This window comes from Micromonospora sp. CNZ286 (genome assembly GCF_014207755.1).
Window position 1 is genome coordinate 5,367,235 of record NZ_JACHIZ010000001.1, and the last position, 56,162, is coordinate 5,423,396.

The 56,162-nt window shown below is 73.7% G+C and carries 54 protein-coding genes and 1 pseudogene (2 of these 55 only partly in view); 23 read left to right on the forward strand and 32 right to left on the reverse strand.

From position 1 onward, the window contains the following. Positions 1-65 carry the 5' end (the start) of a bifunctional diguanylate cyclase/phosphodiesterase gene (locus tag FHX31_RS23660; RefSeq protein WP_184977201.1) on the reverse strand. It extends 2,353 nt beyond the left edge of the window, so the window shows 65 of its 2,418 coding nt (coding positions 1-65); the start codon lies at positions 63-65; its stop codon lies off the left edge, out of view. 430 nt (positions 66-495) lie between these two features. On the opposite strand from FHX31_RS23660, the gene FHX31_RS23665 reads away from it, so the two are divergent. Beyond that, positions 496-879, forward strand: coding sequence for a PH domain-containing protein (locus FHX31_RS23665; protein ID WP_030270122.1), 384 nt, complete (start codon positions 496-498; stop codon positions 877-879). Positions 880-890: 11 nt separating this feature from the next. Here the strand turns inward: FHX31_RS23665 and FHX31_RS23670 are convergent, their stop codons facing one another. Beyond that, the gene (locus tag FHX31_RS23670) at positions 891-1,817 is read right to left on the reverse strand and encodes a 2-hydroxyacid dehydrogenase (protein ID WP_091329749.1); all 927 of its coding nucleotides are present in this window, start codon (positions 1,815-1,817) and stop codon (positions 891-893) included. A 143-nt stretch (positions 1,818-1,960) separates the two neighbouring features. Here FHX31_RS23670 and FHX31_RS23675 point away from each other — a divergent pair, with 143 nt between their 5' ends. The 3 genes from FHX31_RS23675 to FHX31_RS23685 all read left to right on the forward strand — a co-directional run bounded on the left by FHX31_RS23675 (position 1,961) and on the right by FHX31_RS23685 (position 6,694). Next, on the forward strand, positions 1,961-3,766 hold the full coding sequence (locus FHX31_RS23675; RefSeq protein WP_091329751.1) for a SpoIIE family protein phosphatase: 1,806 nt from the start codon (positions 1,961-1,963) through the stop codon (positions 3,764-3,766). Between the two features lie 85 nt (positions 3,767-3,851). Further along, positions 3,852-5,027, forward strand: a complete 1,176-nt coding sequence (locus tag FHX31_RS23680; protein ID WP_091329753.1) for a PQQ-dependent sugar dehydrogenase — start codon at positions 3,852-3,854, stop codon at positions 5,025-5,027. A 53-nt stretch (positions 5,028-5,080) separates the two neighbouring features. Then, the gene (locus tag FHX31_RS23685; RefSeq protein ID WP_184977202.1) at positions 5,081-6,694 is read left to right on the forward strand and encodes a metallophosphoesterase family protein; all 1,614 of its coding nucleotides are present in this window, start codon (positions 5,081-5,083) and stop codon (positions 6,692-6,694) included. A 580-nt stretch (positions 6,695-7,274) separates the two neighbouring features. On the opposite strand, the gene FHX31_RS23690 is transcribed toward FHX31_RS23685, so the two are convergent. The 7 genes from FHX31_RS23690 to ligA form a co-directional block, all read right to left on the reverse strand. Continuing rightward, positions 7,275-9,632 (reverse strand): transketolase-like TK C-terminal-containing protein, encoded by a 2,358-nt coding sequence (locus FHX31_RS23690; protein ID WP_184977203.1) that lies wholly within the window; start codon positions 9,630-9,632, stop codon positions 7,275-7,277. 116 nt (positions 9,633-9,748) lie between these two features. Then, entirely contained in the window at positions 9,749-11,242 is a 1,494-nt protein-coding gene (gene gatB, locus FHX31_RS23695) for an Asp-tRNA(Asn)/Glu-tRNA(Gln) amidotransferase subunit GatB (RefSeq protein ID WP_091329759.1), read from the reverse strand. 124 nt (positions 11,243-11,366) lie between these two features. Then, the gene (locus tag FHX31_RS23700) at positions 11,367-12,518 is read right to left on the reverse strand and encodes a putative Ig domain-containing protein (protein ID WP_356954537.1); all 1,152 of its coding nucleotides are present in this window, start codon (positions 12,516-12,518) and stop codon (positions 11,367-11,369) included. Positions 12,519-12,772: 254 nt separating this feature from the next. Then, positions 12,773-14,248, reverse strand: a complete 1,476-nt coding sequence (gene gatA / locus FHX31_RS23705) for an Asp-tRNA(Asn)/Glu-tRNA(Gln) amidotransferase subunit GatA (RefSeq protein WP_030270135.1) — start codon at positions 14,246-14,248, stop codon at positions 12,773-12,775. Continuing rightward, complete coding sequence (gatC, locus tag FHX31_RS23710; protein WP_013284468.1) at positions 14,245-14,550, reverse strand: Asp-tRNA(Asn)/Glu-tRNA(Gln) amidotransferase subunit GatC; 306 nt, start codon at positions 14,548-14,550, stop codon at positions 14,245-14,247. Before gatC ends, gatA begins: the two co-directional genes overlap by 4 nt. A gap of 105 nt (positions 14,551-14,655) precedes the next feature. Further along, complete coding sequence (locus FHX31_RS23715; protein ID WP_184977205.1) at positions 14,656-17,199, reverse strand: putative bifunctional diguanylate cyclase/phosphodiesterase; 2,544 nt, start codon at positions 17,197-17,199, stop codon at positions 14,656-14,658. A 151-nt stretch (positions 17,200-17,350) separates the two neighbouring features. After that, entirely contained in the window at positions 17,351-19,504 is a 2,154-nt protein-coding gene (gene ligA / locus FHX31_RS23720) for an NAD-dependent DNA ligase LigA (RefSeq protein WP_013474300.1), read from the reverse strand. A gap of 182 nt (positions 19,505-19,686) precedes the next feature. Between ligA and FHX31_RS23725 the strand changes: the two genes are divergently transcribed. After that, positions 19,687-20,316, forward strand: coding sequence for a type II toxin-antitoxin system PemK/MazF family toxin (locus FHX31_RS23725; RefSeq protein WP_013474299.1), 630 nt, complete (start codon positions 19,687-19,689; stop codon positions 20,314-20,316). 38 nt (positions 20,317-20,354) lie between these two features. On the opposite strand, the gene FHX31_RS23730 is transcribed toward FHX31_RS23725, so the two are convergent. The 7 genes from FHX31_RS23730 to FHX31_RS23760 form a co-directional block, all read right to left on the reverse strand. Further along, entirely contained in the window at positions 20,355-21,422 is a 1,068-nt protein-coding gene (locus FHX31_RS23730; RefSeq protein ID WP_184977206.1) for an ADP-ribosylglycohydrolase family protein, read from the reverse strand. Between the two features lie 26 nt (positions 21,423-21,448). Further along, entirely contained in the window at positions 21,449-21,817 is a 369-nt protein-coding gene (locus tag FHX31_RS23735) for a VOC family protein (RefSeq protein ID WP_030270144.1), read from the reverse strand. Positions 21,818-21,854: 37 nt separating this feature from the next. After that, on the reverse strand, positions 21,855-22,859 hold the full coding sequence (locus FHX31_RS23740) for a methionine synthase (RefSeq protein ID WP_047893160.1): 1,005 nt from the start codon (positions 22,857-22,859) through the stop codon (positions 21,855-21,857). Positions 22,860-22,889: 30 nt separating this feature from the next. Next, entirely contained in the window at positions 22,890-23,966 is a 1,077-nt protein-coding gene (gene mnmA / locus FHX31_RS23745; protein ID WP_013284461.1) for a tRNA 2-thiouridine(34) synthase MnmA, read from the reverse strand. Positions 23,967-24,003: 37 nt separating this feature from the next. Next, the gene (locus FHX31_RS23750) at positions 24,004-25,179 is read right to left on the reverse strand and encodes a cysteine desulfurase family protein (protein WP_071096453.1); all 1,176 of its coding nucleotides are present in this window, start codon (positions 25,177-25,179) and stop codon (positions 24,004-24,006) included. 108 nt (positions 25,180-25,287) lie between these two features. Next, on the reverse strand, positions 25,288-25,959 hold the full coding sequence (locus FHX31_RS23755) for a class F sortase (protein ID WP_013284459.1): 672 nt from the start codon (positions 25,957-25,959) through the stop codon (positions 25,288-25,290). Next, positions 25,956-26,789, reverse strand: coding sequence for a DUF4397 domain-containing protein (locus tag FHX31_RS23760; protein WP_013474295.1), 834 nt, complete (start codon positions 26,787-26,789; stop codon positions 25,956-25,958). Before FHX31_RS23760 ends, FHX31_RS23755 begins: the two co-directional genes overlap by 4 nt. 239 nt (positions 26,790-27,028) lie before the next feature. Between FHX31_RS23760 and FHX31_RS23765 the strand changes: the two genes are divergently transcribed. Both FHX31_RS23765 and FHX31_RS23770 read left to right on the forward strand, forming a co-directional pair. Then, positions 27,029-27,634 carry an RNA polymerase sigma factor gene (locus FHX31_RS23765; protein WP_013284457.1) on the forward strand — a complete coding sequence of 202 codons (606 nt, stop codon included), beginning with the start codon at positions 27,029-27,031 and terminating at the stop codon, positions 27,632-27,634. Further along, positions 27,588-28,355, forward strand: a complete 768-nt coding sequence (locus tag FHX31_RS23770) for an anti-sigma factor domain-containing protein (RefSeq protein WP_013474294.1) — start codon at positions 27,588-27,590, stop codon at positions 28,353-28,355. Before FHX31_RS23765 ends, FHX31_RS23770 begins: the two co-directional genes overlap by 47 nt. A 97-nt stretch (positions 28,356-28,452) precedes the next feature. Here the strand turns inward: FHX31_RS23770 and FHX31_RS23775 are convergent, their stop codons facing one another. From FHX31_RS23775 to FHX31_RS23790, 4 genes are all read right to left on the reverse strand, one after another. Continuing rightward, positions 28,453-29,412 (reverse strand): electron transfer flavoprotein subunit alpha/FixB family protein, encoded by a 960-nt coding sequence (locus FHX31_RS23775; protein ID WP_123111013.1) that lies wholly within the window; start codon positions 29,410-29,412, stop codon positions 28,453-28,455. Between the two features lie 12 nt (positions 29,413-29,424). Then, positions 29,425-30,204, reverse strand: coding sequence for an electron transfer flavoprotein subunit beta/FixA family protein (locus FHX31_RS23780; protein WP_013284454.1), 780 nt, complete (start codon positions 30,202-30,204; stop codon positions 29,425-29,427). A gap of 176 nt (positions 30,205-30,380) precedes the next feature. After that, positions 30,381-30,785 carry a hypothetical protein gene (locus tag FHX31_RS23785; RefSeq protein ID WP_091331941.1) on the reverse strand — a complete coding sequence of 135 codons (405 nt, stop codon included), beginning with the start codon at positions 30,783-30,785 and terminating at the stop codon, positions 30,381-30,383. A gap of 2 nt (positions 30,786-30,787) precedes the next feature. Then, the gene (locus FHX31_RS23790; protein WP_013284452.1) at positions 30,788-31,585 is read right to left on the reverse strand and encodes a GNAT family N-acetyltransferase; all 798 of its coding nucleotides are present in this window, start codon (positions 31,583-31,585) and stop codon (positions 30,788-30,790) included. Positions 31,586-31,626: 41 nt separating this feature from the next. On the opposite strand from FHX31_RS23790, the gene FHX31_RS23795 reads away from it, so the two are divergent. The 3 genes from FHX31_RS23795 to FHX31_RS23805 are packed head-to-tail and all read left to right on the forward strand — an operon-like array spanning position 31,627 to position 32,734. Further along, the gene (locus FHX31_RS23795) at positions 31,627-32,013 is read left to right on the forward strand and encodes a YidH family protein (protein WP_013284451.1); all 387 of its coding nucleotides are present in this window, start codon (positions 31,627-31,629) and stop codon (positions 32,011-32,013) included. After that, positions 32,010-32,309 (forward strand): DUF202 domain-containing protein, encoded by a 300-nt coding sequence (locus FHX31_RS23800; protein ID WP_013284450.1) that lies wholly within the window; start codon positions 32,010-32,012, stop codon positions 32,307-32,309. The genes FHX31_RS23795 and FHX31_RS23800 overlap by 4 nt, the downstream gene beginning before the upstream one ends. Positions 32,310-32,335: 26 nt before the next feature. Then, on the forward strand, positions 32,336-32,734 hold the full coding sequence (locus FHX31_RS23805; RefSeq protein WP_013284449.1) for a PLD nuclease N-terminal domain-containing protein: 399 nt from the start codon (positions 32,336-32,338) through the stop codon (positions 32,732-32,734). A 55-nt stretch (positions 32,735-32,789) separates the two neighbouring features. Here the strand turns inward: FHX31_RS23805 and FHX31_RS23810 are convergent, their stop codons facing one another. Continuing rightward, positions 32,790-34,412 carry an acetolactate synthase gene (locus tag FHX31_RS23810; protein ID WP_184977207.1) on the reverse strand — a complete coding sequence of 541 codons (1,623 nt, stop codon included), beginning with the start codon at positions 34,410-34,412 and terminating at the stop codon, positions 32,790-32,792. 70 nt (positions 34,413-34,482) lie between these two features. After that, entirely contained in the window at positions 34,483-35,256 is a 774-nt protein-coding gene (locus tag FHX31_RS23815) for an enoyl-CoA hydratase/isomerase family protein (protein WP_013284447.1), read from the reverse strand. 131 nt (positions 35,257-35,387) lie between these two features. Here FHX31_RS23815 and FHX31_RS23820 point away from each other — a divergent pair, with 131 nt between their 5' ends. Next, the gene (locus FHX31_RS23820; RefSeq protein WP_123111010.1) at positions 35,388-35,981 is read left to right on the forward strand and encodes a DUF6232 family protein; all 594 of its coding nucleotides are present in this window, start codon (positions 35,388-35,390) and stop codon (positions 35,979-35,981) included. Here FHX31_RS23820 and FHX31_RS23825 read toward each other — a convergent pair. Beyond that, positions 35,927-36,358 carry a nuclear transport factor 2 family protein gene (locus tag FHX31_RS23825; RefSeq protein ID WP_184977208.1) on the reverse strand — a complete coding sequence of 144 codons (432 nt, stop codon included), beginning with the start codon at positions 36,356-36,358 and terminating at the stop codon, positions 35,927-35,929. The two genes, FHX31_RS23820 and FHX31_RS23825, sit on opposite strands and share 55 nt — an antisense overlap. Before the next feature lie 58 nt (positions 36,359-36,416). On the opposite strand from FHX31_RS23825, the gene FHX31_RS23830 reads away from it, so the two are divergent. After that, positions 36,417-36,899 (forward strand): DUF6232 family protein, encoded by a 483-nt coding sequence (locus FHX31_RS23830; protein ID WP_123111008.1) that lies wholly within the window; start codon positions 36,417-36,419, stop codon positions 36,897-36,899. Positions 36,900-36,908: 9 nt separating this feature from the next. On the opposite strand, the gene FHX31_RS32810 is transcribed toward FHX31_RS23830, so the two are convergent. Then, positions 36,909-37,682 carry a hypothetical protein gene (locus FHX31_RS32810; protein ID WP_486481697.1) on the reverse strand — a complete coding sequence of 258 codons (774 nt, stop codon included), beginning with the start codon at positions 37,680-37,682 and terminating at the stop codon, positions 36,909-36,911. A gap of 253 nt (positions 37,683-37,935) precedes the next feature. Then, positions 37,936-38,388, reverse strand: a pseudogene (locus FHX31_RS32815) (alpha/beta hydrolase); the annotation flags it as partial. Between the two features lie 94 nt (positions 38,389-38,482). Between FHX31_RS32815 and FHX31_RS23840 the strand changes: the two are divergent. Next, positions 38,483-39,247 carry a hypothetical protein gene (locus tag FHX31_RS23840; RefSeq protein WP_013284442.1) on the forward strand — a complete coding sequence of 255 codons (765 nt, stop codon included), beginning with the start codon at positions 38,483-38,485 and terminating at the stop codon, positions 39,245-39,247. A 45-nt stretch (positions 39,248-39,292) separates the two neighbouring features. Here FHX31_RS23840 and FHX31_RS23845 read toward each other — a convergent pair whose 3' ends face one another. Both FHX31_RS23845 and FHX31_RS23850 read right to left on the reverse strand, forming a co-directional pair. Continuing rightward, a complete protein-coding gene (locus tag FHX31_RS23845) occupies positions 39,293-40,189 on the reverse strand; it encodes a ribokinase (RefSeq protein ID WP_047893915.1) in 897 nt (298 codons plus the stop codon). Between the two features lie 16 nt (positions 40,190-40,205). After that, the gene (locus tag FHX31_RS23850; RefSeq protein WP_184977209.1) at positions 40,206-41,045 is read right to left on the reverse strand and encodes an ABC transporter ATP-binding protein; all 840 of its coding nucleotides are present in this window, start codon (positions 41,043-41,045) and stop codon (positions 40,206-40,208) included. Positions 41,046-41,177: 132 nt separating this feature from the next. Between FHX31_RS23850 and FHX31_RS23855 the strand changes: the two genes are divergently transcribed. Together FHX31_RS23855 and FHX31_RS23860 are read left to right on the forward strand one after the other, a co-directional pair. Beyond that, entirely contained in the window at positions 41,178-42,182 is a 1,005-nt protein-coding gene (locus FHX31_RS23855; RefSeq protein ID WP_013474285.1) for an ABC transporter ATP-binding protein, read from the forward strand. Continuing rightward, positions 42,179-43,189, forward strand: coding sequence for an ABC transporter permease subunit (locus tag FHX31_RS23860; RefSeq protein ID WP_013474284.1), 1,011 nt, complete (start codon positions 42,179-42,181; stop codon positions 43,187-43,189). The genes FHX31_RS23855 and FHX31_RS23860 overlap by 4 nt, the downstream gene beginning before the upstream one ends. A gap of 85 nt (positions 43,190-43,274) precedes the next feature. Here FHX31_RS23860 and FHX31_RS23865 read toward each other — a convergent pair whose 3' ends face one another. Then, a complete protein-coding gene (locus FHX31_RS23865; protein WP_013284437.1) occupies positions 43,275-44,480 on the reverse strand; it encodes an ROK family transcriptional regulator in 1,206 nt (401 codons plus the stop codon). A gap of 124 nt (positions 44,481-44,604) precedes the next feature. Between FHX31_RS23865 and FHX31_RS23870 the strand changes: the two genes are divergently transcribed. From FHX31_RS23870 to FHX31_RS23885, 4 genes are all read left to right on the forward strand, one after another. After that, positions 44,605-46,059, forward strand: a complete 1,455-nt coding sequence (locus FHX31_RS23870) for a glycoside hydrolase family 3 protein (RefSeq protein ID WP_013284436.1) — start codon at positions 44,605-44,607, stop codon at positions 46,057-46,059. A 122-nt stretch (positions 46,060-46,181) separates the two neighbouring features. Beyond that, the gene (locus tag FHX31_RS23875; RefSeq protein WP_013284435.1) at positions 46,182-46,616 is read left to right on the forward strand and encodes a hypothetical protein; all 435 of its coding nucleotides are present in this window, start codon (positions 46,182-46,184) and stop codon (positions 46,614-46,616) included. A 152-nt stretch (positions 46,617-46,768) separates the two neighbouring features. Further along, entirely contained in the window at positions 46,769-47,095 is a 327-nt protein-coding gene (locus FHX31_RS23880; protein ID WP_402884807.1) for a hypothetical protein, read from the forward strand. Beyond that, positions 47,034-47,735, forward strand: a complete 702-nt coding sequence (locus tag FHX31_RS23885) for a TetR family transcriptional regulator (protein WP_013284433.1) — start codon at positions 47,034-47,036, stop codon at positions 47,733-47,735. The genes FHX31_RS23880 and FHX31_RS23885 overlap by 62 nt, the downstream gene beginning before the upstream one ends. A gap of 183 nt (positions 47,736-47,918) precedes the next feature. Here FHX31_RS23885 and FHX31_RS23890 read toward each other — a convergent pair whose 3' ends face one another. Next, positions 47,919-48,584 (reverse strand): GNAT family N-acetyltransferase, encoded by a 666-nt coding sequence (locus FHX31_RS23890; protein WP_184977210.1) that lies wholly within the window; start codon positions 48,582-48,584, stop codon positions 47,919-47,921. Between the two features lie 230 nt (positions 48,585-48,814). Here FHX31_RS23890 and FHX31_RS23895 point away from each other — a divergent pair, with 230 nt between their 5' ends. Together FHX31_RS23895 and FHX31_RS23900 are read left to right on the forward strand one after the other, a co-directional pair. After that, on the forward strand, positions 48,815-49,000 hold the full coding sequence (locus FHX31_RS23895) for a hypothetical protein (RefSeq protein WP_013284431.1): 186 nt from the start codon (positions 48,815-48,817) through the stop codon (positions 48,998-49,000). 108 nt (positions 49,001-49,108) lie between these two features. After that, complete coding sequence (locus FHX31_RS23900) at positions 49,109-49,627, forward strand: hypothetical protein (protein ID WP_013474282.1); 519 nt, start codon at positions 49,109-49,111, stop codon at positions 49,625-49,627. A 48-nt stretch (positions 49,628-49,675) separates the two neighbouring features. Here the strand turns inward: FHX31_RS23900 and FHX31_RS23905 are convergent, their stop codons facing one another. Next, a complete protein-coding gene (locus tag FHX31_RS23905) occupies positions 49,676-50,413 on the reverse strand; it encodes a Clp protease N-terminal domain-containing protein (protein ID WP_013284429.1) in 738 nt (245 codons plus the stop codon). Between the two features lie 64 nt (positions 50,414-50,477). Here FHX31_RS23905 and FHX31_RS23910 point away from each other — a divergent pair, with 64 nt between their 5' ends. Beyond that, positions 50,478-52,190 (forward strand): Na+/H+ antiporter, encoded by a 1,713-nt coding sequence (locus FHX31_RS23910; protein WP_013284428.1) that lies wholly within the window; start codon positions 50,478-50,480, stop codon positions 52,188-52,190. A 27-nt stretch (positions 52,191-52,217) separates the two neighbouring features. On the opposite strand, the gene FHX31_RS23915 is transcribed toward FHX31_RS23910, so the two are convergent. Both FHX31_RS23915 and FHX31_RS23920 read right to left on the reverse strand, forming a co-directional pair. After that, positions 52,218-54,872 (reverse strand): DUF4132 domain-containing protein, encoded by a 2,655-nt coding sequence (locus FHX31_RS23915; protein WP_402883172.1) that lies wholly within the window; start codon positions 54,870-54,872, stop codon positions 52,218-52,220. Next, positions 54,873-55,181, reverse strand: coding sequence for a hypothetical protein (locus FHX31_RS23920; protein ID WP_232236641.1), 309 nt, complete (start codon positions 55,179-55,181; stop codon positions 54,873-54,875). Positions 55,182-55,293: 112 nt separating this feature from the next. Between FHX31_RS23920 and FHX31_RS23925 the strand changes: the two genes are divergently transcribed. After that, on the forward strand, positions 55,294-56,162 hold the 5' portion of the coding sequence (locus tag FHX31_RS23925; RefSeq protein WP_184977211.1) for a sigma-70 family RNA polymerase sigma factor. Its footprint extends 634 nt past the window's final position; the window shows 869 of its 1,503 coding nt (coding positions 1-869); the start codon lies at positions 55,294-55,296; its stop codon lies beyond the right edge, outside the window.

Sequence of the window (56,162 nt, forward strand, 5' to 3'; positions counted from 1 at the left end):
AGTGAGACGGCGACATCGGGCAGGACTGATCGCCGACGGGGAACGGCGGGAGGGGGGACGGGCACGGCGGTCGCCTTCGTGAGGGGGCACGGGGGCGGTGCGGTTGCGGTACGCGGTACGACGTGCGGGGTCGGGGCGGTACGGGAACGCATCGGCGGGGACCGCTGCGGCCACGCCTAGGAACGATCCCGGAAGCGCCCGGTGACGTCACCGCCGCAGTGACATCCGTCACATCAACGTCGGTCACCGGCCCGGATCACGCCCAAGATCGACGCGTCGGTCCCGCGTCGGTCTCCCGCGCGAGATCTTGGAAGGAAACGGCCCGCGGAGGGGCCCAACGCTTCCAAGATCTCCAACTCGAGCGAGATCTTGGTACCGGACCGCCCCGCGAGGGGCGGAACCGTACCAAGATCGTCGGCGGGAGCGGGGAGGGACGCGGGGAGGGTGGGGACGCCCGCGGGGTGGGGTGGACTGGCCGGGTGGGATCATCGGGGGGTGAGCCGCGCCGATACCGTCCGTTTCCGTCACAACCAGGCCATCCTGGTCGCCGCGATCGTCGCCTTCATCGGCGCGCTGCCGCTGGCCTCCGCCCGCTGGTGGCTGCTCTGGGTGCTGCTCGTGCCGCTCGCCGTCGCGGTCTGGGCGTGGCGGGCCGGCACCGACGCCGATGCCCGGGAGCTGCGGCTGCGGGCGCTCGTCGGGCAGCGCCGGGTGCCGTGGAACCAGGTCGCCGAACTCGCCGGTGACCCCCGCGGCCGGGCGGTGGCCCGGCTCGACGACGGCGAAGTGGTGATGCTGCCGGCGGTACGCGCCACCGAACTGCCCCGGCTGATCGCCGTCACCGGGCAGGAGCTGCCGGACACCGGCAGCGATCATTAAGCCACCCGCGATCAGTAGCCGTCGACCACCCGGTTCGTCAGCTCCTCCCCGGCCACGTACCGGCGCAACTGCTCGCCCACCAGGCGGTACGCGCGGGGCAGCAGCCCGCGTACCGAGCCGGCGACGTGCGGGGTGAGCAACACGTTCGGCAGCTCCCACAGGGGATGGTCGGCGGGCAGCGGCTCCGGGTCGGTGACGTCCATCGCCGCGCGCAGGCGGCCCGAGGTCAGCTCGGCCACAAGCGCCGAGGTACGCGCCACCGGCCCGCGGGCGGCGTTGACGAGCAGCGCGCCGTCAGGCATCGCGGCGAGGAAGCGCTCGTCGACCATGCCCCGGGTCTGCTCGGTCAGCGGCACCAGGAGGACCACCACGTCCGCCTCGGGCAGCAGCGCGGGCAACTCGTCCACCCCGTGCACGCCCTGGCCGGGTCGCGGCGTACGGGCCACGAGCGTGAAGCTCACCTCGAACGGGGCGAGCCGGTCGCGTACCGCGGTGCCGATCGAGCCGGCGCCGACGATCAGCACCCGCTTGCCGGCCAGTTCGTCGGTGGGCGCCACCTCGTCGTACGCCCACTCGCGCCGGGCCTGCGCACGGGCCAGCGGCGCGAATCCGCGCAGCGAGGAGAGGATCGCGGCGACCACCCATTCGGCGGTGGGTGAGTCGTGCACGCCCCGGGCGTCGCAGAGCGTCACGCCGTCGGGGATCCGCCCCACCCAGGCGTCCGCCCCGGCGGAGAGCAGTTGCACCACCTCGACGTCGGGCAGCTCGGCGAGGAGCGCCCCGGCGTCCGGGCCGGACAGGAACGGTGGCACCCAGAACCGCACCCCGGACGGGGACGACGGCGGCCGCCGCGGGTCGTCCAGCAGTTCCACGGTGACGCCGGGCGGCAGCTCGCCGAGCAGCCGGCGGCCCTCCGGGTGCGGGATCCATACCTTCACGACCGCCGACGATATCGGCCCCGGACCGGCCGGCGCGGCGTGACCCGTGACGAACACCGCGCCGGGAATGGAGTGGCGGCCCGGCGGGGTATAACCGAGAACGGGATGCCGGTCGGGTGTTCCGCTTGCTGAGGGCGGTGGCGATGAGCGAGGACGGCCGGGGACGGGTGTCCGTGCCGATTCCGGCGCTCGCCGACCCCGACCGGTTGCGTTCACTCGACGAGACCCGGCTCGACGCCGTACCGGACGAGGCGTTCGACAGGTTCGCGCGTCTGGTCGGCGACCTGCTGGACGTGCCTGTCGCACTCGTCTCCCTGGTGGACGCCGAGCGCCAGTTCTTTCCCGGCGCGACCGGCCTGCCGGAGCCGTGGGCGGCCCGCCGGGAGACGCCGCTGAGCCACTCGTTCTGCCAGCACGTCGTCGACATCGAGATGCCGCTGGTGCTGCCCGACGCCCGCCTCTACCCGCGCGTACGCCTCAACCTGGCGATCGAGGACCTGGGCGTGGTGGCGTACGCGGGCATGCCGCTGACCGACCTGGAGGGGCGGGTGCTCGGCTCGCTCTGCGCGATCGACAGCAAGCCCCGGGCCTGGACGAAGGAGCAGCTGCGGACGCTCGCCGACCTGGCTGCCGCGTGCTCCTCGGAGCTGCGACTACGTATTGCGGTCCGCGGCGCCGAGCAGGCCCGCCGCCGTGCGGAGGAGGCGCACGACCGGCTCGCCATGCTGGCCGGGATGAGCGAGATGCTCGGCGGCACGCTCGACGTGGCCACCGCCGTGGACCGGCTCGGGCACGCGATGGTGCCGCTGCTCGCCGACTGGTGCCTGATCACGCTCGTCGACCCGGCGGGCCGGCCACGCACCGTCACCGGCGTGCACCGCGACGCCGAGCGCGAGGCCGACCTGACCCGCTTCGCCGAGTTGCTGACCACCGGGCTCAGCGCGGAGTCGCAGATCCGGTCGGTGCTGCGTACCGGGCGGCCGGCGGTGCGCGCGGTGGCCGACCTGGACGACGTGGCGCGCGGGACCACGCGCCCGGAGCTGGTGCCGCTCGCCGACCGGCTCGGCATCGGCTCCCACCTGACCGTGCCGATCACCGCCGCCGGGGACCGGGTGATCGGCGCCGTCACGCTCGTCAACCGTCAGGGGCGGCGCGGTTTCGACGCCAGCGACCTGCGCACCGCGCAGGACATCGGGGTACGTGCCGGACAGGCGGTCGGCAACAGCCGCCTCTACGGGGAGCAGCGGCACGTGGCCGAGGTGCTCCAGCACAGCATGCTGCCGAGCCTGCCGGCCGTGCCCGGAATCGAGCTGGCCGCCCGCTACCTGCCGGCCGCCGACCGGGTGGAGGTGGGCGGCGACTGGTACGACGCGTTCGTCCAGCCCGACGGCGAGCTGATCGCCGCGATCGGCGACGTCGCCGGGCACGACATCGAGGCGGCGGCCACCATGGGCCAGTTGCGCAACCTGGTGCGGGGCAACGCGTACGGGCGTAACGACCCGGTGGAGGATCTGGTTGCCCACCTCGACCAGGCCATGGGCGGGCTGCGGGTGCCCACCGTCGCCACCGCCGTGCTGGCCCGGGTCCGCCCGGCCGACGACGGGCTGACGGTCTTCTGGTGCAACGCGGGGCATCCGCCGCCGCTGCTGGTCCGCGCCGACGGCACGGTCTCGGTGGCCGACGGCCGCGGGCCGCTGCTCGGGCTGGCCCGGCCGCCCCGGCGTACCGGCCGGACGCTGACCCTGGCACCGGGCGACACGCTGCTGCTGCACACCGACGGGCTGATCGAGCGCCGGGACCAGCCGATCGACGAGGGACAGGCCGAGCTGCTCGCCCACCTCGAGGCCGGCGGGCCGGGCGTACCGCTGGACCTGCTCTGCGACCGGCTGCTCGCCGCCGCGCACCGGCGCGAGGACGACGTCGCCCTGCTCGCGCTGCGGGCCGGCTGACCGGTACTCCTCCGAACGGCCGGACGCGGGCAGGGGTGCGCGCGACGTGCCCGGTTCGCCGGTCCGCCCGGCTAGGCTGGGCCGGGTGAGCCCGCGTCTTGCGTACCCCCGTGTCAGCCGCCTCCGGACGGCGCTGGCGGCGTCCTGCGCGGCGTTGCTCCTGGGCGCCGCCGGCTGCTCCCTCGGCGAGCCCGAGCCGGACCCGGCCGGCGCACCGCCCAACCTGCCCACACCGTCCGGCACCGCGAGTCCCGGCGGGGCCGGTCAGCAGGTTGTCGCCACCGTGCTGGCCAAGGGGCTGGAGGTGCCGTGGGGCATCGCGTTCCTGCCCGACGGCGGGGCGCTGGTGACCGAGCGGGACAAGGGACGGATCCTCCAGGTCGGCCCGGAGTCCGGCCCGGACGGGCTGGCCGTCCGGCCGGTCCAGACCGTGCCGGACGTGGCCGCCGGCGGCGAGGGCGGCCTGCTGGGCATCGCGGTCTCCCCCGCGTACGCCAAGGACCGCACGGTCTTCGTCTACTACACGGCCGAGGACGACAACCGGATCGCGAAGATGCAGCTCGGGCAGGCGCCGAAGCCGATCCTGACCGGCATACCGAAGTCCGGCACGCACAACGGCGGCGGGCTCGGCTTCGGGCCGGACGGCCACCTCTACGCGAGCACCGGCGACGCGGGGCGCACCGAGAACGCCCAGAACGCCAAGAGCCTCGGCGGCAAGATCCTGCGGATCACGCCGGACGGCAAGCCGGCGCCGGGCAACCCCACCGCCGGGTCGCCGGTCTGGTCGACGGGCCACCGCAACGTCCAGGGCTTCGCCTGGACGCCGGACAAGAAGATGTACGCGGTGGAGTTCGGCCAGAACACCTGGGACGAGATCAACCAGATCAACAAGGGCGGGAACTACGGCTGGCCCCGGGTCGAGGGGCGCGGCGACGACAAGCGCTACGTGAACCCGATCACACAGTGGCCCACAGGTGACGCCTCCTGTTCCGGCCTGGCGGCGGCGGACCGTCTGCTCGTCGCCGCCTGCCTGCGCGGCCAGCGACTCTGGCTGGTGGAGCTGGCCGGCAACGGCACAGTCCTCGGTCAGCCGCGCGACCTGCTCAACGGCCGGTACGGTCGGCTACGGGCCGTCGCGGCGGCGCCGGACGGCTCGCTCTGGGTGAGCACGTCGAACCGGGACGGGCGGGGTACGCCCACCGCCGAGGACGACCGCCTCCTGCGGCTCGTCTTCGCCGACGGGGGCGCCGGCCGGAGCTGATCCGGCCCACCGGGTTTGTCAAGATCGCGCAAGGGGCAGGTCAGAATCTCAGCATGGACGGCCACGAGAACGAACAGCACCGCACCGGGGACGAGACGTCTCCGGAGCGCGGGCGCGCCCGCCGCCTGACGGCGTGGCGGCCCGGTCACCGGCTGCGCCGGCTGGGTGTCGTGCTGGCTCTGCTCGCGGTCACGCTCGGCGGCATCGTGATCGGCACGTACGCGGGCGGCCACGTCGGCACCGACATCGGCCCGTTCCGGGCCGAACTGAAGCTCAGCCCGTCGCTGTCCGGCGGCACCACCGTCGACATCCCGCCGCTGGGCGCGCTGCTGCTGGACAGCCACGACGGCCCGGCGTACCTCACAGTCGAGGTGGGCTCGCTGGATCAGGGGCGCACCGAGGCGCTCATCGACGACCCGGCCAGCATCAGCCGGGCCAGCCAGTCCGCCGTCCAGGACGTCCGCGACGGCGTGATGCGGCTCGGGCTGCGTACGCTCGCCTCGGTCGTGCTCGCAACGCTGCTGCTGGCCGCGCTCGTCTTCCGGGACGTCCGGCGTACCGCCTGGGCCGGCGGTCTGGCGCTGGTCGTGACCGCCGGCAGCCTCGGGGTGGCCGCGAGCACGCTGCGCCCGCAGGCGATCGAGGAGCCGCGGTACGAGGGCCTGCTGGTCAACGCGCCGGCGATCGTCGGTGACGCGCGGCGGATCGCGAACGACTACACCAAGTACGCCGAGCAGCTCCAACGGCTGGTCGGCAACGTCAGCAAGCTCTACACCACGGTCTCCGCCCTGCCCGTGGTGCAGCCGTCGCCCGGCACCACACGGGTGCTGCACGTGTCGGACATCCACCTCAACCCGACCGGCTGGCAGCTGATCCGTACCGTGGTCGAGCAGTTCGGCATCGACGTGGTGGTCGACACCGGCGACATGACCGACTGGGGCAGCGAGCCGGAGGCGTCGTTCGTCGGGTCGATCGGCCTGCTCAAGAAGCCGTACGTGTTCATCCGCGGCAACCACGACTCGCCGCGCACCGCCGCCGCGGTGGCGCAGCAGCCGAACGCGATCGTGCTGAACAACTCGGTCACCACAGTGGGTGGGCTGACCATCGCGGGCATCGGCGACCCCCGCTTCACCCCCGACAAGGAGACCTCACCGGCCGGCAGCGGCCTCACCTCGGCCGTCGCCGACCAGGTGATCGGCGCCGGCGAACAGCTCGCCGCCACGATCGACAAGTCGCCGCGCAAGGTCGACATCGCGCTCATCCACGACCCCGCCTCGGCCGGCCCGCTCTCCGGCGACTGCCCGCTCGTGCTCTCCGGGCACACCCACTCCCGGCAGGTGTCGAAGCTGCCGCAGGTGGAGGGCAAGCAGCCGACCACGCTGATGGTGCAGGGCTCCACCGGTGGGGCCGGGCTGCGCGGCCTGGAGGGCGAGAAGCCGACTCCGCTGACCATGACTGTGCTCTACTTCGACCAGCAGAAGCTGCTCCAGGCGTACGACGAGATCACTGTGGGCGGCACCGGGCAGTCGCAGGTCAACCTGGAGCGGCACGTCATCCGCGACCCGGCGAAGGGCGACCAGGTGCCGGTCACCCCGACCCCGACCCGCGGCCCGTCGGAGTCGCCGTCGCCGGGCACGACCACGCTGAGCCCCACCCCCACGAGCTGACCGCCCCGCTTTCTCGCCTTTCTCGCGGTCAGCCCGGCGCCCTACCGCACTGACACCCGGTCACTCGGCGTCACGAATCCCGTCCGGCCCGGGGATGTCCCGCCGCCGACTTTGCTTTGCACCCATCGGCGCAGCAGGAACCGAGCGTCACCGTCTGGGTGGGTGCAGAGCGGCGGGCGTTCCACTCCGCCCCAGCTCAGGGCGGTGATGCGGATATGGCTGCAGAGCAAAGGGGCCAAGAGGTGATCCCCCGGATCGCCAGAGGCGGTTACTCTCCGCAGCCATTCCCGCCGTCACTTTCCGTGAGGAATACCGTCCACCGCGCCACCCGAATCGGCCAGGACGCGGCCCGCCGTGCCGGAGTCGATCCGGGAAAGCCAGGACAGCCAGCAGAGCCCGGTCGCAGGTGCACCGGGCCGAGTGCCAAGGGCAGGCCGGGATCGGCCCGAGAGAGCCGGAAGACCGGCGAGCCGAGAGGCTGAGGCCCACCCGGAGGCCGGACCCCACCGCGAGGGCCCGGGGCCGCCCGGATGTCCGGCCGGCCCGTGGCGGCGTGCGGTCAGCGCAACGGACGCGCGCCTCAGCGCAGCGCGATCGCGGCCAGCGCGGCGTTGACGATGCTGCCGGGCAGCAGGTCGTGCAGCTCGTACAGCTCCCGGACGCTGCCGGACTGGCCGAACTCGTCCACCCCGAGCGGCACCGCCGGAGCGCCGACCGCCGAGCCGAGCCAGGCCATCGCGTGCGAGGCCGCGTCGTGCACGGTGACCACCGGCACCCGGTCGGCGAACGCCGACCGCAGCGCGCCCGGCACGCTCGGCACGGTCGCGGTCCGCACACCCTGGCGCAGCGTCCGCTGCCACGCGCGGTAGAGCCGGTCCAGGCTGGTCACGTCGACCACGTGCGCGGCCACGCCCTCCTCCGCCAGCTCCGCGGCGGCCGCGAGCACCTCCGGCAGAACCGCGCCGGAGGCGGCGAGCTGCACGACCGGGGCGTCAGCCAGATCGGGGTACGCCTGGTGCGCGTCGACGAGCCGGTACGCGCCGGCCACCACCTGCCGCCGCAGCACGGCGTCCCCGAGCCGTGCCCGGGCCGCCTCGAACGGTGCCTGGTCGATCGGCCGGGTGCTGAGCCGGAAGTAGTAGGCCCCGTCCTCGGCCGGCGCGGCTGTCGCGGCCGGAGCGGAGCCACCGGCGATCTGCCCGAGCGCGTCGCAGAGCAGCCAGTCGAGGCTGCCGGCGTACGCGGGCTCCAGGAACGTCACCCCGGGCAGCTCCAGGCCGACCGATGCGGTGATGGTGGACTGGTGCGCGCCGCCCTCCGGGGCCAGCGTGATGCCGGACGGGGTGCCTGCCACCACGAACCGGGAACCGGAGTACGTGCCGTACAGGAACGCGTCCAGACCGCGCAGCACGAACGGGTCGTAGACGGTGCCCACCGGCAGCAGCGGCTGGCCGGACAGGTCCCACGACAGGCCGAGCTGGCCGAGAAGCAGGAACAGGTTCATCTCGGAGATGCCCAGCTCGATGTGCTGCCCGGCGGGGCTCTCGGTCCAGCGCAGCATCCGGTCCTCGGTCCAGGAACGCTGCTCGGTCGGTGCGAAGACGCCCGTCTTGTTGATGAACCCGGCCAGGTTGGTCGAGGTGGCCACGTCCGGCGCGGTGGTCACCAGGTAGGGCGCAACCTGCGGATCACGGGCCAGGTCGACCAGCACCCGGCCGAAGACCTCCTGGGTGGAGACGGGCTTGTTCGCGCGTACCCTCGTGGTCTCCGGAACGGTGACGCCCAGCGCGCGCTCGCGCGGCGGGCGGGACAGCGCCTCCCGGCGCTCGCCGGCCCGGATGCCGGCCGGTGTCGCCGGGTCGAGACGGTCCCACTCGGTCTCCGGGGTCAGGCCCTGCGCGGCGCGCAGCGCGTCGACCTGCTCGGTGGTGAGCAGCGCCGAGTGGTTGCGCGGGTTGCCGGCGATCGGCAGGCCCCAGCCCTTGACCGTGTACGCGAAGACGACGCTGGGCCGATCGGTGACGGCGTCGCACTGGGCGTAGGCGTCGAGCATGGCCTGCGCGTCGTGCCCGCCCAGGTCGGTGACGAGCGGGCCCAGCTCGTCGTCGCCGATGTCGGCGACGAACGCGGCCACCTCGGCCGGCGCGCCGTCCAGGAACTGCTTGCGCAGCGCCGGCCCGGCCAGCCCGAACAGCGACTGGTACTGCTCGTTGGGCATCCGGTCGATCCAGTCGCGCAGCGCCGCGCCGCCGGGCCGGGCGTACGCCTCGGCCAGCTTGCGGCCGTACTTGACCTCCACGACGTGCCAGCCGGCGGCCTCGAACTGGCCGCGCCACTGGTTGATCCGGATGCCGGGTACGACCCGGTCCAGCGACTGGCGGTTGAAGTCGACGAGCCACATCACGTTGCCGAGCCCGGTGGTTGCCGGGTCGGCGACGGCCTCCCAGATGTTGCCCTCGTCCAGCTCGGCGTCACCGATGATGGCGACGAACCGGGAGTGCGGGCGCGCGCCGAAGTGCGCGTCGACGTAGCGGCGGGTGACGGCGGCGAACAGCGGCGCGGCGGCGCCCAGGCCGACCGAGCCGGTGGAGAAGTCCACCTCGTCCGGGTCCTTGGTGCGTGACGGGTACGACTGGAGCCCACCGCGTGCCCGCAGCTTCGGCAGGTACGACTTGTCGAGGTTGCCGAGCAGGTACTGGATCGCGTGGAACACCGGCGAGGCGTGCGGCTTCACCGCCACCCGGTCCTCGGCGTCCAGGTGGTGGAACCAGAGCGCTGTCATCGCGGTCACAAGGGAGGCGCTGGATGCCTGGTGGCCGCCGACCTTCACCCCGTCACCGGTGTCGCGGTCGTGGTTGGCCGCGTCGACGATGCGGGTGGCGAGCCAGAGCACCCGGCGCTGGATCTCGTCGAGGACGTCGAGGTCGTGCTGGTTCACGGTGACTCCATCCGGGCGTCGCCGTTGACGCCCTGTCCGGGGAGGGGTGGCGAGGCGTTAGGAAGGGCCCCTTCCCATGCACCAGGCGTTAAGAAGGGGCCCTTCCTTACAACACGTCAGGCGCCGAGGCGCGCCAGGATCAGCTCGCGGACGGTCTTCGCGTCCGCCTGGCCGCGGGTGGTCTTCATGACCGCGCCGACCAGCGCGCCGGCCGCCGCGACCTTGCCGCTGCGGATCTTGTCGGCGACGTCCGGGTTGGCGGCGATCGCCTCGTCAACGGCGGCGGTGAGCGCGCCGGTGTCCGAGACGACCTCCAGGTTGCGGTTGGTCATGATCTCGGTCGGCGAGCCCTCGCCGGCCACCACGCCCTCCAGCACGGTACGGGCCAGCTTGTCGTTGAGCTTGCCGGCGTCGACGAGGCCCTGCAGCTCGGCGACCTGGGCCGGGGTGGCACCGACGTCGGCCAGCTCCACGCCGGTCTCGTTGGCGCGGCGGGACAGCTCGCCCAGCCACCACTTCCGGGCGGCGGCCGGGGTGGCGCCGGCGGCCACCGTCGCCTCGATCAGCTCGACCGCGCCGGCGTTGACCACCGACTGCATGTCGAGGTCGGACAGGCCCCAGTCCTGCTGGATCCGCTTGCGGCGCAGCCGCGGCAGCTCCGGCAGGGCGGCCTTCAGCTCGGCCACCCACGCGGTGTCCGGGGCGAGTGGCACCAGGTCCGGCTCCGGGAAGTACCGGTAGTCGGTGGCGGTCTCCTTGGACCGGCCCGACGTGGTGTCGCCGGTGTCCTCGTGGAAGTGCCGGGTCTCCTGCGTGATCCGGCCGCCGGCCTCCAGCACCGACGCCTGGCGCAGCATCTCCGAGCGCACCGCCCGCTCGACCGAACGCAGCGAGTTGACGTTCTTGGTCTCGGTGCGGGTGCCCCACTCCTCGCCCGGCCGGTTCAGCGACGTGTTGACGTCGCAGCGCAGCGAGCCCTCCTCCATCCGCACGTCGGAGACGCCGAGCGAGCGGATCACGTCACGCAGCTCGGTGACGTACGCGCGGGCGACCTCGGGCGCGAGCGCGCCGGTGCCCGGGATGGGCTTGGTGACGATCTCGACGAGCGGGATGCCGGCCCGGTTGTAGTCGACGAGCGACTCGGTGGCGCCGTGGATGCGACCGGTGGCGCCGCCGACGTGCAGCGTCTTGCCGGTGTCCTCCTCCAGGTGCACCCGCTCGATGCCGATGCGCACCAGCTCGCCGTTGACCTCGACGTCCAGGTAGCCGTCGAAGCACAGCGGCTCGTCGTACTGGCTGATCTGGAAGTTCTTCGGCATGTCCGGGTAGAAGTAGTTCTTCCGGGCGAACCGGCACCATTCGGCGATCGAGCAGTTCAACGCCAGCCCGATCCGGATGGTCGCCTCGATGGCGGCCTTGTTCGCCACCGGCAGCGAGCCGGGCAGGCCGAGGCAGACCGGGCAGACCCGGGTGTTCGGCTCGCCGCCGAAGTCGGTCGGGCAGCCGCACCACATCTTGGTGTTCGTGCCCAGCTCGACGTGGGTCTCCAGGCCGATCACCGGTTCGAAGCGCGCGACGACCTCGTCGTACGCGGGCAGTGTCGTCGTCATCTGAGCTCCAGGCGCGATCCGGACAGAACCGTTCCAGCCTAATCGGCTGGCCCGGCCACCCCGATGCCGGGCTTCGAGATCACCGCACGGCGGCCCGCCACGACGACCTGGCCCGGGCCGGGCGTCACTCGGGTGCGGTGAAGCTCCGCCGGCGGTTGTAGGCCAGCACGAGCAGGATGCCGCCGACGGAGAAGGCCACGACGCTCAACAGCAGCAGTACGAGCGGCGAACCCGGCCCGGTGATCGGCAGCCACGCGCCACTCACCTTCGACGGCGAGGGCGTCGGCTGGGGCGCCACGGTGCTGCTGCTCGCCGACGGCGTGGCGGCCGGATCGCTCGGCGTCGGCGTCGCAGTCGGGGCGGCCGGGGTGGGCGTCGAGCCGGTCGGGGTCGCCGTGGGGGTGGCCGGGGCCGGGGCGGCGACGGTCAGGGACACCTCAGTCGTGGCGCTGGTGCTGTATCCCTTCGCCGAGACGGTGAAGGTGAACGTGCCGGCGCTGCCCGGGGTGCCGCGGAGCCGGCCCTCCTCGTCGAGGGTGAGACCGCCCGGCAGTGCCCCGGCGGCCAGGGCGAACGCGATGTCCGAGTCACCGTCGGCGGTGAACCGGAACGAGTAGGGCTTACCGGCAGTGGCGGCAGGCGGTTCGCCGGAGGTGAACGCCGTCGCCGCCTCGGCGACGACGACTGTGGCCTTCTGCTCGTCGAAGCGGTCGTTCTTGTCGGTCATCCGCAACGTGAACGTGTACGTGCCGGGGGTGGTCGGCGCGCCACCGAGCGACGTCCCGACCACGAGCATCCCCGGCGGCAGACCGCCCGACGTCACCGACAGCCGGTACGGCGCCGTCCCGCCCGTGGCCTCGACGGTGTGGATCGCGTACACCCGCCCGAGGTACATGGGCGACCGCGGCGTGCCGGACGTGATGACGACAGTCGGCTCGCGTACCTCGATGGTCGCCGTCTGCTCGTCGAAGAGATCGTTCTGGTCGGTCATCCGCAACGTGAACGTGTACGTGCCGGGCGTCGTCGGCGCACCACCGAGCGACGTCCCCACCACGAGCATCCCCGGCGGCAGACCGCCCGACGTCACCGACAACCGGTACGGCTCGGTGCCACCTGTGGCCTCCACGGTGTGGATCACGTAGACCTGCCCGATGACCATGACCGGCCGGGGCTTGCCCGAGGTGATGGTGACGGTCTCCGTGACGGCGGTGGCCGGTTGCGCGGTGGCGGGCTGCGCGGCGCCCAGCAGCAACGCCGCGACCATCGTCAGGGCCATGACCGGGCGAAGTGTCCCCATCGCACATCCAGCTCTCGGTCGGAACCGCTCGCGTCCGCCAGCGGGCCACAATCCAGTCGATCCAGCAGACCCGGAGTTTATTCGACCAGTGCCAGTGACCCCGGGCAATCCACTGATCGGTGATCACCGTGTCGCCGCGACGACAGCCGCGCCCGGCGCGGTCGTGGTGACCGCACCGGGCGCGGGACGTCGTCCGGTACGGAGGCGGGCGGCCCGCCTCCGTACCCCTTGGTTCAGAGCGCCGGCGGGGTGAGCGTGCCGACGGCGTTCTCCAGCGCGGCGGCGACCCGGTACATCCGGTCGTCGGCCATGGTCGGCGCCATGATCTGGAAGCCGACCGGGAGCCCGTCGGACAGGCCGCACGGCACCGAGATGGCCGGGCCGCCGTACAGGTTCGTCGGGATGGTGAACAGGTCGGCCAGGTACATCTGGTACGGGTCGGCGGTACGCGACCCGATCGGGAACGCCACGAACGGCGTGGTCGGCGAGATCAGCGCGTCGACCTGCTCGAACGCACTGGTGAAGTCCCGCGTGATGAGCGTGCGGACCTTCTGCGCCTGGCCGTAGTAGGCGTCGTAGTAGCCCGAGGAGAGGGCGTACGTGCCGAGCATGATGCGGCGCTTGACCTCGGGGCCGAAGCCGGCCTCGCGGGTCAGCGACATGACCTCCTCCAGCGACCGGTTGCCGTCGTCGCCGACCCGCAGGCCGAACCGGACGCCGTCGAACCGGGCCAGGTTGGAGGAGCACTCGCTCGGCGCGATCAGGTAGTACGCCGGCAGCGCGTACTTGAAGTTCGGGCACGAGACCTCGACGATCTCGGCGCCCAGCTTCGCCAGCGCCTCGGCGGCGTCGCGAAACGCGGCCATCACGCCGGGCTCCGCGCCCTCACCGGTGAACTCGGTGACCACGCCGAGCTTCACGCCGGTCAGGTCGCCGGTGGCGCCACGCCGCGCCGCGGCCACCACGTCCGGCACCGGGGCCGGGATCGAGGTGGAGTCGCGCGGGTCGTGACCGCCGATCACCTGGTGCAGCAACGCGGCGTCGAGCACGGTACGCGCGCACGGGCCGGGCGTGTCCAGCGACGAGGAGAACGCGACCAGGCCGTAGCGGGAGGTGCCGCCGTAGGTGGGCTTCGCGCCGACGGTGCCGGTGACCGCGCCGGGCTGGCGGATCGAGCCGCCGGTGTCCGAGCCGATCGACAGCGGTGCCTCGTACGCGGCCAGCGCCGCCGCGCTGCCACCGCCGGAGCCGCCCGGGATCCGCTCCAGGTCCCACGGATTGCGGGTCGGCCCGTACGCGGAGTACTCGGTGGAGGAGCCCATCGCGAACTCGTCCATGTTCGTCTTGCCGAGCATCACCGTGCCGGCGTCGCGCAGCCGCTCGACGATCGTCGAGTCGTACGGCGGGCGCCAGCCCTCCAGGATCTTCGACCCGACCGTGGTCGGCACGCCCTTGGTGGTGAGCACGTCCTTCACCGCGACCGGCACACCGGCGAGCGGGCCCAGTTCCTCACCGGCGGCGCGGCGCTCGTCCACGGCACGCGCGGCCGCCAGCGCCCCCTCGGTGTCGACGTGCAGGAACGCGTGCACCCGGTCGTCGACGGCGCCGATCCGGTCCAGGTGGGCCTGGGTGACCTCGACCGCGGAGGTCTCGCCGCTCGCCACCAGCCCGGCGATCTCGACAGCGGTCAACTTCGTCAGGTCGGTCATGAGGCCACATCCTCGTCCAGGATCCGCGGGACGCGGAACCGCTGCTCCTCGGCGTCGGGGGCGCCCGACAGCGCCTCCTGCGGGGTCAGGCCCGGCCGCACCACGTCCTCACGGAGCACGTTCGTCAGCGGCACGGAGTGGGACGTCGGCGGGATGTCCGCCGCGGCGACCTCGCCGACCTGCGCGACCGACTGGAGGATCACATCCAACTGGCCGGCGAAGGTGTCCAGTTCCTCCTCCGTGACGGCGAGCCGCGACAGTCGCGCGAGGTGCGCGACCTCCTCGCGGGAGATGGCGGCCATCAGTGCCCCCTTCGTGGCTGTCCTGAGACGTCTGCGGTGGGCCGGCCGCGCGTACGGGCGTGCTCGATGACGCGCGGTGACCGGAGCGAGTCTATTGTCCCGCCGTCACGACGACGCCTTCGACTCCCCCTCCGGGGCCGGACCGCTGCGGCTCCCCGCCTCCGCCGGGCGCACCGGACGGTAGCGGGACAGCCAGGCCACCAGGTCCTCGGCCGGCATCGGCCGGGCGTGGAACCAGCCCTGCGCCACGTCGCACCCGGCGGCGTGCAGCATCCGCCAGGTGCGCTCGTCCTCCACGCCCTCGGCCACCACACGCAGCCCGAGCGCCCCGGCCAGTTCGATCATCGAGCGGACGATCGCCGCGTCGTCCGGGTCCTCGGCCATCCCGAGGACGAACGACCGGTCCACCTTCACCTCGGACAGCGGGAGCCGCCGCAGGTGCTGGAGCGACGAGTAACCGGTGCCGAAGTCGTCGAGCGCGATGCCGACGCCGATGCGGTGCAGTTGGGTGATGCTGGCGAGCACCCGCCGCGGGTCGGCCATCAGCGCGCCCTCGGTGATCTCCACCTGGAGGCGCTCCGGCGGCACGCCGTACCGGGTCAGCCGGTCGGCGATCTGGTCGGCGATCTCGCCGGTGTGCAGGTCGCGGACGCTGACGTTGAGCGCGGCCCGCAGCGTGAGCCCGGCCGCCGACCACTTGGCGAGCTGCTCCACCACGTCGTCCACCACGCGGCGGGTGAGCAGCCGCATCACCGCGCTCTGCTCGGCGACCTGGATCAGCTCGCCCGGGTCGACCATGCCCCGGCGCGGGTGCCGCCAGCGCAGCAGCGCCTCGACGCCCACCACCTCGCCTGTCGCGATGGCGATCTGCGGCTGGTAGTACATGGTGATCTCGCCCGGGTGCCCGGCCTGCTCGTCCGGCCCGGCCACCGTGCTCCCGTCGGCGGTCGGCCCGATGACGCCCGGCGCACCGGTGCTCACGGCGGCCTCCGCGTCCTGGGTGACGTCGGCGTCGGCGGTCTCCGTCTCCGTCTCCGGCGCGAACTCCGCGTCGCCCACCACGAGCGGACCCGCGACCGGTCCGGCGCCGGCCCGGGCGGCCCGGCGGCGGATCGGGTCGGCGCCGGTGAGGATCCGCTCGATCAGGTCGTCGTCGTGCCGCTCCTCGACGCGCTCGCGGCGCCGTCGCAGCCAGCGGTTCGCCCCGTCGCCGGACCGTCGGCCGCCGTCGCGCGCCGGCCGCTGGTTGCGGGCCGGGCGGTCGGCCCGCACCGGCAGCGCCGGGGTCAGGGCGGCGCCGTCACCCCCGCGTACGCCCACAGTCTCCCCGCCCTGCGCGGACGGGCCGGACTCCAGCACCCGGCGCAGGTCGGCCAGCAGGCTCAGGCGCTCGGCCGAGTTGTGGTCGGACTCCGGCGCGTAGACCGCCACCGTGTCGTTGCGGTGCTTCGCGTCGTACATGGCCACGTCGGCGTGGCGCATCAGGGTGGCGAAGTCCTCGCCGTGGTCGGGGTAGAGCGCGATGCCGATGGCGCCGCCCACGTCCAGCGGCAGCCCGTCCAGCGGCACCGGTTCGGCGAGCGCGGCGACCACCCGGGCGGCCCGCTCGCGAGCCTGGTCGATGTCGGTGAGCCGGGGTACGACGATGGCGAACTCGTCGCCGCCGAGCCGCGCCACCATGTCACCGGCGCCCACAGCGCCCGTCAGCCGGGCGCTCACCTCGACCAGCAGGCGGTCCCCTACCGCGTGCCCGAGCGCGTCGTTGACGTGCTTGAACCGGTCGAGGTCGAGCAGCAGCAGCGCCAGGTGCGCGTCCGGCGCGCCCCGGGCGGCCCGGTCGCCGTGCAGGTGCACCTGCTCGGCCACCTCGGTGAGCAGCGCCTTGCGGTTGGGCAGCCCGGTGAGCGGGTCCACGTCGGCGAGCTGTTCCCGTTCGGCGGAGAGCCGGGCCATCCGGTAGACGGCGAACAGCGGCACCAGCACCAGCGGGATCAGCGCCGCGCTGGCCCGGGCGGCGGCCACCAGCACCGGCGCGAGCAGCAGCAGCGAACCGGTGGCGAGCAGCTCGTAGGCCAGGCCGCTACGGACGCTCGGCCACCACCTGTCGCCGAAGCGCAACCGGACCGCGGAGCTGACCAGCCCGTAGTTGACCACGAACCAGGCGACCGTCGCGCCGCCCACCGCCGCCACGTCGGTCCAGTGCAGACGGCCACCGTCGAACAGCTCACCCGGGCCCAGCCGGGTGACCGCGTACGCGGCGGCGAGCGCGCACGCGTACTGCGCGGCGTTGAAGCCGGTACGCCAGGGGGCGTACCCGAGCCGCCAGCCGCTGACCGCGACCGCCACGGCCTGCACCGCGACGGCCGGACCGAAGCCCCAGCCGAGCAGGATGGCGAAGGTGAAGCAGGTCGACGGGAACACCGCCGAGGTCTGCCGCCGACCGGGCGGGACGAACGGGCGGGCGTCGCAGGCGACGGCGAGCGCCGCCATCGTCCAGAACGCGGCCGGCAGTTCACTCCATCTGTCGGCGAGCGCGACGAGCGGCCCGGCCGAGACCGCCAGGGCGACCACGCCGATCGCGCCGACGAAGCCGAAGAACGGCCCGCTCCGCCCGGGCGGGACGGAGTTACGCGGGTCGCCGGTCTCCATCGCACCTCCCGGGGAACGTCCTGGCGCGCGCCGTCACGCGTCGTACGCCAATGAAACGCCCTCCGAGGCGATTTCCCCGACACGACAGTCACGAATCGGTCGTAGTCGTAATTAACTTGGTATCCGCCGGACGATCGCTGTGACCAGCCTGTCAGTCCTCCACCCGGGCCACCTCGCGGGCCGCCTCCGGGCCGGAGTCCAGCAGCACGCGGAATCCGTCCTCGTCGAGGATCGGCAGTTTCAGGGTGGCGGCCTTGTCGGCCTTGGAGCCGGGATTGTCGCCGACCACCACGAAGCCCGTCTTCTTGGAGACCGAGCCGGTCACCTTGCCGCCCCGGACCTGGATCGCCTCGGCCGCCTGGTCGCGGCTGAACCCGCCGAGCGTGCCGGTGACCACCACCGTGATCCCGTCGAGCGGTCGCGGCCCCTCGTCGGCGGCCTCCTCGGCCATCCGTACGCCCGCCTCGGCCCACTTGCGCACCACGTCGCGGTGCCAGTCGACGGCGAACCATTCCTTCACGCTCGCCGCGATGGTCGGGCCGACGCCGTCCACCGAGGACAGCTCCTCCTCACCGGCGGCTTCGATCGCGGCGACCGAGCGGAAGTGCCGGGCGAGCGCCTGGGCGGCGGTCGGGCCGACGTGCCGGATGGACAGCGCCACCAGCACCCGCCACAGGTCGCGTTCCTTGGCCTCGGCGAGGTTGTCGAGCAGCTTGGTGGCGTTGCTGCCCAGGCTGCCGTCCTTGTTGACGAAAAACGGCGACCGGCTCAACTGCTCGGCGTCGAGCTGGAACAGGTCGCCCTCGTTGGTGATGATCTGGGCGTCCAGCAGCGCCGCCGCGCCCTTCTCGCCGAGCACCTCGATGTCGAGCACCTTGCGGCTTGCCAGGTAGAAGACCCGCTCGCGAATCTGACCGGGGCAGGCCCGCCCGTTGGGGCAGCGGATGTCGACGTCGCTCTCCTTGGCCGGCGCGAGCGGCGTGCCGCAGGCCGGGCAGGTGGTAGGCATGACGAACGGGCGGGCGTCGGCCGGGCGCAGCTCGACCACCGGGCCGAGCACCTCGGGGATCACGTCGCCGGCCTTTCGCAGCACCACCGTGTCGCCGATGAGCACACCCTTGCGCTCGACCTCGCGGGCGTTGTGCAGGGTGGCGTAGGCGACGGTGGAGCCGGCCACCCGCACCGGCTGGAGCACGGCGCGCGGGGTGACCCGGCCGGTGCGCCCGACCTCCACCTCGATGTCGAGCAGCTTGGTGTTGACCTCCTCCGGCGGGTATTTGAAGGCGATCGCCCAGCGGGGCGCGCGGCTGGTCGAGCCGAGGCGGCCCTGGATGGAGACCGGGTCGACCTTGACCACCACGCCGTCGATCTCGTGCTCGACGTCGTGCCGGTGCCTGCCGTAGTAGGCGATGTATTCCGCGACGCCGGCCAGGTCGTCCACCACCCGCCACCGGTCGCTGGTGGGCAGCCCCCACGCCTTGAGTGCGGCGTACGACTCGGACTGCGCGGCCGGCCGGAACCCGGTGCGCGCGCCGACGCCGTGCACCACCAGGCGCAGCGGGCGGGAGGCGGTCACCCGGGGGTCCTTCTGCCGCAGGCTGCCGGCGGCGGCGTTGCGCGGGTTGGCGAACGGCGCCTTGCCCTGCTCGACCAGGCTCGCGTTCAGGTCGGCGAACGCGGCCACCGGGAAGTAGATCTCGCCGCGCACCTCGATCAGGTCGGGCACGTCGGGGAAGTCGCCGGCCGGGGTCAGCCGGGCCGGCACGCCCTTGATGCTGCGCACGTTGGCGGTGACGTCCTCGCCGGTGCGGCCGTCGCCCCGGGTGGCCGCGCGCACCAGCCGGCCCTTCTCGTAGGTGAGGTTGATGGCGAGCCCGTCGACCTTCAGCTCGCACAGGTAGGGCACCGGGCCGCCGGCGTCGCGCTCGACCCGCTCCGACCAGGCGGCCAGTTCCTCGTCGGCGAAGGCGTTGTCGAGCGAGAGCATCCGCTCGGCGTGCGTGACCGGCGTGAAGTCGGTGGAGAAGGTGCCGCCGACCCGCTGGGTGGGCGAGTCGGGGGTGCGCAACGCCGGGTATTCGGCCTCCAGCGCCTCCAGCTCCCGCAGCTGCTTGTCGAACTCCGCGTCGGTGACCGTCGGCGCGTCGAGCACGTAGTAGCGGTACTGGTGCTCGGTCAGCTCCTGGCTGAGCGTGGCGTGCCGCTCCCGGGCCGCCGGGGTCGGCTCGGCACCCGCCGCCGCGTCCTGGGCCGCGTCGACCGCTGGGGGAACCGCTTCTTCGGACACGCCGCCGCCTTCGGACACCGCTGTCGACCTCCCGTGTTCGTGCTACCCGAGAACCGTAGCGGTCGGCTGTGACAGTCGTCCGGCCACCCGCGCCGAGCAGGGCGAACGGACGCCTACCGCGCCACCCGGGCGGGTGGGGCCGGGCCGTGCGACGATCGGTCGGCGGTAGTGGGCCACAACGGTCGGAAGGCGGACGACGGATGCGCGACGGGGTGATCTGGGCGCTGGTGATCGCGGCCTGCGTCGCAGCCGGCTGGCTGTGGAACGACTGGCGCCGCCGGGCGGCCGAACGCGCCGGGACGCGCGACCGGGCCGACGGGAAGCGCGACCGGGCCGACGGACGGCGGCCGGGCACCGGGCGGGGCAGCCGCACCGGCGGACCGGACGGCGAACGCCGCGGCACGGAGCGGACCGGCGGTGGACGCCGCGGTGACCGGGCCGGCACCGGGCCACGGGGTGGCCGCACCGCGACGCCGCCGAGGCCGCGGGGCGCCGGACGGACGAGCCGGGACGAGCCCCGGCCCGGGGAGATCTGGTGGGCCGACGTGCCCTACGCCGACGGGACCGGTTCGAAGGTGCGTCCCTGTCTGGTGCTGCGCGTCGACGGCCGGGACGCCGAGGTCCTGAAGATCACCAGCCAGGACAAGTCGGACCGGGACGACCACCTGCCGATCCCGACCCGGGACTGGGATCCGGACGCCGACCACGACAGCTACCTCGACGTCAGCGAGCCGATCCCGGTGCCGCTGGACGCGTTCGCCGACCGGGCCGGCACCTGCGACCCGGACCTGTGGCGGGGCGTCCGCCGGCTGAGCCACCTCACCGGCTGAGCGAGCCGCCTCGCCCCGGCCTCACCCGGAAGGCGGGGTCACGCCGCCGGTCCCCGGCCGTCACGCGGTGAGCCGGCGCCGGACGCCTCCCCGTCGAACGCGTCGGCGAGCGCGGTGAGCTGGCCGGCGTACTCGATCCGCCCCGCCCACCCGGCGGGCCAGGCGGCCGTGCCGTACGCGGCCCCGACGAACGCGCCGGCCAGCGCGGCGATGGAGTCCGAGTCACCGGCGGTGGTGGCGCCCCGGGCCAGCGCGCCGACCGGGTCGTCGGTGTGGCGCAGCGCGCAGAGCAGCGCGGTGGCCAGCGCCTCCTCGGCGATCCACCCCTCACCGGTGAACCGGCACGGGTCGCCGCCGTCGTCCGGGCGGGCCAGCGCCGCCTCCAGCCGGCCGAGCACGCGCAGGCAGTCGTCCCAGCCCCGGGCGACGAACTCGGCCGCGCTGCTCTCGCCGGGCCGCTGCCACAGGTCACCGAGCCAGTCTTCCCGGTAGACGGTGCGCTGCTCCCGGGCCCGCTCGGTGAGCAGGCCGGGCAGCTCCGGCAGCGCCGCGCCGTCGCGCAGCAGCCGGACCGCGTACGCGGTCAGCTCGCTCGCCGCCAGCCCGGTCGGGTGACCGTGGGTCAGGCCGGCCTGGAGCTGGGCCAGCCCGGCCATCGTGTCCAGGTCGACGTCGAGCAGCCCGACCGGGGTGACGCGCATGTTCGCGCCGCAGCCCTTGGAGCCGGCGACTGTGGCCTCCTGCCAGCGGGTGCCCCGGGCCAGCTCGGCGCAGGCCCGCAGGCAGGTCATGCCCGGGGCGCGGTTGTTCTCCGGGCTGACCGACCAGTCGACGAAGCGCTGCCGCAGCAGCGGCTCCACCACCTCGGCCGTGTACGCGGGCGCGTCGTGCAGCGCCCACGCCACGGCCAGCGCCATCTGCGTGTCGTCGGTGACCAGGGCCGGGTCGCCGGTCAGCTCGCGCGGACCGCCCGGACCGTAGCGCCGGACGATCTCGGTGACGGTGAGGAACTCGGTCGGCTTGCCCAGGGCGTCGCCGTAGGCCAGGCCGAACAGCGAACCGGCGGCGCGGCCGGTGGCGGTGGAGGCGGTCACGGTGGCGATCATGCCCCCGCCGCGCAAGTGGCGGAAGATCAGTCCCAGCAGAGGCAGAACGGGTGGCCGACCGGGTCGGCGTAGACCCGGAAGCCCTCCCCCTCACCGGGGAGCCGCCGTGCGCCGAGCGCCAGCACCGCCTTCTCGGCCGCCTCGATGTCGTCGACGCTCACGTCGAGGTGGAACTGCTGCGGCCGGGCCGGGTCGGGCCAGTCGGGGGTGCGCAGGCCCGGCGCCCGCTGCAAGGCCACCCGCGGCTGGTGCCCGGGTGGGCCGCCGAGCACCACCCACTCGTCGCCGTCGGAGTTCTCCTCCACCACGGGCAGGCCGAGCAGCTCGGAGTAGAAGGCGGCGAGCGCGCGCGGATCGGGGCAGTCGATCACTGTGGAACGCAGTCGTCCAATCATGCCGGTCATCGTGCCCGGCGGGTACGACGGAAAAACGTCAGTCCTCGGCGAGCCGCCGGCCCGCGTCGCGGCAGGCGGTGAGCACCGCGCGGGCGTACCCCGGGGTGGCGCCGGCCAGGCCGCACGCGGGGGTGACCACCACCTGCTCGGCCAGCCGGCGGCGGGGGAAGCCGAGCTGGTCCCAGACCCGCCGGACCCGGTCGGCGACCTCGGCCGACGTCGGCGCCCGGCCGGACGGCGGCGGCAGCGTCGGCGCGGCGCCGGCCAGCAGCCCGAGCCCGGCGTCGATCGCCTCGCCGAGCGGGTCGAGGTCGGTGACGAGCGACAGGTCGAGCGCGACGCCCACCGCACCGGCGGACCGGATCAGCTCCAGCGGCGCGTCCGGCGCGCAGCAGTGCACGAGCGCCGGAACACCGGCCGCCTCGATCACGTCGTGCAGCAGCGCCCGCGCCACCTCGGTCTCCACCGGACGGTGGGTGCCGAATCCGCTCTCGGTGGGCACCCGGCCGGCCAGCACCGCCGGCAGGGACGGCTCGTCGAGCTGGAGCAGCACCGAGGCACGGGGCAGCCGCCGGGTCACCGCCTCGACGTGCCCGCGCAGCCCTTCGCCGAGCGAGCCGGCGAGGTCGCGTACCGCGCCCGGGTCGCGCAGCATCCGGCCGCCGATCGGCAGCTCCAGCACGGCGGCGAGGGTGAACGGGCCGGCGGCCTGGACCTTGACCGGTCCGGCGTACTCCTCGGCCTGCTCGGCGAGCTGGTCGAGGTCGCGTTCCATCAGGTCGCGGGCACGGCGCAGGTCCCGGCCGGGGCGCGGGGCGATCCGCCAGCGGGCCGCGTACAGCTCGACCGGCAGTTCGACGAGCAGGCCGGCGGTGCGGCCGACGATGTCCGCGCCCGGCCCCCGGGCGGGCAGCTCGGGCAGGTGCGGCAGTGCGGGCAGCTCGCCGAGCACGATCCGCTGCGCCTCGGCGATGTCGGTGCCGGGCAGCGACCCGATGCCGGTCGCCGCGCCGGTGGGCCAGGGCCACGCCTGCTCAGTCACGGCCGCAGCCTATCCGCTGCCCGTCGCCGGTCAGGCGGCGGTGATGGTGGCGGAGCCGAGGACCACGTCACCGGCCGGGTCCGGCCGGTAGGCCACTATCGCCTGGCCGGCTGCCACACCCCGGACCGGGCGGCGCAGCGACGCGCGCAGGCCGTCGGCGTCGACCTCGACGGCGGCCGGCACCACGTCGCCGTGCGCCCGGAGCTGCACCTCGCACTCGACCGGCCCGTCCGGGCGCGGCCCGCCGGTCCACACCGGGCGGGTGGCGCGTACGTCGGAGACCTCCAGCGCCTCGGCCGGGCCGACCGTCACCGTGTTCGTGGTCGGGGTGATGGACAGCACGTAGCGGGGCCGACCGTCCGGCGCCGGGCGGTCCAGGTGCAGGCCGCGCCGCTGTCCGACGGTGTACTGGTAGGCGCCGCTGTGGCTGCCCACCACCGCGCCGGTGAGCGCGTCCACCACCTGGCCCGGCGCCTCGCCGAGCCGCTCGGCGAGGAAGCCGCGGGTGTCGCCGTCGGCGATGAAGCAGATGTCGTGCGAGTCCGGCTTGTCGGCCACGGCGAGGCCGCGCCGGGCGGCCTCCGCGCGCACCTCGGCCTTCGTCGAGTCGCCGAGCGGGAAGATCGACCGGTCGAGCTGCGCGCGGGTCAGCACCGCCAGCACGTACGACTGGTCCTTGGCCGCGTCCACGCTGCGCCGCAGCAGGCCGTCCGCGCCGAGCCGGGCGTGGTGGCCGGTCACCACCGCGTCGAAGCCCAGGGCCACGGCCCGGTCCAGCACCGCCGCGAACTTGATCTTCTCGTTGCAACGCAGGCAGGGATTCGGGGTACGCCCCGCGGCGTACTCGGCCACGAAGTCGTCCACCACGTCGTCGTGGAACCGGTCGGCCATGTCCCACACGTAGAACGGGATGCCGAGCACGTCGGCGGCGCGCCGGGCGTCCCGGGAGTCCTCCAGCGTGCAGCAGCCCCGGGCGCCGGTGCGGTACGTCTGCGGGTTACGGGCCAGGGCCAGGTGCACGCCCGTCACGTCGTGCCCGGCCTCCACCGCCCGTGCCGCCGCGACGGCGGAGTCCACCCCGCCCGACATCGCCGCCAGAACCCTCACCGGCCCACTCCCCTCGTCCTCACCGAGCGTATCCGGGTCAGCGGGGAGTACGGAGGGCGGCCGCGCGGCGGGCCCGCTCCACCGCTGCGGGCAGCGCGGCGATCAGCGCGTCCACGTCCGCGCCGGTGCTCGTGTGGCCGAGCGTGAAGCGCAGCGAGGACCGGGCCCGGTCGTCGTCGGCGCCCATCGCCAGCAGCACGTGCGAGGGCTGGGCCACCCCGGCGGAGCAGGCCGACCCGGTCGAGCAGGCGATGCCCTGGGCGTCCAGGAGCAGCAGCAGCGCGTCTCCCTCGCAGCCGGGGAAGGAGAAGTGCGCGTTGCCCGGGAGCCGGTCGGCCGGGTCGCCGTTGAAGATCACCTCGGGGACGGCCTGCCGGACCCGCTCGACCAGCTCGTCGCGGAGCGCGGCGACGCGGGCGGCGTACTCCTGCTGGCCCTTGACCGCGGCCTCGACGGCGACCGCGAACGCGACGATGCCGGCGGTGTCCAGCGTCCCGGAGCGTACGTCGCGCTCCTGGCCGCCGCCGTGCAGCAGCGGGGTGGCCGCCACGTCGCGGGCCAGCAGCAGCGCGCCCACACCGGCCGGGCCGCCGAGCTTGTGCCCGGTAACGGTGAGCGCCGACACGCCGCTGGCGGCGAAGTCGACGGGTACCTGCCCGACCGCCTGGATGGCGTCGGTGTGGAACGGCACCCCGTGTTCGGCGGCGACGGCGGCCAGCTCGGCCACCGGCTGGACGGTGCCCACCTCGTTGTTGGCCCACATGGCGGTGACCACCGCGACACGCTCGCCGTGCTCGGCCAGCTCGGCGCGCAGTCGCTCCGGATCGAGCCGTCCGGCCGCGTCGACCGGCAGCCAGCCGGCCTGCGCGCCCTCGTGCTCGACCAGCCAGTCCACCGCGTCGAGGACGGCGTGGTGCTCGACCGCGCTGGAGACCACCCGGACCCGGTCGGCCCGGGCGGCGCGACGAGCCCAGAAGACGCCCTTCACGGCGAGGTTGTCGCTCTCCGTGCCGCCGCCGGTGAAGATCACCTCGGAGGGGCGGGCGCCGAGCGCGGCGGCCACCCGCTCGCGGGACTCCTCCACCCGCCGCCGGGCCCGGCGGCCCGCCGCGTGCAGCGACGAGGCGTTGCCGACCTCGCGGGCGGCAGCGACGTACGCCTCGAGTGCCTCGTCCAGCATCGGGGTCGTCGCCGCGTGATCAAGGTATGCCATCACGGTTCAGCCTAACGGCCTGCGTACCAGGCACCGGGGGCCGGACCGCCCCGTCCCACCCGGGGCGGTCCGGCCCGCTCTCGCGCGCTCACGCGGGAACGGCCGTGATCACGCGGGAACGGCAGTGATCACGATGTTGTCCCGGTAGCTGCGGGTCTTCGAGTCGAACGGCCCGCCGCAGGTGATCAGCGTGAGGCGGGGTTCACCGTCGCGCGCGAAGTACCGCTCCAGCGGGATCTTCGACTTCCGGTACTCCTCCCGGGCCACCACCCGGTAGGAGCGCTCGCGGCCGTCCGAGCCGGTGGCGGTGAGCTCGTCCCCCTGGCCCAGCTCACGCAGCCGGAAGAACGCACCCTTGCCCTGCTCGGCGCTGTCCACGTGCCCGGCGATCACCACCGAGCCGGCGCCGGCCTCCAGGCCCGGGCCGTAGCGGTACCAGCCGACCTGGTCCACGCTGGGCGGCACCTCGAACTCGTCGGTGCGCTCGTTGACGCCCACCGGGTTGACGGTGGCGGTGACCCGGATCGGCGGGATGCTCAGCTTCACCGGCGGCACGATCTCGCTGTCGGCCGGCAGCGTCCCCGGGTTCACCGGTACCGAACCGCCGCCGGTTGCCGTCGCCGCCGGTGTGGGCGTGGGTGTGGCGCCGGCCAGGGCGGTCACCTCGTCGCCGCCGACGTCCTCGGCGGGCTCGGATCCGCACGCCACCACGCCCGCCAGGGTGAGCGCGGCGGCGCCGGCGGCCATCGCCGCCAGCGCCCCGCGGTTGCGCACCGTCACCGGCGACCGGCCCGGGCGGTTGCCGCCACCCGCGCCCCGCCGCCGACCAGGAGCAGCACGCCGGCCCCGGCCAGCACGTACCACCAGGTGTCCACGCCGGTGCCGGCCTGGCCGCCGGTGCCGCTGGGCACGCCGCCCGGCGCCGAGTGCAGGCCGTTGATGGTCTGGGCGACCACGCTCAGGTTCTTCGCCTCGGCCGAGCCGATCGCGTAGACGATGGTGGCGGTGCCCTCCTTCAGGTTCAGGTCGGCCGGGCCGATGGCGACGGTGTCGGTGCCGGCGAGCACCACGTCCGCCTCGACCGAGCCGGCGGCCACGTCCGCCTTCGCCTCCTTCGGGTTGGTCAGGCCCTCGAAGACCGGCTTGCCGCCGGCCCGCACGTCGACGGCCGGGGCGGCGGCGGTGTGCCGGACGATCAGCCGGGCCTTGCCGGCGCCCACCTTGGACACGTCGTTGACGAACGGGGTGATCTGCGGCTCGCCGGCGGCGCTCAGGTGGGCGGCGAGGCTGATGTTCGCCCCGCCCGGCACCGCCGCGTCGTCCACCTTCAGGATCGCCTTGTCGATCGCCTCACCCGGCTTGGTCAGGGCGATGTCGTACTCCCCCTCGGGCAGGGTGAGCGGGCCGGCGACGTCGCCGGGCTTGAAGTTGTTCAGCGTCTTCTCGCCGTTGACGTACACGTCGACCGGGGTGTCCGGGATGCCGTGGACCACGGAGACCTTCGACGAGGCGGCGTAGGCCGGGCTCATGGTGGCGGCGCCGACGCCGGCGAAGGTGAGGGCGGCCACTGCGCCGCCCGCGGCGACCCGACGGAACATCGCGTACTGCATTGTCTGCCTCCTGGTGGTTGGTGCTGATTCGTCAGGCCTGGCTTGCAGAACGGGTTACGCCGGCTCCGTCGCCCCCGGATGCGCCCGGATCCGATTTCTTTTTCCGTCTCCGGGCGCATCCGCCGGACCCTCCGGCGACGAAGGAGAGGTGACGAGGGTCGTGACCGACACACCGGGAGAGTGGGGCGAAGGCTGTGGGAGTTACAGTCGGGCATGCCCCACGGAAGGCGAGCCGCCCGGTGACGGCGGCGAGGCAGGGCCCCGAACCGCCGGGCGAGGACGACCTCGCCACCCGGTTCCGCGACGGCGACGAGGCGGCCCTGCGAGAGGCGTACGACAGGTACGGGCGAGCGGTGCTGCACCTGGCCACCACGACGCTCGTGAACCGCAGCGACGCCGAGGACGTGACCCAGGCGACGTTCGTCGCCGCCTGGCTCGGCCGGGAGACGTTCGACCCGGCGAAAGGCTCACTGGTCGGCTGGCTGCTCGGAATCGGGCGGCGCAAGGTGGTCGACCGGATCCGGGCCTCGGCCCGGGAGACCCGGGTGGTCGAGACGGTGAAGCAACTGCCGGAGCCGGTCTCCACCGGCCCCGACCCGGACACCGTGGTCGACCGCCTGGTGGTCGCCGACGAGCTGGCCCGGCTCCCGGACGAGCAGCGCCGGATGCTGGAGCTGGCGTTCTACGACGACCTGACACACCAGCAGATCGCGGCGGTGACCGGAGTGCCGCTCGGCACCGTCAAGAGTCACATCAGACGCGGCATGCAGAGCCTGAAACGCAGATGGGAGGTGGACGGTGCAGCACCTGGACCACGACCGGCTGGTCTTTCTGGCGCTCGGTGAGAGCGAGGCGGCTGACGGCGAGGCCACCCATCTGGACACCTGCGACCACTGCCGGGGCGAGGTGGAGACGCTCCAGCACGTCGCCGGGCTCGGCGCGGGCACCCAGGGCCTGGCCGAGCTGCCCGACCCGCCGGAGCACATCTGGCAGGGCATCATGGCCGAGGTCCGGGCCGCCGAGCAGCTGCCGGCGCTGACCGACAGGCGCCTGCCGCGCCCGGCCGACCCGGTGGAGCCGGCCGCCGTACCCGTCGTGGCACGTCGTCCGCGGCGGAGCCGGCGCTGGCCGGGTTGGGCGACCACGGCGGTCACCGCCACAGCCGCCGCGGTGATCGGCGTGGCCGGAACCGCCGCGGTGCTCGGCGGTGGCGAGGAGACCGATCCCCGGCCGCCGGTGCTGGCCAGCGCGCCGCTCGCCGCGTTCGGTTCGACGCCGAAGGACGCCTCCGGCGACGCCCGGGTGCTCGGCGACCACCGATTGCATCTGCACGTGGCGAATCTCCCGACCGTTCCGGGGTACTACGAGGTCTGGCTGATCGATCCGAACACGATGGATATGTTCTCCGTGGGTACGCTGAGCAACGGATCAGGGGACGCGCTCCTGCCGATCCCCCCGAACGTCGACCTGCGTACCTACACCGTGGTCGACGTCAGCGCGGAGCAGTACGACAACAAGCCCGGCCACTCCGGCGACAGCCTGCTGAGGGGCACCCTGACGGGCTGATCGGCGGGCCGGCTCAGCTCCCCGGCCCGCCGATCAGCTCCCTACGAGAAAGGCCGCCGCCCGGTGCACCGGGCGGCGGCCTTCTTTCACGCGACGCTCACTTGCGCTTGCGGATCTCCTCGGCGGCCTGCGGGACGACCTTGAACAGGTCGCCGACCACGCCGTAGTCGGCCAGCTCGAAGATCGGCGCCTCGGCGTCCTTGTTCACCGCGACGATGGTCTTCGAGGTCTGCATGCCGGCCCGGTGCTGGATCGCACCGGAGATGCCCAGCGCGACGTAGAGCTGCGGGGAGACGGTCTTGCCGGTCTGGCCCACCTGGAACTGGTGCGGGTAGTAGCCGGAGTCGACTGCCGCGCGGGACGCGCCGACCGCGCCGCCGAGCAGGTCGGCCATCTCCTCGACCAGCTTGAAGTTGTCGGCGTTGCCGACACCGCGACCGCCGGAGACGACCACCGACGCCTCGGTCAGCTCGGGGCGGGAGCCCTTCTGCTCGGCGACCCGCTCGACGACCTTGGCGAGCTTGTCCGCGTCGGTGACCGACACGGTGAGCTGCTCGACCGCCGGGGTGGCAGCGGCCGGGGCCGGGTTGAGCGAGTTCGGCCGGACGGTGACCAGCGGCAGGCCCTTGGTGACCTTGGACTTGACGATGGTGGAGCCGGCGAACGCGACCTGGGTGGCGGTGCCGTCGGCGGCCAGGCCGACCACGTCGGTCAGGATGCCGTTGTCCAGCTTGACCGCGAGGCGGGCGGCGATCTCCTTGCCCTCCTGCGACGAGGCGAGCAGCACGGCGGCCGGTTGGACGCGCTTGACCAGCTCGGCGACCACCGTGGCCTTGGGGGCCACCAGGTAGCCGTCGATCTCCTCGCCCTCGGCGGCGTAGATCTTCTCCGCGCCGTACTCGCCGAGCTTGGCGCTCAGCGCCTCGGCGGCGCCGGTGCCACCGAGGACGACGGCGCTCGGGGTGCCCAGCTCGCGGGCGAGGGTGAGCATCTCCAGGGTGACCTTCTTGACGCCGAATTCCTTCGTGGCTTCGACGACGACGAGAACCTCAGACATGTCAGTGACCTCTCACACGAACTTCTCGGTGGCGAGGAACTCGACCAGCTTCACGCCGCCCTCGCCCTCGTCGGTGATCTTCTCGCCGCCGGAGCGCGGCGGGCGCTTGGAGTGCTCCACCACGGCGCTGGTGGCGCCGTCGAAGCCCACCTCGGCCGGGGCCACGCCCAGGTCGCCCAGGGAGAGCGTCTGCACCGGCTTCTTCTTGGCCGCCATGATGCCCTTGAAGGACGGGTAGCGCGGCTCGTTGATGGTGTCCCAGACGGAGACGACGGCCGGGGTCGAGGCGGTGACCACCTCGTAGCCCTCCTCGGTCTGCCGCTCGACGGTCAGGTTCGACCCGTCGACGGTGAGCTTGCGCGCGCCGGTCAGGGCAGCCACGCCCAGCCGCTCGGCGATCATGTGCGGCATGACCTGGACCCGGCCGTCGGTCGACTCGGCGCCGCAGATGACCAGGTCGGCGTTGAGCTGCCCGAGGGCGGCGGCGAGCACCTTCGAGGTGGCCACCGCGCAGGAGCCGTGCAGGGCGTCGTCCACCACGTGAACGGCCTTGTCCGGGCCCATGGAGAGCGCCTTGCGGATCGACTCGGTCGCCCGGTCCGGACCCATGGTCAGGATGGTGACCTCGCCGCCGTGCGCCTCCTTGATCTTCAACGCCTCTTCGATGGCGTACTCGTCCATCTCGTTGATGACGTTGTTCGCCGAACCGCGGTCGACGGTGTTGTCGTCAGAACGCAGGTTGCGGTCCGCGCCCGAATCGGGCACCTGCTTGACGAGTACGACGATGTTCATCGCGCTTCGACGACCCTCCTGTTTGGTGTAGCGATCACTCGCCCGGTCACGGGCGCAGCCTCCCGCGTGACGCAACGTGGGTCAACCGCGGGCTGCTGTGCACTTCCCCACGGAGCAATGTTACCCGCAAGTAGCATGGCCACCCCGGCGGCCCGGAGTGACGCAACTCACCACCGTCACACCGGCTCGGCCAGCGCCTGCCGGATCTTCTCGATCGCCGCCGCCTCGGCCGGCTCGATCCCCCGGTGCGCCTGGGCCACCCGCTCCGCCGCGGCCAGCACCACCGACCGGTACGTCTCGACGTCGCCCGGCGACTTGGCGCGCAGGATCTCCACCGACCGGCCCAGCGCGGGCAGCACCACCGACTCGACCTCCAGGACCGAGTCCCGGGGGAGCTGCGGCAGCGGCCCGGTGGTCAGCGCCTCCTTGACCACGCCCCCCACCTCGGCGAGCGCGCCGGAGGCGGCGAAACTCTCCCGCACCATGGCCAGCACCCCGGGTACGGCGTTGGAGACCAGGAAGACGGCACCGAACGCACCGGTCTTCAGGGTGAGCCGCTCGTCCGCCGTCAACCGTTCCATGATCACGGAGTGTAGACGTACGGCGTGGAGGTGGTGACCGCAACGAGCCCGAGCCGCTCCAGGATGGGGCGGCTGTCCGGCGAGCAGTCCACCTGGAGCAGCGTCTTGCCGCGCTGCTGCGCCAGCCGCGCCCGGTGGGCCACGAGCGCCCGGTAGACGCCCTTCCTGCGCCACTGCGGCAGCGTCGAGCCGCCCCAGAGGCTGGCGAAGCCGGTGCCCCGCTGGTAACGGATCCAGCCGGCGCTGATCACGGTCTCGCCCGCCTCCGCCACCACGATCGTGATCGACTGCGGATCGGCCTCGATCTCCCGGACCAGCCCGTACACCAGGTGGCTGCGGTCGGAGTGCCAGACCTCCTCCTCCATCGCGGCGATCCGCTCCAGGTCCGCCCGGCTGGTGACCTCGCGCAGGCGTACCCCCTCGGGGAGCACCGGGACGGCGGCGGCGAGCGGCGCGACCGGGCCGACCACGACTGTCTCCTGGTCCTCCGGCACGAATCCGGCGGCGCGCAGCCGGTCGCCCAGGTCGGCCGGCTCGTCGTGACCGGCGAGCTTCCACTCGACCGGCTCGCCCCGGTCCCGGAAGACCTCGACCTGCCGGGCGATGAGCGCGTCCAGCTCGGCGCCGGCCAGACCGTCGAGCGTCCGGTACGTCAGGAAGCCTCGGTGGTCGAGCCCGAGCACGCGGAACAGCGGGCCGTCGCGCTCGACCGTCACCCCGGCCGGCAGCGGGTCCGGCAGCTCCGGTCGGATCTGGCTGTCGTAGGCGTCGCGCAGCTCGCGCGCGTCAAGATCGGTCATCCCCCCAGGCTAGGCGCGGGGCAAAGCGGATAATCGGCAGCGTGTGGGAGTCGATCAAGAGCTGGTTCGACCCGCGTGAGCTGCGTTCGGTCGGCACCCCGCCGGACTACCGCTTCTCGCTGGCGAACGAACGGACGTTCCTGGCCTGGCTGCGAACAGGTCTCGCGCTGGTGGCGGGCGGGCTGGCCGCCGCGCAGTTCCTGCCGCCGCTGCGCCTGGCCCACCTGCGCGAGACGCTCGCGGTCGCGCTGCTGCTGCTCGGCGCCACCGTCTCGATCCGGGCGGTCGACCACTGGGCGCGCACCGAACGCGCCATGCGGCTGAACGAGGAGTTGCCCGCGTCCCGCTTCCCGGCCGTCCTCGCGCTCGTCGTCGCGGTCGGCGCGCTGCTGCTGGTGGCCGCCGTGCTGGTGGGCGGCGCGCGGTGACCCGTGACCCCGGCCTGCAACCCGAGCGCACCCGGCTGGCGTGGCGGCGGACGCTGCTCACGCTCACCGCGGTGCTGCTGCTCCAGCTCCGGCCGGCGTTCGGCGGCCGGGCCGCGGACGCGGCGCCGGCCGGGCTCGCGGTGGTGGTCTGGCTCGCCGTGCTCGTGGTGACGTGGCACCGGGCCACCGGCACCGGACCGCGCCGGTTCGACAGATGGTCGGTGCCGCTGACCGCGCTCGGCGCGGCCGGACTTGCGGTGCTCGGCGTGGCGCACGTGCTCGGCGGGGTGCGCTGACGAGCGGCGGTGAGCCATCATGAGTCATGGCCCGCCTCTACGTGCTGCTCTTCCTGGTCCAGATCGTCCTCGCCGTGTGCGCGCTGATCAGCTGCCTCTCCGCCGACGAGGAGAAGGTCAAGGCGCTGCCCCGGATGATCTGGGTGCTGATCATTCTCTTCTTCCCGCTGGTCGGCTCGATCGCCTGGTTCCTCGTGGGCCGCGAGCGCCCGGCCGGGACCGCCGGCGTCACCGGCACGGCCCGTCCCGCCGCCCCGGCCCGCCGCCCGCTCGCACCGGACGACGACCCGGAGTTCCTCGCCTCGCTGGACGAGCGGTCCCGCCGCGAGGACCAGGAACGGCTACGGCTGTGGGAGGAGGACCTGCGCCGCCGCGAGGAGGAGCTGCGCGGCCGCCCGGACGACAGGGACCGCCCCGAGGTCTGACACGCGCAGCGGGCCGCCCGCCGGTCACCCGGTGGACGGCCCGCACGCGCCGTGGTCAGGCCAGGTTCGACGAACGGGGGTACGCGTCCGCGGGGTCGGTCAGCACGTTCACCAGGTACGGCACGCCCGAGTCGAACGCGCGCCCCAGCGCGGGCCCGAGGTCGGCGGCCTTCTCCACCGTCTCGCCCGCGCCGCCGAGCGCCTCGACCACCTTGTCGTAGCGCAGGCCGGGCTGGAGGTCGGCGGCCACGTCGTAGCCGTACATCGCCCGCATCGGGTGCTTCTCCAGCCCCCAGATGCCGTTGTTGCCGACCACGATCACCACCGGCAGCTTCTGCCGGACCAGCGACTCCACGTCCATCAGCGAGAAGCCGGCCGCGCCGTCGCCCATCAGCACGCAGATCTGCCGGTCCGGGTGGCTGACCCGGGCGCCCATCGCGTAGCCCATGCCGGTGCCGAGGCACCCGTACGGGCCGGGGTCGAGCCAGGTGCCGGGCTGGGCCGGCTCCAGATAGCGGCCGGCGTACGACACGAAGTCGCCGCCGTCGCCGATGGTGATGGCATCAGGCGCGAGCGCCTTGCGCAGCTCGCCGTAGATCCGGGCCGGGCGGATCGGGTCGCTCTCGGCGGCCATCTCCTCCGCGTCGCGGGCCTTCGCCGCGTCCTCGGCGGTCCGCAGCTCGGCGATCCAGTCGGCGTGGTCGGCCCGGTCACCGGCGTGGTCGGCGAACGCGCCGAGGATCAGCCGCAGGTCACCGGCCGGCGCGGCGGCCGGCTGCACGTGCCCGGCCCGCTGGCTGGGCGCGTCCACCACGTGCACCACCTGGGCGTCGCCGAAGTCGCCGAAGGAGAGCCGGAAGTCCAGCGGGGTGCCGATCACCACGACCACGTCGGCGCCCTTGAGCGCGACCCGGCGGGCCTTGGCGAAGGCGAGCGGATGCTCCGGCGGCAGCGCGCCCCGGCCCATCCCGTTCGTGAACACCGGCACCCGAAGCGACTCGGCGGCGGCGCGCAGCGCCTCGACGGCGTCGCCCGCGTACACGTCGGAGCCGGCGATGACGACCGGCCGCGACGCGCCGGCGATCAGGCGGGCCGCCTTCGCCACCTCGTCCGGGTCCGGCTCGATCGGCGCCGGCGGCGTGACCGCCGGCAGGTCGGCGTCACCGACCGAGAAGACCGCCTCCAGCGGGAAGTCCAGGAACACCGGGCCGCGGTGCGGGGTGAGCGCGGTGGTCAGCGCCGCCGACACCGCGCGCGGGATGTCGTCGGCGCTGAACACCGTCTCGGCGTGCTTGGTCACCGGCGCGACGAGCGGCAGGTGGTCCATCTCCTGGAGGCTGCCCGAGCCCCAGCGGAACTGCGGCGCCCGCCCACCGAGCACCAGCACCGGTGAGGCGTTGAAGAACGCGCTGGTCAGGCCGGAGATCCCGTTGGTGACGCCGGGGCCGGCGGTGAGCACGGCCAGGCCGGGGCGGCGCTGGAGCTTGGCGACCGCCTCGGCGGCGAACACCGCGGATTGCTCGTGCCGCACGTCGTAGAGGGGGAAACCCGCCCTGTGCGCGGCGTCGTAGAGCGGGAAGACGTGCCCGCCGGACAGCGTGAACATCTCCCGTACGCCGTGCGCGCGTAGTGCCGCGAGTGCCAGATCGCCCCCGTGGCCCTCGATCCGCTCCGTCATGCCATTCCCCTTCGTCGACCGACCGGGGTCACGGTACTGGCCGGTATCGCGGATGTGAACAGCTCTCGCGTCAGCGACCGGTGAAGCCCGGCTTGCGCTTCTCCACGAACGCGGCCATGCCCTCGCGCCGGTCGTCGGTGGCGAACAGCGCCGCGAAGAGCTGGCTCTCCCAGGCCAGGCCCGACGTGAGGTCCATGTCCAGACCGCCGTCGACAGCCGCCTTCGCCGCGCGCAGCGCCTGCACCGGCCCGGTCAGGAACGGCTTCACGTACGCCACAGCGGCGTCGTAGACCTCGGCGGCCGGGACCACCCGGTCGGCCAGGCCGATCCGCAGCGCCTCGGCGGCGTCGACCATCCGCCCGGTCATGATCAGGTCCTTGGCGCGGGCCGGGCCGACCAGGCGGGCCAGCCGCTGGGTGCCGCCGGCGCCCGGGATGATGCCCAGCTTGATCTCCGGCTGGCCGAGCTTGGCGTCCTCGGCCACGATCCGCCAGTCACAGGCCAGCGCCAGCTCGCAGCCGCCGCCGAGCGCGTACCCGGTGATCGCGGCGACGACCGGCTTGGGGATGCGGGCGATCGCGCCGAGCGCGCTGGACAGGTCGGCAGCGCGCTCCGCCATGTCCACGTAGGACATGTCGGCCATCTCCTTGATGTCCGCACCGGCCGCGAAGACCTTCTCGCCGCCGTACACGATCACGGCGCGGACCTCGGCGTCGCCGGTGGCCGCCGACGCGGCGGCGCGCAACTCCTCCTGCACCTGGGTGTTGAGCGCGTTCATCGGCGGCCGCTCCAGCCGGATGGTGCCGATGCCGTCCTTCACTTCCAGCCTGACGAACTCGCCCACGCTGCCCTCACTTCCTCGTCGAAGTCGCGTGCCAACCTTACGACTCGCCTCGTTGGGGTAGACAGTGTGGTGTCGGCGACTCCCCAGGTCGCCGCCCGAGTCGCCGCAGCCCCGCCACCGGGAGTGAGGCCATGATCACCTACTACGACGACCGCTCCGTCCAGGTCACCTCCACAGCGGTACGGGTGGACGGGCGCAGCTACCCGCTGGTCGAACTGACCACCGTGTGGCACCGGCGGGGCGACCGCTCCTGGCGGGTGCTCGCCGGGCGCGGCGCGATCGGGGCCGCGCTCGCCGGGCCGCTGGTGGCCGCCGTGCTGGGCATCGCGCTGGCCGTGTGGCTGCAGCGCTCGGCGGCGGTCACCGTCGCCGTCGTCGGCGTCTCGGTGCTGGTCGGCCTCGCCGTCGGCCCGCTCGCGGACTTCCTCTTCGAACACCTGGACCGCTCGTACGCCCGGGGCAGCCGGGAGATGGAGATGTGGGCCGAATGGCGGGGCCGCCCGGTGCGGCTGCTGCACACCCGCGACGCGATGCGCTTCGGGCAGGTCTACCGGGCGGTGCAGCGCGCCATGGAGAGCCTGCCGTCCGCGCCGGGTCGCCCCGGGCCGGGTCGTACCGCACCCGGTCGTCCCGCGGCCGGTCGTCCCGCGGCCGGTCCTGCCGCCACGGGTCAGAACGTGATCGGCTCGTCCGGCAGCAGGCCGAGCCCGCGCAACAGACCGTAGGTGTCCTGCTCGCCCCAGAACTGCACGATCCGGCCGCCGGCCAGGCGGTACATCTTGCAGGCGCTCTGCACCGTGGTCGCACCTGTCGCGTCCCGCCGGTACGTCTGCGCCAGCGACACCACCACCCGGTCCCCGGCCGCGAAGATCTCCCGGATATCCTGGTTGATCACCGTCAGGCCGGGTGAGGAGACGGCGGCCTCGGGGTAGCGCCGACCGCGTACCGCGGTGCCGGAGCCGTAGATCTCCACGTCCTCGTCGACCACCTCGGCCAGTTCGGCCAGGTCCTTCGTGACGAAGGTACGCAGGTAGCGCCTGACCACCTCGACGTTGCGCGCCTGCTCGTCACCGCCGGTTCCGGCCCCGTTCCGGTCCGTCATGCCGTCATCCTACCGACGCTCGACCGTCCGCTGTCGACACACGCGGTTAGGCTGATTCATGGTCCTCTATTACCGGGACGACGCCGTACAGGTCACCTCGGAGGCGATCCACGCGGGCGGGCAGGTCGTCGCGCTCGCCGACGTCACGTACGTCTGGCACGCACGCGGCGCCACCACGCTCGCCGTCCGGGGACGGGTGCTGGGCCGCGGGGTGCTGGTCCTGCTGCTGTCGCTGCCACCCCTCGTCGCTGTGGTCTGCGTGCTCTCGCTGGCCTGGTCCGCGCAGGACCGGGGCGAGTGGAAACTGGCCCTGATCATCCTGGCCGCGTTCGTGGTGGCGGGGCTGGCGCTCACCCCGTTCCTGGAGGTGCCGCTCGGGTGGCTGGACCGCTCCTACGAGCGCGGCAACCGGGTGCACGAGCTGTGGGTGCAGCACCACGGCCGGGAGACGATGCTGGTCCGCACGCCCGACGCGCTGCGGTTCGGGCAGATCTACCGGGCCGTGCAACGCGCCGTGGAGCAGCAGACCGACAGCAGATAGCGGCGACGGTCAGGCCAGCGGCAGCGTGGTCGCGATCGGCCAGGCGAGCACCACCGCCCCGACCGACGACGCCAGCCACCACGGCGCGGCCCGGCGGCGCAGCACTCCGGCCCAGGCCGCCTGCCAGGCCACCAGCGCCGCGAACAGCGGCACCACCAGCAGCACGAACCCGGGTGCCAGGCCGAGCACCGCGGCGACGGCGAGCACCAGCACGGCGATCCCTCCGGTGGCCGCGTACCGGATGCCGTGGCCGTCCGCGAGCCGTTCGGCGCCGAGCAGGAAGACCAGGCAGCAGAACGTCACCAGGGGCAGCAGCCACCACCGGGCCCCGACCGGCACGGTCGAGGTGAGGCCGAGGTGCAGCGGCAGCGCGACGGCGAGCGCGGCGTACCCGAGGAGCACGACGGCAACGGCAGCGGACCGGACGCCGCCCGCGGTCACCGGTGGCCGGCGGGGTTGCGCGAAGCGCGCTGCGGCGGCCAGCAGCACGCCGGTGAACAGCAGGAACACTGCCACGTCCCCGCCCACGGCGAGCGGCAGCCGGGCGGTCGGCAGCAGTGCGGCGAGCGCGGCGCCCAGCCCGGCCGCCGCCACCGTCGCGGCGAGCCACCGGCCCGCACCCGTACGCGGACCGCCGGTGCCCGCCCCCGCCCGGCGCGATAGCAGCGCCGCCAGCGGCACGAAGCCCAGCGCGAGCCCTGCCAGCAGCAGCCCGGCGCCGCCCGGCCGGGTCAGCGGGGCCGGCGGCGGCCCGCCGGTACGGTCCGGGAGCGCGTCGAGCACCGCGGCGTGGGTACGCGGCGCACAGCACCGACACGTGCTCGGTGCCCGGTGCCACCACCCGCGTGCGGGTGCCCGGTGGCGCGTCCCGCGTCGCCTCGTCGACCGCCTGGCGGAAGCCGGCGAACTCCAGCCCGCCCACCACGAGCGTCAGCCTCCCGGGCCAGCCGGCCGGCACGTCACCGCCGTCGGGCAGCGAGATCGCCACGGTCCGGTCGATCTCCGGATGCGCCACCGCGTACCGGGTGACCGCGCCCGCGCCCATCGAGTGCCCGACCAGGACGATCCGGTCCGGGTCGACGCCGGGACGCCCGCGCAGCCAGGCGACCGCCACGTCCAGGTCGTGCCGCAGCAGCGCCCGGCTGCGTTCCTCGTCCCGGCCCGCGCCTGGTAGCCGGGCGTGGCTGGCGCCGTGGCCGGCGAAGTCGAGCAGCACCGCGATCCCGCCCCGGCGGGCCACCGAGTCGGCGAGCGGCCGCATCAGCCGGGCCGACCCGGCGAAGCCGTGCGCGATCACCACCCCGGGCCGCAGGTCGCCGCTCACGCCGTCCGCCCGGACCTCGGTCAGCGGGACTCCCGCCACGGTCGCCCGCCGGGTGCTCAGACCGGCGTCGGCGCGGGCCAGGAGCAGGGCGCCCAGGACGACGGCGAGCAGCGCGACCACGCCGCAGGCGAGCAGTCGCCGCGACGCCGGGCCGGGGGTGGGCATGCCGGCACCCTACGCCGCGTCGGCGGCCCGGCGTGACCTTCGCCGCCCGGCTGCCGTCGGGCGGCACTGGCAGCGACGCCGCACACTGGATGTCATGGCGATCCCTCTTCCCCGGCCCGGCGCCGTGCTCGGCCTCACCCGTACCGCCCTGGACCAGGCGCTCGGCTCGGCCGCCACGGTGGCCTCGGTACCCGCCCGCGCCTTCGCCGTCCTCGATCAGGTGGAGGCGCTGGTCCGGCGGATCGACGGGGTGGTGGACCGGATCGAGGGCACGCTCGACCGCACCGACCGGGTGCTCACCGACGCCGAGACGGCGGTCCGCGAGGTGGCGGTGATCAGCACCGCCGCCACCGCGGCGATCGACACGGCGACCGAGGTGGCCGCCGCGGCGACGGTGGTGGTCGGCGAGGCGCAGCGGGTCTCCGAGGCGGCGGCCACGGTGGTCGGCCAGGCCGACCGGGTGGCCCGGACGGCGGCCGGTGTGGTGACCGAGGCGGAGACGGTGACCGCGCGGGCGGCGGGCACGCTGGCGACCGCCGAGAAGGCGACGGGCGTCGCGACCGAGCTGCTGACCGCGTACGAGGCGACGCTGCGCCGGGCCGCGCCGATGGCAGCGCGTTTCGTGGAGCAGCTCAGCCCGGAGGAGGTGACCGCCGCGATCCGGCTGGTGGACGAGTTGCCGAAGCTCAAGGACCATCTCACCTCGGACGTGCTGCCGATCCTGGCCACGCTGGACCGGGTCGGCCCGGACCTGCACGACCTGCTGGACGTCACACGCGATCTCAAGCTCGCGGTCGCCGGCATCCCCGGGCTCGGCATGCTGCGCCGCCGCGGCGAGCGCCTCACCGACGAGGTGTAAGGAAGGGCCCCTTCTTAACGCCTCCGGTAGAGGAAGGGCCCCTTCTTAACCGCCGGGGAACAGCTCGTCGATCTCCGCGCGGTGCGGCAGCGCCACCGAGGCACCGAGCTTGCGCACGCACGCCGCACCGGCGGCCGCCGCCCAGCGGACCGCGTCGGCCAGGTCCCGCCCCTCGCCCCAGGCCACCGCGAGCGCGGCGGTGAACGCGTCCCCGGCGGCGGTCGAGTCGACCACGTCCACCGGCACGGCCGGCACGTGCGTCGGCGGGCGGTCCCGGTCGACGTACCAGGCGCCGTCGCCGCCGAGCGTGAGCACCGCCCGGGGCACCAGGTCGAGCAGCGCCGCCGGCTCGTCCCGGCCGCGACCGGTCAGCGCCTGCGCCTCCGGCTCGTTCACCACGAGCAGGTCGGTGGCCGCCAGCAGCTCGGCCGGCACCGACCGGGCCGGCGCGGCGTTGAGCACCACCCGGGTGCCCGCGGACCGGGCCGCCAGCGCCGCCTCGGTCACCGTCTCGACCGGCACCTCCAGCTGCGCGACCAGCACGTCCGCATCGCGTACGGCGGAAAGCTCGCCGGCGGTCAGCGACGTGAACGCGGCGTTCGCCCCGGGGGTGACCAGGATGGCGTTCTCCCCCGCACCGCCGACCATGACCAGCGCGACGCCGGACGGGCCGTAGACCACCCGCAGGTGGCCGGTGTCCACGCCGGCCGCCGTCATCCGGGCCCGCAGCGTCACGCCGAACGAGTCCGAGCCGATCGCGCCCAGGAAGACACAGGACGCGCCGGCGCGTACCGCGGCGACCGCCTGGTTGGCGCCCTTGCCGCCGGGCAGCATGACGAAGTCGTCGCCCAGCACGGTCTCGCCGGGCCGGGGCAGCGCGGCGCCGATGCCGACCAGGTCCATGTTGGCACTGCCGACGACGGCGATCCGGGTCTGCGGCACTGTGTCGTCCCGTCGCTCAGGCGGCGCGGGCGGCCCAGCGGTCGCCGGACCGCGTGACCACCAGCGGAAGGCCGAACGTCTTCGACAGGTTGTCGGCGGTGAGCACGGCGGCGAGCAGGCCCTGCGCCACCACGGCACCCTCGCGCAGCAGCAGCGCGTGGGTGAAGCCCGGCGGGATCTCCTCCACGTGGTGGGTGACCAGCACCATCGCGGGCGCGTCCGGGTCGTACGCCAGCTCGGCCAGCCGGGCCACCAGGTCCTCGCGCCCACCCAGGTCGAGCCCGGCGGCGGGCTCGTCGAGCAGCAGCAGCTCCGGGTCGGTCATCAGCGCGCGGGCGATCTGGACCCGCTTGCGCTCGCCCTCGGACAGCGTGCCGTACGTGCGGTCGGTGAGGTGGCCGACGCCGAGCTGGCGCAGCAGCGCGGCGGCGCGGACCTCGTCGGTGCGGTCGTAGCTCTCCCGCCAGCGGCCGACCACCGACCAGGCGGCGGTCACCACCACGTCGACGACGCGCTCCTCGGCGGGGATCCGCTCGGCGAGCGTCGCTGTGGACAGGCCGATGCGGGTACGCAGCTCGTTGACGTCGGTACGGCCGATGCGCTCGCCGAGCACGTGCGCGACGCCGCTGGTCGGGTGCAGCCGGCCGGCGGCCAGGTTGAGCAGCGTGGTCTTGCCCGCGCCGTTCGGTCCGAGCACCACCCACCGTTCGTCCAGCTCGACCCGCCAGTCGACGTCGTGCACCAGCGCCGTGCCGGAACGCTTGACGCCGACCCCGTCGAGGCTGACCACCAGATCCGCGTCCACGGTCGAGGGGGCGAGGGCGCCCGGGGCGCCGGGGATCAGGTCACCAGTCACCGCTCCATCCAATCACGCACCCGGCCCGGCGCCCCCCACGGGCGGCGCCGCCGCCATAGGGTGGGGCGCCGTGTCGTTGGTCACCGCTTCCGGAAGGACACCCATGCCCGACCGCTGCCGGGAGGCGCGCGGATGAGCGCGGTCATCGAGATCGCCGGCCTCCGCAAGACGTTCCACACGCTGCGCCAGGGGCGCCGGGTCGCCGTCGACGGCTTCGACATGCTGGTCGAGGCGGGCCAGGTGCACGGCTTCCTGGGGCCGAACGGGTCCGGGAAGACCACCACGCTGCGCGCGCTGCTGGGGCTGGTCCGGCCGGACGCCGGGCGGATGCGCGTGCTGGGTGCCGAGTCCCCCGAGCACCTGCCGGACGTGGCCGGGCGGGTCGGCGCGATCGTGGAGAGCCCGCAGTTCTTCGCCAACTTCACCGCGCACCGGACGCTGCGGCTGCTGGCCCTGGCCGGGGGTGTGCCGACCGCCCGGGTGGACGAGGTGCTGGAGCAGGTCGGGCTGCGCGACCGGGGCGACGAGCGGGTCAAGGGCTACTCGCTGGGCATGAAGCAGCGGCTGGCGGTCGCGTCGGCCCTGCTGAAGAACCCGGAGCTGCTGATCCTGGACGAACCGGCGAACGGGCTGGACCCGGCCGGCATCCGGGAGATGCGCGACCTGACCCGGTCGCTGGCCGAGGCCGGGGTGACGGTGCTGCTGTCCAGCCACATCCTCGCCGAAATCCAGTTGATCTGCGACCACGTGACGATCGTGAGCCGGGGGCAGCGGGTCGCGTACGGGCCGGTGGAGGAGGTGCTGGCCGGCTTCGACCAGCACCAGTGGCGGGTCCGGGTGGCCGATCCGGAGCAGGCCGGGCAGGTGCTGGGCCGCGCCGGCCTGTCGGTGGCGGTCGCGCCGGACCACCTGGTGGTGACCGGTGTGCAGGATCCGGAGACGATCAGCCGGACGCTCGGCGAGCAGGGCATGTGGGTACGCGAGCTGGTCCCGCTGCGGCCGGACCTGGAGAGCGTCTTCCTGGAGCTGACCGGCGGCAACGAGCACGTGGCGGTGCCGCGGCAGGTCGACGGCGCGCCGCCGAACGACGGTGTGATCGACCTCGACGTCCGGGAGAGCCGGGAGGTGGACGCGTGAACCTGGTCCGTGCCGAGCTGGAGCGGCTGGCCGCCCGGCGCTTCGTGCAGCTCATGGTGGTGCTGCTGGCTGCCGCCTTCGCGGTGACCGTGGTGACCACGCTCGCCGGTTCGCACCGGCCCGGCCCGGCGGAGCTGAGCCGGGCGCAGGCGCAGGCGGCGGAGAGCGTGCGCCAGATGGAGATGACGTACGACCGCTGCCTGCGGATCCGCGAGGGCACGATCCCGCCGGGCGAGAACGACTACCTGCCGCGCGACTGCGCCCAGATCGACCCGGCCCAGATCGAGGAGTTGCCGACCACGGCCGACTACCTCAGCGGTGTGTTCGTCTTCGCCAAGGAGGCCGAGCCGCTGCTCTACTTCCTGATCGCGTTCCTGACGCTGTTCGGGTTCCTGGTCGGCGCCTCCTACATCGGGGCCGACCTGAACTCGGGCGGGGTGGTCAACCTGCTGCTGTGGCGGCCCCGGCGGCCGACGGTGCTCGCCACGAAGCTCGGCACGCTGCTGGGCGGGCTGCTCGGCCTGTCGGTGCTGGCGTCGGCGGCGTACCTGGGGTCCTTCTGGTTGATCGGCCAGGCGTCCGGACTGGTCGGGCGGACCGGCGGCGACTTCTGGCCGTCGCTCGCAGCGATCTGGGTACGCGGGCTGATGCTGGTGCTGCTCGCCGCGGCGCTCGGGTTCGCCGTCGCCACGCTGGGCCGGCACACGTCGGCGGCGCTCGGCACCGTGGCCGCGTACGTGGTGGTGTGGGAGCTGGGGGCGCGGCTGGTGTTCCAGATCCTGGAGGTCGGCCGGCCGGACCGGTACATGCTGTCCAGCTATCTGGCGGCCTGGCTGTCCGGTGAGGTGCGGCTCTGGGACAACAACGCCTGCGGCCCCGGGATCTCCGGCTACTGCGACGGCTCCTACACGCTCACCTGGACGTCGGGGCTGGTGGTGCTGCTCGGGCTCACCGGCGCGCTGGTGGCCGCCGCGTTCACGGTGTTCCGCCGCCGCGACCTGATCTGACCGGAGCCGCACCTCGGCAACTCCTTGCGAACCCTGACGCCATGATGAAGGATTCCTTCACATGGCGCCAGGGTGCACGACGCGGTCAGCCGACCGTCGAGCCGAACACCTCGTCGCGTACGGCGTCCAGCGCGGTACGCAGCGCGCCCCGCAGGATCGGCTCCTCGGTCAGCCCGGTGGTCACCACCCGGGGCCGGACCAGCGTGATCGCGGCGACCTCGTGCTGCACGCGCTCGGCCAGCGCCGCCCCGCCCGCCTGCCCGACCGCCCCGGCGAGCACCACGAGCGGCGGGTCCAGCACCACGCAGGTGCTCGCCACACCGAGCGCCAGCCGCCGGGCCAGCTCGTCGAGCATCGGACCACCGGCGGTGCCGGCGGCGATGGCCGCGCGTACCACCTCGGCGGCCCGGGCCGCCGCGACGCCCTGCTCCGCCGCCTCCGGGCTGGCGAAACCGTGCTCGGCGGCCACAGCGCGTACCGCGTCGGCGCCGACGAGCTGCTGGAACGCCGGCTTGGCCCGCTTGGACACGTCGCGCGGGATGGGTGCGCCGGGCACCGGCAGGTAGCCGATCTCGCCGGCCGCGCCGCTGCTGCCGTGGTGCAGCCGGCCGCCCAGCATGATGGCCAGGCCGACGCCCGCGTCCACCCAGACCAGCACGAAGTCGGCGGTGCCACGGGCCGCGCCGGACTGCGCCTCGGCCACCGCCGCGAGGTTCACGTCGTTCTCGAACACGACCGGGGTGTCCAGGTCCTCGCGCAGCGCGGCGAGCAGGCCGCTGTGCCAGCGCGGCAGGTTGAACGCGAACGTGATGTCGCCGGTCTGCGGGTCGACCAGGCCGGGGGTGCCGAGCACGACGCGCCGGACGGCGGACAGCTCCGCCCCGGCGCTGCTCGCCGCCTGGACCACGGCGTTGTGCACCACGCCGACCGGGTCGTCGGTGTCCTTCGTGGACTGCTCGACCCGGCCGGCCACCGTACCGGTGATGTCGGCGCAGGCCGCCACCACCCGCTCCGCGCCCACCTCGACGCCCACCACGTACGCGCTGCTCGGCCGGACGGCGTAGAGCTGCGCGTTCGGGCCCCGCCCGCCGGCCTGCTCGCCGACCCGGGCGACCAGGCCGCGCTCCTCCAGCCGCTCGACGAGCTGGGACGCGGTGACCTTGGACAGCCCGGTCAGCTCACCGATCCGGGCCCGGGTCAGCGGACCGCGTTCGAGCAGCAGCTCCAGGGCCGCACGATCGTTGAGCGCCCGCAGGAGTCGGGGGGTGCCGGGCAGCCGGGTCGCACTCATGCCAACGTCCTCAATTTTCAGTAAAGTTTTCTAACCACAAAACGCCTGCCAAGGGGTGCCCGTTAGCGTATCGGCCACCCCCATCCGCAGAGGTCGGACGACCCGGCAGGGAAAGGGGATACTCGTGGGTCTGGATCCAGGACTGCGCCGGCTCGCGCTGGGCACGCTGCTGGCCGCGTACCCGGGACCGGTCCCGCCGGACTGGGCGGTCGACCTGCTCGCCGACGGGCTCGCCGGGCACACCCTGTTCGGTACCAACATCCACGACCCGGCCCAGGTGGCGGCGTCCACGGCAGCGCTGCGCGCCGGCCGCCCCGACGTGATCGTGGCGATCGACGAGGAGGGCGGCGACGTCACCCGGCTGGCGCACGCCACCGGCAGCCCGTACCCGGGCAACGCCGCGCTCGGCGCGGTGGACGACCCCGACCTCACCCGCCAGGTGTACGCGGCGATCGGCGCGGAGCTGGCAGCGCTCGGTATCACAGTCGACCTCGCCCCCACCGTCGACGTGAACACCGCCGACGAGAACCCGGTGATCGGCACCCGCTCGTTCGGGGCGGACCCGAAGCGGGTCGCTGTCCACTCGGCCGCCGCCGTCGCCGGTCTCCAGTCGACCGGCGTGGCCGCCTGCGCCAAGCACTTCCCCGGGCACGGCGCCACCGTCGCCGACTCCCACCACGAGCTGCCCACAGTCGACGTGCCCCCGGCGGTCCTGCGGGAACGCGACCTGCCGCCGTTCGCCGCCGTCGTCGACGCGGGCGTCCGCGCGGTGATGACCGCGCACATCCGGGTGCCGGCGCTGACCGGCGACGGCCCGGCCACGTTCAGCCGCGCGGTCCTGCACGACCTGCTGCGCGTCGAGTACGGCTTCACCGGCGCGATCATCACCGACGCGCTGGAGATGAAGGGCGCCGTGCTCGCCGCCGGCGGGGTCGGTGCGGGCGCGGTGCGGGCCCTGGCCGCCGGCGCGGACCTGCTGTGCATCGGCGCCCGGGTGGACGCCGAGCTGGTCGAGTCGGTCGCCGCCGAGATCGTCGCGGCGATCACCGACGGCCGGCTGGCTCGGGAGCGGGTCGAGGAGGCCGCCGGCCGGACCGCCGCGCTCGCCGCCGCCACCGGCCCCGCCGACGCCCCGCCGCCGGCCGCCGACGGCCTCGGCTACGCCGCCGCGCTGCGGGCGGTACGCGTCGAGGGCGACCTCACCCGCGACACCGCACCGCTCGTGGTGCAGGTGCACGCCACCTCCACCATCGCCGAGGGGCGGGTGCCCTGGGGGCTCGGCCCGCACCTGGCCGCCGGGGTCGAGCAGGCCCGCGCGGTGGCGGGCGACACCGACCCGGACCAGTTGCGGCGGCTCGCCGGGGACCGGCCGGTCGTGCTGGTCGGCCGGCACCTGCACCGGCTGCCCGGCGCGCGCGAGCTGGTCGAGGCGCTGGCCGCCACGCATCAGGTGACTGTGGTCGAGATGGGCTGGCCGGGCGCGTGGCGGCCGGCGGGCGCGCGCGCGTTCGTCGCCACCCACGGCGCCAGTCACGCCAACGGCCGTGCCGCCGCCGACGCGCTCGGCCTGACCGCCTGACCCACGCGCCCCACCCGGCCCGCTGCCCTGAAGGGCGGCGGGCCGCTCTCTTGAACGCGTTCAAGTTCTGTCGTACGCTCACGGTGCCCGAGATTTGAACACGTTCAAGAGAGGCGACGGGGATGGACGTGAAGGTCTGGATGTATCTGGCCTACCTGACGGTGAGCATCGGCCTCACCATCTGGGTGGCGCGGGCGCTGTCCCGCAACGGGCTGGTGTTCCTGCAGGACGTGTTCGCCGACAGCCGGCTGGCCGAGGCGGTCAACAGCCTGCTGGTGGTCGGCTTCTACCTGCTCAACCTCGGCTACGTCACGGTGGCGATGAAGGAGTCCGGTCCGGTCGGCGACGCCAGCCAGGCGCTGGAGCAGCTCTCGCTGAAGGTGGGGCTGGTCCTGCTGGTGCTCGGCGCGCTGCACTTCTTCAACGTCTTCGCGCTCGGCCGCTACCGCCGCGGCCGCCTGCGGCAGCAGGCCACCCACCCGCCGCTGCCGCCGGTCGGAATGCTCCCGCCGCAGGGCGGACCGGTACCGGCGGGTCCGAACCCGCCGGCCCGGTGACGTCCGCCCCGGGCGGGCGCCGGCAGGATCCCACCGGGCACGGGGCCGGTGGGATCCGCGGGTTCACCGTCCTGTTCGACGCGGACTGCCCGATGTGCCGGGCCGCCCGGCGGTGGCTCGCCTCGCGCGCCTAGCTCGTACCGCTGGAGTTCGTGCCGGCCGGGTCCGCCGAGGCCCGGCGGCGCTTCCCCGGCCTGGACCACGACGCCGCGCTGCGCGACCTGACGGTGGTGGCCGACACCGGCGCCGTCTACCGCGGCGACGGCGCCTGGTTCGCCTGTCTCTGGGCGCTCGCCGAGCATCGCGGTACGGCCGAGCGGCTGGCCCGGCCGCACCTGCTGCCGCTGGCCCGGCGGGTGGTGGCGGCGGCCTCAGCGGTCCGCGAACGGATCCGGGAACCGGGATACGGTGACGACGATGACCGAGCAGAGTGCGCCGACGACCGCTGCGGGTGGACAGGGGTCGACGGCCCGGGGTGAGCAGACCCGTCAGCTGATCCTGGACACGGCGATGCGGCTGTTCCGCGAGCGCGGATACGCGCGGACGACGATGCGCGCGGTCGCCCAGGAGGCAGGCGTGGCGGTGGGCAACGCCTACTACTACTTCGGCTCCAAGGAGCACCTGGTCCAGGAGTTCTACGCGGGCACCCAGCGCGAGCACCGGGAGGCGGCCGCGCCGGTGCTCGCCCGGGAGCGGGACTTCGGCCCGCGACTGGCCGGGGTGCTGCACGCGGGCGTCGACGTGCTGAGCCCGTACCACGCGTTCGCGGGCGCCTTCTTCAAGACGGCGGCCGAGCCGACCTCGCCGCTCAGCCCGTTCTCCGCCGAGTCGTCGGCACCCCGGGACATGTCGATCGCGCTGTTCCGCGAGGCACTCACCGGGTCCACCGTCAAGCTCGACGACGAGCTGCGCGAGGCGCTGCCCGAGCTGCTCTGGCTCGGCTACATGGGGGTGGTGCTCTACTGGGTGCACGACCGCTCGGAGGGGCAGGTCAAGACCCGGCAGCTCATCGACGGCGTGGTACCGCTCGTGGACCGGCTGGTGGGGCTGTCCCGGCTGCGCGTGCTGCGGCCGGTCACCCGTCAGGCGCTCGCACTGATCCACACGCTGCGTCACTGACTTCGCCGCCGCACCTGCCAGCGATTGCGCAGGTGAGAGTCCGTAACCGGACAGTGGCACACCCCTTGTTGACCACCGGCACTAACACATAGCGTTACCGATGTCGGGGCCTGGGGGAGAGCAGCGGACCGTGGATCCGGCCCGGGATCCACGGTCCGCGCCAGGCCGGGGATCCGGGCCGGCTCAGCGGGGGAAGACGCCGAACGCGGTAAGGCCGCGATCCGGGAACCCGGCCGCCTCGGCCACCCGGCCGGACGCCGCGTTGCCCGGGTCGTGCAGGTAGGTGGGGATCGCCCCCTCGTCGAGCACCCGGCGGGCCGCCTGCGCGACCAGCCGCCGGGCCAGGCCGCGCCCGCGCGCCGTCGGCACCGTGCCCACCGCCAGCTCGTGGCCGTACGCGTCGTGCCGCTTGATCCCCACGCCGGCCCGGTACGCGCCGTCGGCGCCCCGGACCACGAGCACCTCCCTGTCGAACAGCCGCAGCCACGGCGGCAGCCCGGGCAGCGTGGGCGGCACCCACTCCCCCACCTCGGGCAGCGGCGCCGGGTCGGTGCACCACCGGAAGACCGAGGTGTGCGCGATGAACTCCGGCATGCCGACCGCGCCCGGCAGGTCGGGCAGCCACTCCCCGAGCGGCCGGTCCCGCACCAGCGTCCGGACCGCCTCGACCCGGTCGGCGGCCACCGAGAGGACGGTGCTGCCGCCCGCTGTCACCGCGACGGCCGGGCGCAGCCGCCCGTCCCAGGCCGGGCGGGCGCGGCGGTAGGACCGGACCACGTGCAGCCCGGGGCCCGCCGGCCACTGCCCCAACCAGGTCGCCAGATGAAGGAAGACCCGCCGGTCGAGCACGTGATCATGGTACGCCGGGACGCCGCGCCCATGCCTGCGGAATTCGCCGATCGCGGCGCGGTTGAGACGCGCGGCACGCGGGTAGAGGGTCGGCACGCCAGCGACGGGCGCCGATTCCTGGTTCCGCCACCGGCCGCAGGAACCCCGGGCGCTTCGCGGAACCGAAGGCATCGCCCCTGCGTCATATTCATTTCCATACATGGACAAGTTTCTCTGGGACGGTAGTGGTCATGCCTCACGAACCGAATGACCGATTCCAGCAGGACGCGGAGCGCGGCTGGCGGGCCGCCGCAGACGCCGGACGGTTCCCGGCGCAGCCGGCGTACCGCGAGGCCCGCGACCGGGCGCTCTCCTGGGCCGAGCTGAACGCGCAGCCGGCCGGCACCGCCGCCTGGCGTGGCCTCACGCCCCTCTGAGAGGGCGGGCGGCGACACACCGGCCGGGCGGGCGTACCGGCCTTCGCACACCTGTGCGGTAGCGTCTTGTGGTCCGATTTCCGGCCTACGACAGGAGAAGCTCCGCGCATGGGCAAGAAGACGATCCACGTCTCCGACTTCACCGGTCAGGTGCTCAGCCCCGACGACGAGGTGGTCAAGGTCGTCGTCCTGGAGCACCCGGACCTGGTCGCCGGCCCCGTGCAGCTGGACGCCACCGCGGTCGAGGTGGAGAGCATCGACGACGCGGCGCTCGACGTCGCGGTGGTGGAGATCCACGACCGGCACGGCCACGGTGAGCCGCGCCGGGTGGTGCTGACCGCCAGCGAGTTCGACGCGATGGCGACCGACGTGCCGATGGCGCAGCTGCTGCGGACCGCCGAGCGGGTCAAGCCGCCGAAGGCCCGCCGCGCCACCGAGAAGATCGACTACGGCACCATCGAGCACGCCGGGCGCCCGCACCGCGGCCGGGTCACCGAGGAGGAGGCCCGGCTGGTCCGGGAGCACCTCGACGAGGTGAACAAGCGGCTGGCCGACGCCGGGATCCGCCAGGTCGACCCCGCCGACCCGGAGCACGCCGCCCGGTACGGCTTCCCCACCGCAGACTGACACCCGGACGCCGGGCACGCGCCCCCGTGACGCGTGCCCGGCGCGGTGTCAGGCCCCTTTCCGGGTGATCTCGGCGAGCGCCGCCTCGAACGCCGACTCCAGCGCGGACTTCTCCAGGCCGAGGCCGCGCAGCACGCCGTCGTCGCCCTCCTCCTCCAGCAGGGCGAGCAGGATGTGCTCCGTACCGATGTAGTTGTGCCCCATCCGCAGCGCCTCCCGGAAGGTCAGCTCCAGGACCTTCTTGGCCCGTGCGTCGTAGGGGATCAGGTCCGGGACCGGGTCGGCCTTCGCCGGCAGCGTCGCGGTGACGACCTCCCGCAGCCGTTCCAGGGGTACGCCCCGAGCCACGATCGCCGCGGCGGCCAGCCCTTCCGGCTCGGCGAGCAGTCCGAGCGCGACGTGCCCCGGGGTGATCTCGGCGTTGCCCGCGGCCCGCGCCTCCTCCTGCGAGGCCAGCACCACGTTGCGGGCGCGCGGGGTGAACCGGCCGAACCCGGAGTTCGGGTCGAGCGCGGCGGCGGTCTCCGCCTTGGCGGCGGAACGCTTCTGGGCGGCCTGCTTCGTCACGCCCATGCTGCGGCCGATCTCCGTCCACGAGGCGCCGGAGCGGCGCGCCTGGTCGACGAAGTGCCCGATCAGGTGGTCGGCCACGTCGCCCAGGTGGTCGGCGACGAGAACGGCGCCGGCCAGCTGATCGAGCGCGTCGGTGTGCGCCTTCTTGATGCCGTCGATGAGGTCGTCGAGTCGTACCGGCTGGGTCATCTTGAGCGGTTCGGTCTCCTCCATGCGTCAACCATAGGTTGACGATCCTCGACCGTCAACCCTCGGTTGACGACACCGTCCGCATCGCATGATGATCTCGACGCGGGTACTGTCGGTCGAGGTGAGCACCCATTCGACACTGCTGTTCGTGCTCGCCGCCGTCGCGGTCGTCATCGCCGTGCGGTGGGTGGCCTCCCGGACCGGCCTGCCGGCAGCCGCGCTGCTGCCACTCATCGGCATCGCGTACGCGCTGCTCCCCGGCCCCAACGTCAGCCTCGACCCCGACCTCGTGCTCATGGTCGTGCTGCCGCCGCTGCTCTACAGCGCCGCGCTGGACTCCTCCCTGCTGGACATCCGCCGCAACCTGCGGATCGTGGTCAGCCTCTCCGTGGTGCTGGTGCTCCTCACCGGACTGCTCGTGGGCATCGGGTTCCACCTGTTCGTGGCCGGCGCGACGCTGGCGGCAGGCATCGCTGTCGGTGCCGCGATCGCGCCGCCCGACCCGGTCGCCGCCCTGGCCGTGGGCCGCCGGGTCAACCTGCCGCCGAAGATGGTCACGATCATCCAGGGCGAAGGGCTGCTGAACGACGCCACCGCGCTGACCATGCTCAGCGTCGCTGTGGCCGCCGCCGTGGGCGGCACGTTCTCGTTCCCCGCCGCGATCGGGCAGTTCGTGCTGGCAGCGGCCGGCGGCATCGCGGTGGGCGTGGTCGTCGCACGGGCGAAACGGCTGGTCCGGCCGCTCACCGCGGACCCGCTGCTGTCGAACGCGATCTCGCTCGCGACGCCGTTCGTGGCGTACCTGCTCGGCGAGGCGCTGCACGTCTCCGGCGTACTGGCAGTGGTGGTCGCCGGCCTGATCGTCGGCCACCAGACGCCGCAGTTCGGCTCCGGGGCCGCCCGCCTCCAGACCAACGCCGTGTGGCGGCTCGTCGACTTCCTCCTCGAAGGCTTCGTCTTCCTGCTGATCGGCCAGCAGCTCCCCGCCGTCATGCGGGGCCTGCGCCAGTACGAGACGTCGACAATCGTCATCGCCGTCGCCGTGTCGGTCGGCGTGGTGCTGCTTCTGCGCCCGGCCTGGCTGATCCTGACCCAGTGGCTCCCCCGGTCGCTGCACACCCGGCTCGGTGGCGTCGCCGAACAGGACGACACCGACGATCCTGATGCCGCACGCCGGCTCGGCGGCGTCGACCGCAACGCCCGCGGGCTGACCTCCCGCGAGGTGGTGGCCCTGAGCTGGTCCGGTACGCGGGGCGTGATCAGCCTGGCCGCGATCTTCACGCTGCCGCTGACCACCCGTAGCGGAGATCCCTTCCCCGATCGTGACCTGCTGCTGTTCTGCACCTTCGTGGTCGTCCTGGTGACGCTGGTCGGGCAGGGCCTGACGTTCGCGCCGCTCGTGCGCATGCTCGGCCTGCGCGCCAACGAGGCCGACCAGGCCCGGGTACGCAACGAGGCCCGCTCGGCCGCGGTGGAGGCCGCGCTGGCCCGCCTCGACCTCGTCGCCGCCGAGGAGCCGGACAGCAGGGTCGCCGTCGACACCACGCGGGCACAGTTGCAGACCCGGCTGGCCCGCTACCGGGGGCGGCTCGACCTGCTCCAGCAGAGCGGATCGTCGGAGCTGCCCACCTCACCGGAGTACGAGACGGCGCTGCGGGTCCGCAGGACCGTCCTCGAAGCGCAGCGCGAGGAGTTGCTGCGGTGGCGCGACTCCGGGCGGCTGCCGGACGAGGAACTACGCGTGCTGGAACGCGAACTCGACCACGAGGAGCTGCTGCTGCCGAAGCGGGCGCCGGGCTGACTCCGGACCCGGCGCCCGCCGACCGCCTCACAGCTGGCGCAGGATCACCGGATCCTTGATCTTCTTGTCGGCGGCCAGCAGCAACGCCTTGCTGATGATCTCGGCGAGCCGGCTGTCACCCTCGAAGGGCAGGTACATCTCCGGCTCCTTCGCCTTCGCCGAGTCCGGGATGATGCACAGGTACCGCTCGTCCGGTGCGATCAGGATGTTCCCGGAGCCGCAGTGGATGCGGTACGTGTGCAGGTCGCCGCGTACCTCCAGGAACCTGTCGGTGAGCGTGCACCGGTCGGCGATGGCCAGCCGGGGGATCAGGTCCGCCAGCACGTCCCGGCGCGTTCGGCCGGTCGGGGTCAGCTCGCCGAAGCTGCTCTGCGCCCAGTAGTCGCGATACCGGCCCTGCGGCCCACCGTCGTACCAGTTCGGGTCGGCGCCCACCCCGGCCGCGGCCACGAACAGGTCGACGTCGCGCATCACCTCGCTCAGCACGACCGGCGGCACCTCCGCCAGCGGAACCGGCAGGCGCTCTCCCCGGATGAAGAACAGCTGGTCGGTCCCCATCGTGTCGAACACGAGGTCGTCGCCCCGGTCCTCGATCCCGGCGACACCCAGTTCGGCGCGCAGCCCCCAGTCCGGGAGGGCCAGCCAGGGCAGGTCGTACGAGGCCCCGTCGTTGCGGTGCTGGACGTACGACCAGCCACGCCGGGACAGCAGCGCGTTGAGCCGGTGCTGGCGCACGATGTGCGCGGCGAACCGGTTGGAGTACATGCCCGTGGCCCGCTCCGCGTCGGTGAGCAGGTACTGCTCCCGGTGCGCCTGCTTGAACGGCTGGGTGATCCCGTGCCGGGTCAGGAAGTCCCGCCACGGCCCCACCGCGTCGGGGTCGAGCACCGGATGCCACAACCGGACCGTCGCCTCGTCGGCCGGCTCGACCATTGTGTCGTCCACTGTTCGCAGCGCCTCACCGGCCCAGCAGCAGGCCACGCCGTCGACGGTCCAGATGAGACGCCGGGCCAGCGTACGGGCCAGCGGATGGTCCAGGAACCGCTCGCGCCACTGCTCGACGGTCCACGAACGGTCGCGTCGCAGCAGGCCTTCCAGCCGGTCGCGGGTGGCGACGAGCGTCGCGGCGACGTCGGCGACAGTCGCCTTCAGCTCCTTCACCTCGTCGCCGTGGTCCCTGCGCACCTGGGCCGGAGGCGTCTTGACCACCTTGCCGTCCGCGTTGCGCCACACCACTACGGCGTCGACACCGCGCACCTCCAGCTCGTACGAGCAGTCGCCCAGCTTGTCCGCGAGCGGCAGCCCGAAGCCGGGCAGGGCCATCTCCTCGACGTCCTCCCGGCTGACACCGCGCGCCTCGGCGTGCCGGGTCAGCCCCTTCTCCACCAGGCGCAGCGTGCTCTTGTAGGTCAGCCGCGAGGACAGCCGGGCCAGTTGGGCGAGGGCGGCGGGGTGATCGGTGTCGACGAGCGCCGCCACAGCGACGTTCGCCAGTTTCGGGCTCGCCGGGCCGTGGCCGGAGATCTTGCGGGCGGCCCGTTCCGCGATCTGGCCGAGGCTGCGCAGTGTCTGCTCGGACGGCTGGCACATCGTCCGCATCCAGATCAGTCCCCACAGCAGCCCGACGTTGTAGCGGTCGATCATCCGTGGTGGCATGTCCTCGATGTGGCCGGGGCAGCACGCGGTCATGCGCAGCGGCAGGCTGCGCGCCTGCCCGACGAGCGGGAGCCAGTCGTCGAGCCGGGCGGTGAAATCGTCGACGCCCACCGCGTCGAGCAGCGACCGGGCCTGCTTGCGCCAACCGGCCGTCGGCTTCGCCTTGTCCACCTCGACCGGACAGTGCGCCAGCAGCGCCTCCCACGCGGACCGGCGATCCGCCGGCATCGCCTCGACGTCCGCGATCGCGCGGTCGGCCCACTGCTCACCGACGTTGGGGATCGGCCACATCCGTTCGGCCTCGTCGCTGATGTCGCTCAGCGAACGTTCGAGCCGGGTCCGGCGCCAGGTCGCCAGCGCCGCCGGGTTCACCCGCCCGGCCGACGCCTCCGCCTGGATGGCCTCCCAGGTGAACCGATTGAGGTGCCAACTCCAGTAATTGAATCCCAGCCAGGCCTGAGTGCCCAGCCGGCCGAGCCAGGCCGAGCCGTCGAGGCCGCCGCCGGAGCGCACGACACGGATCAGTCTGGTCTGCTTGTCACCGCTCTCCCCCGGCACCGTCAGCGCGTCGAAGACCACCTGGCGCACCGGCGCCGGTTGCGCGGCCAGAAGTTCTTCCGTCCGGCGCCACGCCTCGCCCCGGGCCCGGTCCCACACGCTCACGTCCTGGTGCGGCCGCCCTGGCAGGTGGCCGACCATTGTCAGCGCGGCGGCGGCACGGCGGTCATGATCCGCGTCGTCGCCGGCCAGGTCGGTCACGGCGGCGGCAACCGACTCGGCCTTCCGCACGGCCTCCGACAGCAGCTCCTCCTGCGGCGGAGCGGGATCACCGGACCGGCGCGTGTCGTTGAGCGCGGCGAGCAGCGCCGGAACCGAACCGGCCGGCGCCCAGCCGAACACGGCCACCACACCGTCGAGGAAGTGCCGCAGGTGATGCTCGTTGAAGGCCTGGTCGTCGCTCTCGCGCCAGCCACTGGCGGCGTCGACCACCTCGCGCAGTGCCGCCTGCACGTCCTGCGTGTCCACTCAGCCACCCACCAGTGGGACGAGTTTGAGGAAGGTGACCCGGGATCCGGCGTGCAGGTGGATCTTCTCGCCCAGGTCGGTCACCTGGCGGTCGTCGACGAGCACCACGAAGGCGTTGCGGCGGAACGCGTCGAGCGTCAGACGGGTGCGCTCCCCCGCGTCGACGTCCACACCGGACTCGGCGATCTCCAGCGATACCCGCCGCCGGATCAGCTCGTCGAGGCGTACCTCCTCCTCGAAGACCTCGATGGTCCACGTGGGCCCGCTCGGAGCACCGACGACCTCGTCGGTGACTGTGATCAATGGCATGGCGGAGAAGGTAACGCCTCCCACCGACACCGCACACATTTGTGTGACCTGACCGCGTACCGGACAGTCTCCACCGTGTACGAGATCGTTCGGTGAAGGCGAGGTTGTGAGCGTGTCCTCTCACGCGTACCCGGGCAGGGCCGACATGTCGACGGTGGTGGACGCGGCACGCCGCGGCGACCGGGCGGCGGTGGACGAGCTGGTCTCGCACTGTCTGCCGCTGGTCTACAACATCGTGGGCCGGGCCCTGAACCGGTCGGCGGACGTCGACGACGTGGTGCAGAACACGATGCTGAGCGTCGTCCGCGGGCTGCCGGGCGTACGCGAGCCGCAGCTTTTCCGCTCGTGGCTCGTCGCCGTCACCATGAACGAGATCCGCACCCACACGCAGCGCCGGCACACCACACCGGCGCCGCCGGAGGACATCGACAACGTGATCGACCCGCGCGCGGACTTCGAGGACCTGACCCTGACCCAGCTCCGCCTCGCCGACCAGCGCCGGGAGGTCGTCCTGGCCACGCGCTGGCTGGACGACGACCACCGCCACCTGCTGTCGCTGTGGTGGCTGGTCGAGGCCGGTCACCTCAGCCGCGCCGACCTGGTCGACGCCCTGAAGCTGGCCCCGCACCACGTGACAGTGCGCGTCTCCCGGATGAAGGCGCAGCTGGACACCGCCCGGCTGGTCGTACGGGCCCTCACCGCCCGGCCCGGGTGCGCCGGCCTGGCCGACACGGCCTCCGGCTGGGACCGCCGGCCCGCGCCGGTGTGGCGCAAGCGGTTCGCCCGCCACATCCGGGACTGCCCGCACTGCCCGGACGCGACGACCGACCTGGTCCCGGCCGAGCGGCTGCTGGCCGGCCTGGCGCTCACGCCGCCGCCGGCCGCGCTCGCCTCGGACGTCACGCACCACCTGCGCACCGTCGCCTCGCCGTCGCACGTCGTACCGCCCGGCGCGCAGGTCGTGACCGCCGGGGCGCGGTC

Bases quoted from the DNA above. Each gene is read 5' to 3' on its own strand.
- FHX31_RS23675 (WP_091329751.1), top strand. From the start codon at position 1,961: ATGAGCGAGGACGGCCGGGGACGGGTGTCCGTGCCGATTCCGGCGCTC.
- FHX31_RS23685 (WP_184977202.1), top strand. From the start codon at position 5,081: ATGGACGGCCACGAGAACGAACAGCACCGCACCGGGGACGAGACGTCT.
- gatB (WP_091329759.1), bottom strand. From the start codon at position 11,242: ATGACGACGACACTGCCCGCGTACGACGAGGTCGTCGCGCGCTTCGAA.
- FHX31_RS23700 (WP_356954537.1), bottom strand. From the start codon at position 12,518: ATGGCCCTGACGATGGTCGCGGCGTTGCTGCTGGGCGCCGCGCAGCCC.
- gatA (WP_030270135.1), bottom strand. From the start codon at position 14,248: ATGACCGACCTGACGAAGTTGACCGCTGTCGAGATCGCCGGGCTGGTG.
- gatC (WP_013284468.1), bottom strand. From the start codon at position 14,550: ATGGCCGCCATCTCCCGCGAGGAGGTCGCGCACCTCGCGCGACTGTCG.
- FHX31_RS23715 (WP_184977205.1), bottom strand. From the start codon at position 17,199: ATGGAGACCGGCGACCCGCGTAACTCCGTCCCGCCCGGGCGGAGCGGG.
- FHX31_RS23725 (WP_013474299.1), top strand. From the start codon at position 19,687: ATGCGCGACGGGGTGATCTGGGCGCTGGTGATCGCGGCCTGCGTCGCA.
- FHX31_RS23730 (WP_184977206.1), bottom strand. From the start codon at position 21,422: ATGATCGCCACCGTGACCGCCTCCACCGCCACCGGCCGCGCCGCCGGT.
- FHX31_RS23735 (WP_030270144.1), bottom strand. From the start codon at position 21,817: ATGATTGGACGACTGCGTTCCACAGTGATCGACTGCCCCGATCCGCGC.
- FHX31_RS23750 (WP_071096453.1), bottom strand. From the start codon at position 25,179: ATGGCATACCTTGATCACGCGGCGACGACCCCGATGCTGGACGAGGCA.
- FHX31_RS23760 (WP_013474295.1), bottom strand. From the start codon at position 26,789: ATGCAGTACGCGATGTTCCGTCGGGTCGCCGCGGGCGGCGCAGTGGCC.
- FHX31_RS23775 (WP_123111013.1), bottom strand. From the start codon at position 29,412: ATGTCTGAGGTTCTCGTCGTCGTCGAAGCCACGAAGGAATTCGGCGTC.
- FHX31_RS23780 (WP_013284454.1), bottom strand. From the start codon at position 30,204: ATGAACATCGTCGTACTCGTCAAGCAGGTGCCCGATTCGGGCGCGGAC.
- FHX31_RS23785 (WP_091331941.1), bottom strand. From the start codon at position 30,785: ATGGAACGGTTGACGGCGGACGAGCGGCTCACCCTGAAGACCGGTGCG.
- FHX31_RS23790 (WP_013284452.1), bottom strand. From the start codon at position 31,585: ATGACCGATCTTGACGCGCGCGAGCTGCGCGACGCCTACGACAGCCAG.
- FHX31_RS23805 (WP_013284449.1), top strand. From the start codon at position 32,336: ATGGCCCGCCTCTACGTGCTGCTCTTCCTGGTCCAGATCGTCCTCGCC.
- FHX31_RS23810 (WP_184977207.1), bottom strand. From the start codon at position 34,412: ATGACGGAGCGGATCGAGGGCCACGGGGGCGATCTGGCACTCGCGGCA.
- FHX31_RS23820 (WP_123111010.1), top strand. From the start codon at position 35,388: ATGATCACCTACTACGACGACCGCTCCGTCCAGGTCACCTCCACAGCG.
- FHX31_RS23825 (WP_184977208.1), bottom strand. From the start codon at position 36,358: ATGACGGACCGGAACGGGGCCGGAACCGGCGGTGACGAGCAGGCGCGC.
- FHX31_RS23830 (WP_123111008.1), top strand. From the start codon at position 36,417: ATGGTCCTCTATTACCGGGACGACGCCGTACAGGTCACCTCGGAGGCG.
- FHX31_RS23840 (WP_013284442.1), top strand. From the start codon at position 38,483: ATGGCGATCCCTCTTCCCCGGCCCGGCGCCGTGCTCGGCCTCACCCGT.
- FHX31_RS23855 (WP_013474285.1), top strand. From the start codon at position 41,178: ATGAGCGCGGTCATCGAGATCGCCGGCCTCCGCAAGACGTTCCACACG.
- FHX31_RS23865 (WP_013284437.1), bottom strand. From the start codon at position 44,480: ATGAGTGCGACCCGGCTGCCCGGCACCCCCCGACTCCTGCGGGCGCTC.
- FHX31_RS23875 (WP_013284435.1), top strand. From the start codon at position 46,182: ATGGACGTGAAGGTCTGGATGTATCTGGCCTACCTGACGGTGAGCATC.
- FHX31_RS23885 (WP_013284433.1), top strand. From the start codon at position 47,034: ATGACCGAGCAGAGTGCGCCGACGACCGCTGCGGGTGGACAGGGGTCG.
- FHX31_RS23895 (WP_013284431.1), top strand. From the start codon at position 48,815: ATGCCTCACGAACCGAATGACCGATTCCAGCAGGACGCGGAGCGCGGC.
- FHX31_RS23900 (WP_013474282.1), top strand. From the start codon at position 49,109: ATGGGCAAGAAGACGATCCACGTCTCCGACTTCACCGGTCAGGTGCTC.
- FHX31_RS23905 (WP_013284429.1), bottom strand. From the start codon at position 50,413: ATGGAGGAGACCGAACCGCTCAAGATGACCCAGCCGGTACGACTCGAC.
- FHX31_RS23910 (WP_013284428.1), top strand. From the start codon at position 50,478: ATGATGATCTCGACGCGGGTACTGTCGGTCGAGGTGAGCACCCATTCG.
- FHX31_RS23920 (WP_232236641.1), bottom strand. From the start codon at position 55,181: ATGCCATTGATCACAGTCACCGACGAGGTCGTCGGTGCTCCGAGCGGG.